The sequence below is a fragment of the Pseudomonas sp. S2_C03 genome (assembly GCF_054668405.1).
This window is the reverse complement of record NZ_CP162766.1, coordinates 466374-521843: the sequence shown is the minus strand read 5'-3', so window position 1 is coordinate 521843 and position 55470 is coordinate 466374. Positions and strand designations below refer to the sequence as shown.

Below are 55470 nucleotides of genomic sequence, written 5' to 3'. Positions count from 1 at the left end.
AGCGCCGGGTCGCGTCCACCTGAAACAGAATGGCCACGTCCAGCTGGCGGGCAGCCAGTTGTGTGGCCAGGTGCCCGGAAAGCATTTCCACCAGGTGCAGTTGAATGTCCGGGTAACGCTCGCGCATGGCCTTGATCAAGGGCAGCGCCAGCACGGTGGCCGTCGTCGGCGGCAACCCGACGCTGACGTAACCGCTCATGCGTCCGCGCTGGGCGGCTTGCATCGCGTACCCCGCCTGGCGGAGGGTCAGTTGGGCGTGGTGCAGGAACGCGATGCCGGCGTTCGTCGGCGTCACCCCGACACTGCTGCGGATCAAAAGGCGCGTGTTGAGTTCGCTTTCCAGCTTGCCGATCTGTTGGCTCAGCGCCGACACGCCGACGTCCAGCTCGAGTGCAGCGCGCCCCAGGCTTTTGAGTTCAACGATCTTTACGAAATAACGCAGCTGTCGCAGTTCCAAGGCTCACCTTCCGTCGAGAGAATCATCCCGGACGCGTATGGCTGCCCGGGAGCTGCGGCCATGGTCTCAAATCTTGAACTGCCCGAGCAGACTTTCCAGGCGGCTGCCAATTGTGTGCAGTTCGTGGGTGGTTTTGACGCCGCCCTGCGTCTGCTCGGCGACCCGTTCGATCGTGTGCGCCATGCCGTGCACACTGCGGTTGATCTCTTCCGCCACGGCGGTCTGTTCCTCGGCGGCACTGGCGATGTGGGCGTTCATGGCGTTGATGGTCGCGATGAGCTCAACCGCATTGTCGAGGGATTGGCCTGCCTCCCCCGCCTGATGACTGGCGCTCATCCCGGCTTCGCTGGAGTGGTTCATGGCATTGACCACGCTGGCGGTCGCCCGATTGAGGCGCTCGATCATGGCCTGGATTTCCTGGGTGCTGAGCTGGGTGCGGCTGGCCAGGGCACGGACCTCGTCGGCGACCACCGCAAACCCACGGCCGGCATCGCCGGCACGCGCCGCTTCGATGGCCGCGTTGAGCGCCAGCAGGTTGGTCTGCTCGGCAATCGAGCGGATCACGTCGAGCACCGAGACGATGCTTGCCACATCGCTGCGCAAACCTTCCAGCGACGTGCCACCGTCGGATAACTCCACGGTCAGTGCTTGCAGGCGAGCGATGCTGGCATTGACCACGTGCCGGGCGCTCTGCGCCTGTTGGTCGGTGTCGGCGGCGGCCGTGGAAGCGCTTTGAGCGCTGGAGGCCACTTCCTGCGCCGCCGACGACATCTGGTTGATGGCGGCGGCGACCTGGTCGGTTTCCTGGCGTTGCTGCTCCATGGCCTGATCGATGAGTTTGCTTTGTTGGGCGACATGTCCGACGGCGTTGCTCAGTTCCCCCGACATCGCGACGATCTGGCTGACCAGCCCATGAATCTTCTCGACGAAGGCGTTGAACGATCCGGCCAATTGCCCGAACTCATCGGTACCGGTGGCCGGCAGACGCCGGGTCAAGTCGCCCTCGCCGGCGGCGATTTCATCCAGGTGGCTGCGGATCAATGTCAAAGGACGCAGGCTGGTGTTGATCAGCCAGACCGCGAGGGCGCCAAACGCGGCGAGCAGCAACAGCGCAGTGACGGCGACGCCGATCAGCAGGCTTTGCACCCGCGACTGGATGTCCTCACGCACGCGGGCCACCTGGCCGTCGATGTTGTCCAGGTTGATGGCCGTGACCACGATCAGGTCCCAGTTGGGCAAGTAAAAGCTGTAGGCGAGCTTGGGCACCACGGTATCGGTGTTGACCAGCGCACCGGAATAATTGACGTAGTGGGTCTGGTTTTTGGCCGCGGCCACCATTTCGCGGTTCAGGTAAACGCCGTTCTTGTCCTTGCGATCACTCATGTTGGTGCCCACGCCTTCGCTGCTGTCGCCGCGAAAGAGGCGCACCACCTGGCTGTCGTAGCCGATGAAGTACCCTTCGTCACCGTACTTGATGCGCGACAGCCGGGCGATGGCCTGCGCCCTGCCCGCCAGGTCGCCGGACTCGGCGCGATCATAAAGGTCGGCCACGGCCGTACGGGCGATACTGGCGTAATCCTTGAGACGATCGCGGCTCTCTTGCAGCAGGCGCTCGCGGGTGTTGGTGATGTCCTGCTCGGCGCTTGCCAACAGGTTCGCTCGTACGGTCAGACCCGCCACACTGGCAAACAGCAGCACGGGCAACAGGGTCAACCACAGTATTTTATTTTTGAAAGACAACGCTCAACTCCTTGCTCCTCAGGCATGCCAAGGGCAGCGGCGTGCGGGGCACGCCGCTGCGATGGACCTACCAGAGTGCGATGTCGTAGGTGAAGTAAATCCGGTTACTGTCTCGTCCGCGCGAGAAGTCGGAGCGGTAAACGTAGTTGCGCAGCCTCACGCCCAGGCCCTTGAAGGTGCCTTGCTGCACCACGTAGGCGATTTCGGCGTCGCGCTCCCACTCTTTGACGGTGGTGTTGGACTTGCCGTCGTTGCCACTCAGGTAGCGCGTCGAAAACGTCAGGCCAGGCACGCCCAGGGTGGCGAAGTTGTAGCCATAACTGAGCATCCAGGTCTTCTCGTCTTCCTCGATGAACTTGCCGATGCCGACGTTGCTGAACGAGTAGACGGTGGCGCCGCTGATGTAAGGCAAGCCCGCATCACCGCTGAGCGCCTGGTAGCCGCCACCGAAGGTGTGCCCGGAAATGGCGTACGACAGTTGCCCGCTCCACATGGAGTTGTCGATTTTGCCGGCATAGGCCGAGCCGGTGTCGACGCTGTTGAAGTAACGCAGGTCGCTGGTCAGCACGCCGCTGCCCAGGGGCAGATCGTGCTGAATACCTGCGAAGTTCTGCCGGTAGAAGTTCTCCAGCTCACCGTAGAAGTAACTCAGCCGGATGTTTTTCCCCAGCTTGTAGTCGGCACCGGCGTAATTGAAGTCACCGGATTTGTCGCCGCTGTAACCATCCGGAACTATCGGCATGCTGTCGGTGGAGTCACGCAGCTTGAAGCGATCCAGGTGACCGCCCGTGAGGGTCAGGTTGTCGATGTCGGTGCTGGTGACCTGGGTGCCCTGGTAGGTTTGCGGCAACAGGCGCGCATCGTTGTAAATCAGCACGGGGGTCTTGGGCAGCAAGGTGCCGTATTTGACCGTGGTGTTGGCCAGTCGAGCCTTGGCGGTCATGCCCAGGCTGGCGAACTCATCGGCCGCGCGCCCGTCGTCATGCACGGGCATCAGGCCAGTGCCGCTGCGCCCACGACCGGAGTCGAGCTTGAAGCCGACCAGGCCCAGGGCATCCACCCCAAACCCCAGGGTCCCGGCGGTGAAACCCGATTGGTAATCCAGCAAAAAGCCCTGTGCCCACTCGGTCCGCTCGCTTTTGGCAGTGCGGGCCGCCCGGGCGCTCATGCCATGTTCATCCCGGAAGTTTTCATTGAAGTACACGTTGCGCAATTGCAACTTGAGCTTGCTGTCGTCAATGAAACCTTCGGCGTTGGCATTGGCCAACGGCAGCATTGCCAGTAGTGGAAGAACAGCCCCGCGAGTCAATGAAGTGCGCATGTTTCGTTTCTCTTTGTTGTTATTCAGGGTGCAAGTGAGCGCACGCCCCCCATCACCAGGGGCGTCAGCAATGATCAAACAGTGTGTGGGTGAATCAGGAGAACAGGCTGATGGCCCCGGTCAGCAGGGCCAGCGCCGTGATGACCAGTGAGGTCAGCACGGCCCATTTGACGGTGGCTTTCTGGAAGTCGCCGATGTCGCGATCGACCATGCCCACCAGCAGCAACGTCGACGCCACGAGCGGGCTCATCAGGTGCACGGGCTGGCCGAGAATCGAGGCGCGGGCGATTTCCACCGGGTCGATGCCATAGGCAGCGGCGGCGTTTGCCAGAATCGGCACAACCCCGAAGTAGTAGGCGTCGTTGGACAGCACGAAGGTCAGCGGCATGCTGGTGATGGCCACCACCAATGGGAACAGGTGTCCCCAGGACGGCGGGATCCAGTCAACCAGGGTTTGCGCCAGGGAATCGACCATCTTGGTGCCCGAGAAGATCCCGGCAAAGATGCCGGCGGCAAACACCAGCAGCACCACGGTCATGGCGTTGCCGGAGTGCGCCAGGATGCGCTCTTTCTGAATGTCCAGTTGCGGGTAGTTGATCATCAGCGCCAGCACGAAACCGATCAGGAACAGAATCGCCGAGTGCATGATGCCCATCACCAGCGCCACCATGACCGCGCACACCAGCAGCAGGTTGACGTAGGCCAGCTTCGGTCGTTTGTGCGGCGTGTCCTCAAGGATGGCCTTGATGTAGCAGTCCCCACCGCCGCTCTGCAGCTGGATATTGCCGATGCGCTTACGCTCGCGACGGCCCAGCAGGAACGCGGTGAACACTACCCAGGCTGCGCCACCGATCATGGTGGGCAGCAACGGCACGAAGTACTCGCCGGCATCCAGCCCCAGCGCGGCGATTGCCCGAGTGGCCGGCCCGCCCCACGGGGTCATGCCGCTCATGATGCTCAAGGACAACATGGCAATGGTGGCCAGGATCATCGGGTTCATGCCGATACGCTTGTACAACGGCAGCATGGCCGCGCACGTGATCATGTACGTGGTGGTGCCGTCGCCGTCCAGTGCCACAACCAGCGACAACAGGGCGGTGCCCACGGCGATTTTCATCGGGTCGCCGTTGACGCGCTTGAGGATCTTGCGAATCAGCGGGTCGAACAGCCCGGCGTCGATCATCAGGCCAAAAAACAGGATCGCAAACAGCAGCAGCGCGGCCGACGGAGCCACCATTTTCAAGCCGTCGAGCATCATCTTGCCGGTGGTGCCACCAAACCCGCCGATCACTGCGAAGACGATGGGCACCACCGTCAGCGCGACAATCGGCGACAAGCGTTTAGTCATAATCAGGAAGGTGAAGACCACCACCATGGCCAAACCAAGGAAAGCGAGCATAGTCAGATCTCTTGTTCTTATGATGAGCGTGGCCGACGCGCAGGCGCACGGCCCCTATGCGGCCGGGCGATCCGATCAACGGTGCCCGGCGCAGGTGAATGCAAAGGTTCTTTATGGGTGTTGCAGGATGCCTTGCGCGGTTAGCTGTGTGACGTGACCTTGGCGTTGTCCCAGGTAACGTCCGCAGCCGGCGCCACCACAGGCGGCGGATTGCCGTCCAGGGTGCGCATCAGCGTCTGGCGTTCGCAGGCGTTTTCCGAGATCGAGATCACCACAGTGGCGACGGCGTTACTGGCAAGGCTGGTCAGTGCGCGGGCTTCGGACATGAAGCGATCGATGCCGATCAACAACGCCAGGCCAGCCAGGGGAATGTCGTGGATGACCGTCAGGGTGGATGCCAACGCGACGAAACCGGAACCGGTGACACCGGCGGCGCCCTTGGAGGACAGCAGCATGATCGCCAGCATGGTCACGGTTTGCGTCAGGGTCAGTTCGATGTTGCAGGCTTGGGCGATGAACACCGCCGCCAGCGACAGGTAGATCGCCGTGCCATCGAGGTTGAACGAGTAACCCGTTGGCAGGACCAGGCCGACCACGCCTTTTTTGCAGCCCAGGGCTTCGAGTTTTTCCAGCATGCGCGGCATGACCGGTTCAGTCGACGAGGTGCCCAGCACCACCAGGAATTCTTCCCGGAAGTAGCGCAACAGCTTCCACAGGCTGAAGCCGTTGGCCCGGCAAATGCTGCCCAGCACCACGATGACGAAAAACGCGCAGGCGATGTACAAGGTCATGATCAGCTTGGCCAGCGAGCCCAGCGAGGTGATCCCGTATTGGCCCACAGTGAACGCCAGTGCGCCAAATGCACCCACCGGGGCGAATCGCATCAGGTAGGAGAAGATCTTGAACACCATGTGCGAAGCGGACTCCAGCACATTGAGCACCGGCTTGCCACGCTCGCCGATCGCCGAAAGGGCAAAACCGCTGAGCACGGCAATGAACAGCACGGGCAGCACTTCACCCTTGTTGAAGGCGCCAATGAAGGTGTCCGGGATGATGTGCATGAAAAACTCCACCACGCCCAGCTTCGCCGCCGAATCGGTGTACTGCGACAGGCCCTTGGTGCTCAACTGAGTCGGGTCGATGTTCATGCCCACGCCGGGCTTGAACAGATACACCGACACCAGGCCGATGATCAGGCTGATTACGGTCAGGCCCAGGAACAGCAACATGGTCTTGCTCAGCAGTCGGCCGAGCGAGCGCTTGTCGCTCATGCCGGCGATGCCGGTGACGATGGTGCAGAACACTACGGGGGCGATCATCATCTTGATCAACTTGATGAACGCGTCGCCCAGCGGTTTGAGGGCGACCGCCTGCTGCGACCAGAAATGGCCAACGAGCACGCCCAGGATGACAGCGCAGAGAATCTGGAAATACAGCGACTTTACAACTTTCATGGCATCACCCATTTTTTAGAATTGTGCTGATGCGGAAACGGCGATAACTAGGAGGACATCATCCGGCGAGTCGTTGAGAAGCCGTCGCGTAAACGAAACCTGAGAACAACCGGCGCGCCGTGCGTACGACCGAGGCGCGGATGGTCTCACCTTTATCACCGGTGTAGGACAATACGACATCTATCCCACCACTTGGGTGCTCGATACGCACTTGCCTCAAGCGCGGTTCACTCACCCCGCCGAGCAGTTGCGCAACCACACTGCCCGGTGACACGCACGCGGTCGCCAGGCCGATAGAGCCGGTGATCGCCAGGGCGCGGTGACAGTTGTGGGGCATGAAATAACGGACCTGAACGGTGCCACCGGCCTTGGCAGGGGAAACCAGCACCGGCTTGGGAATGACTTTGTCGCTGACGTCACCCAGGCCCATGGCCAGGCCGGCCTGCAGGCGCAGGGTTTCCAGGCGCTGCAGGAACGGCTTGTCGGCGTCGAGTTCCGCAGGGCTTTCGTCACCGCGCTTACCCAACTGGCCAGCTTCGATGATCATCATCGGCATGGCCATGTCGATGCACGTCATCGGCACACCGTCGATCACGTCCTGGGTGTTGCCGGTGGGGAACAGTTTGCCGGTCTTGCTGCCCGCCGCATCGAGAAAGGTCAGTTGAACCGGCGCCGCCGTACCCGGTACACCGTCGATGGCGGTGTCGCCTTCATAGCTGACGTTGCCACCTGGGGTCTGCACCTCGGAGTTCACGAAGGTGCCGGTGTTGAGGTTGCGAATGCGCACCAGCGTCTGGGCCTTGGACGCCTTGACCAGACCCTGCTCGATAGCAAAGGGGCCCACGGCGCACAGCATGTTGCCGCAGTTGGGTGCTGTGTCGACCCGGCGCTGGGCAACCATCACCTGCACGAACAGGTAGTCGACGTCGGCATCAGGGTGCAGCGATGGGCTGACGATCGCCACCTTGCTGGTTTGCGGACTACCGCCGCCGATGCCGTCGATTTCCAGTTCGTGACCGGAACCCATCAGGTTGAGCAGCAACTCGTCGCGTTCGGGAATCGAAACAGGCAAATCCCACGCAAGAAATACGGGCCCCTTGGAGGTACCGCCACGCATAAGCACACAAGGAATTCGTTGCATGAAATCAGACTCTTGTTAATCAATAGGGGCAATTGATGCTCTGTGAACAAGAGTGACAGGAGCTCAGAAATGATTCCAATGCAAAGATTTGCGTTATTATTCCACTTAGCGAATCAATCAAACCGATGCCCGTCAGACCTCGGCCACTCGGAAACAGGGGCTTAAACCATGGATTATGAGCTGAACGACATTCGATCGTTCGTGAAAATCGCCGAACTTGGAAGCTTTCACGAAGCGGCCGAGGCACTGCACTTGTCCCAGCCGGCCATGAGCCGACGCATGAAGAAGCTCGAGGACGGCCTGGGCATTGCGCTGCTCGATCGCACCACGCGCAAGGTCAGCCTGACGAGCGTGGGTCGTGATTTTCTGCCCAAGGCACGTCGCCTGCTGGACGATTTCGACGACTCAATACTCAATATCCGCGAATTGGCAGAGCGCCAGGTCGGCCGCGTGACCCTGGCGTGCATCCCCACGGCAGCCTTCTACTTTTTGCCCTCGGTGATTCGCCTGTACAACGAGCGGTACCCGAAAATCCGTATCCGACTGCTAGACCTCAGTGCCAATGAAGGGCTGGAGGCGGTCCTGCGGGGCGAGGCGGATTTCGGCATCAACATGATGAGCGGGCAGCACCCGGACATCGAGTTCGTGCCACTGGTGAACGAACCGTTTGTGCTGGCGTGTCGCCGCGACCACGAACTGGCCGGGCGCAGCTCCGTCAGTTGGTCGGAATTGAGCGACTACCGCCTGATCGGCGTCGGCCGCCTCAGCGGCAACCGCATGCTGCTCGACCACGCGTTGTCCGGCCTGAGCTGGCGGCCGCAATGGTTTTACGAGGTGCAGCACCTTTCCACTTCGTTGGGCCTGGTCGAAGCCGGGCTCGGGGTGTCGGCCATGCCAAGCCTGGCGATGCCTGCAGTGGATCACCCGACGTTGGTAAGCGTGCCACTGGTGGACCCGGTGATAAACCGGTCCCTGGGGCTGGTTTACCGACGCGGCGCGTCGCTCTCCCCTGCGGCCGAAAAATTCGTATCGATACTTCTGGAACAGTGGGAGCGCTAAACTCGCCGCGAACGCCCCTCAAGGACCTGCGCCCGTCATGAAATTCGATCTCGCCTATTGCCTGAGCCTTGACGACAAGTTGTCGATCTATGACGTGCGCGATCTCAATTTCGACGAGACGGTGGCGTTCGATTCTGCGAAGGAAGATTTCCAGTGCCCCAACGACGCCTGTCGTTTGGCGTTCGATGCGTCGAATGTGTTGACCACGTTCAATGCCAGGAATGTGAACTACGTGCGCACCCCGCACTTCAAGAACACGCCGAGCACGCGGCATGTGGCGGATTGTCCTTATGTGAGCCTCAAGGCGTCAGCCGGTGTTGATGGTGCACAAATGGATGACGGGCCGGAGGAGCATTTTCCGTCAGAGTTGTTGCTGACCCGGCGTCAGTATGTGCGTAAACCCTCGAGCGCGGACGCTTCAGCGGTCGACGGTCAAGTGGCGCCAGGGGCCGCGTCTTCAGCGCCCGGTGCAGGGCAGTCCAGCCGCGAGACTGCGCCAGACAAGACCCATGTCTTTGCCCATCCGGTGGAGTGTTTTGTTTCCAATTTCCCCGACAAGGACCTGCTCAAGCGCATGCCGTTGAAGGTGGGCGAGCACACGGCGCCTTACGCTTCGTTCTTCAAGAAGGTCGAGTACCTGACGGACAACAAGGGGCTCATTTATTGGGGGCGGATCAAGGAGATCAAGGATTACACCCAGAGCTTTCGCATCGATTTCGAGCAGAAGGTGTGGTTCAAGCAGGCGGATGAGGCGAAGAAAAAGCCGTATTCGGTGAACGTTTACCTGAGCAAGAAACTGATCGAGAACTACCGCAAGCGCAAGGCGTTCCTAGAGGAGATCAAGCATGCAGTCGACAGTAAGGCCGAGTTGTATTGCTTCTTTTATGGCGTGACGCCGGAGTTGAAGCAGGTGCCGAGCAAGAAGAATCCCGAGCAGACGTTCGGGGTGTTCAGCGCGAATATCGAGAACCTGGATCACTTCATTATTCGGGAGGCGCCGGGGTTGGGTGGCTAGCGTGCAGGGGGGCACCATCCGTCAGGTCGACCATAGCGAAATCGCAGTATTCAAAAAATCAATTTGCTCCAGACTCAAAACAACTGTACAAAAACACAGTACATTTTGAGTCAGCACTTTCGAGCCCGGAGCACACCATGGCCTCTTATGCGATGAAAATCACCCTGGAACGTATCGCCCTCTTCCAATTCACCCCCGCCCATTGCGCGCAGGCCCGGGCGATGTTGGGGTGGAGTGTGGAGCAATTGTCGCGGGAGGCCGGGGTTGCGGCCGACGAGATCGAGCGTTTCGAGGCCCGGCGTGAGGTGGCGGATGCGGATCGGTTGGCGTTGGCTTATCGGTTTGAGTCGGAGGGGCTGATGTTCTTTCCGGGGTTTGCGCCGGGGCGTGGGATGGGGCGTAAAGGTGTCGGCGTGGAATCGCAAGATCGGGCGGATTTTGTGATGGCTGAGTGAGCCGAATCATTGATTGACGATTATTCCTAAATAGGTATATTCCCATGAGTACAAGGAAGTCACTCTGGTGGATTTGTAGCAGCAAAAAAGATCTGAAACAGATGCCCGCCGACGTACAAGACGTTTTTGGTTACGCACTTGATATGGCGCAAAACGGTATGAAACACCCAGACGCGAAGCCCTTGAAAGGGTTCGGGAATGGAGGTGTGCTTGAAGTGGTCGAGGACTTCGATACGAACACTTACCGAGCCGTTTACACCGCCCGTTTTGGCAATGCCATTTATGTTTTGCACTGCTTCCAGAAAAAGTCGACTTCGGGTATCAGAACCGCGCAATGCGACATCGATCTGATCAAGAAGAGACTTCTAGCAGCGCAGGGTCACGCGAAAGGATCAGGTCATGATTGAAATAGAACAAAGCAGCGGGAACGTCTACGAGGACCTCTCGACACCCAACGCCAGTGAAATGCGCGTCAAATCCCTATTGGCGGCAAAAATTGGCGAGATCATCAAGGCACGGCATTTAACTCAGGTTCAAGCTTCCGAGATCCTCGGCCTGTCCCAACCCAAGCTCTCTGAAATGCTGCGCGGCAAGTTCCGCGGGATCAGTGAAGCCAAGATGATGGAGTGTCTTTCCCTGCTTGGGCGTGACATTCAGATCGTGGTCAAGTCGGCGCCTCGTTCCAGGAAAGAGGGGTTGATTGAGGTGGTGTTCAGTTGAGGATCCTGTAGGAGCGAGCATGCTCCTACAGGGTCAGGGGTCAGGGGTCAGGGTTTGAACGCTGGGACCTGGCGGGCGTTGGAGACTTGTTCGTAGCCGTACGCCAAGGCAATCAGTTCAGCATCGCTCCAGCGTGGGCCGAAGAAGAAGACCGAGGTCGGGAGGCCGTCTTCGTCGATGCCGGAGGGCACCATGACGCCGGGATAGCCGGCCAACGGGGCGACGTTCATGGCGGGTGAGCCGACGTCCGAGACCATGGCATCGAGCTTATGGGTCATCAACAGCAGGTCGATGGCCGCTGCATTTTGACTTTGAATCTTGCGCCAGAGGTGGTTGTAGGTTTGCTCGTCGAACACCACGTCGTTGGCTGCGATCAGTGTGTCCTGGCTGAGGGCTTGCGGGCTTGCGGCGTTGAACAGGACGAGGTCTTGCAAGGTTTTGGCCGGGATACCGGACCGTGTGGCCAGATAGCGCGGCAGTTCACGCTTGATGCCCATGTGGAAGGCGTCGTCGACCCGCTCTGATAATGGATCACGCAGGTCGACAGGAATCAACGTCGCCCCCGCTGCCTGCATGAGTTCAAGGGCCTGGGAAAACTGCGGGTCTATCAGCAGCGGCAAACCGCTCTGGTCAAATTTGGCGGGGTAGCCGATGCGCTTGCCCACCAGGGTATTGGGGCGCAATAGCGCGGTGTAGTCGACGGTATCCTGGCCGTGAGGCTTTTGCACCGGGTCGGCTGGGTCGCTGCCGCGCATGGCGTTCATGAGCTGGGCAGCCTCGCGCACCGTGCGGGCCATCGGGCCAGGCGTGTCAAGTTTGTGTGTGACGGGGATGAGGCCGCTGCGGCTGAGCAGGCCCACGGTCGGCTTGATGCCGACCACGCCATTCAACGACGCCGGGCAGACGATTGAGCCGGCGGTTTCGGTGCCGACGGCCAGCGGGGCGAAGCCGGCGGCGGTGGCCGCTGCGGAGCCGGAACTTGAGCCGCACACGTCACCGCTTAACACATGAGGATTTTTGGTTTGGCCACCCCGGCTACTCCAGCCAACAGGTAAGGTCGGATCGCGGAAAGCCGCCCATTCACTGAGGTTGGTTTTGCCGATAATGACAGCGCCTGCCTCCCTGAGACGCTGCACGATGTAGGCATCCTTTGGAGCCGGTTTGCCCACCATGGCCGGTGAGCCCGCGCTGGTCTGCATCTGATCGGAGGTGTCGATGTTGTCCTTGAGCAATACGGGGATGCCATGCAACGGTCCCCGAACGTAGCCCCACTGACGCTCCCGATCCAGGGCATAGGCGATGTCCAGTGCATCGGGGTTGAGTTCGATGATGGAATTGATCTTCGGGCCCTGTTCATCCAGCGCATAAATTCTTTGTTGCAGATGCATCACGAGCGCTGCGGCGGTCGTTTCCTTGCGTTCCATGCGCCGAGAAAGTTCATCGACACTGAGAAACTCCAACCTCGATTCGGATGTCGGTGCCTGGGCGTTGGCGGAGCTGGCGAGCGAAAGCAGAATGATCCTGACCAGCCACTTCAGGCGGCTGTTTAACGTAACGTCCATGAAAAAAAGATCCTTAGTAATGACGGTTAATGAGAGGGAAAGCCCACTCCATTTCCAGCCTACCGAGGCCCCCGGAAATGTCCGTCATCACTTGTCGCCAGATCTCGTATGAAACTTCGCGTCTGTCAGTAGCCCAATTAGCCAATGCTTTGCTGATACACCTGCTGCTCCACCTCGTACCACCAGGCACTGCCCCGCTGCGGATGCATGACGTTGAACGCCTGGCCCATCTGCGGCGTGGTGATAGAGACATTGCGGTCCCAGGCCAGGGCCAGGATGCGGTCGAACGGTTCGTACCAGGCGTGCATCGCCAAATCGAAGGTGCCGTTGTGAATCGGCAGCAGCCAGCGGCCCTTAAGGTCGATGTGTGCTTGCAGGGTCTGCTCAGGTTGCATGTGCACGTGCGGCCACTCGACGTTATAGGCGCCGGTTTCCATCAGCGTCAGATCAAACGGGCCGTACTGCTGGCCGATGCGTTTGAAGCCGTCAAAGTAGCCACTGTCGCCGCTGAAGAAAATGCGCGTGTCGCCATCGATGATCACCCACGACGCCCACAGCGTGCTGTTGCCGTCGAACAGGCCACGGCCGGAAAAGTGTTGCGACGGCGTGGCGGCGAATCGGATGCCAGCCACCTCAGTGCTTTGCCACCAATCCAGTTGGCGCACTTTGCTGGCCTCGATTCCCCACTTGATCAGCGTATCGCCGACGCCCAGGGGCGTGAGGAAGTAGTTGGTCTTGTCCGCCAGATCCAGCACGGCCTGATAATCGAGGTGGTCGTAGTGGTCGTGGGACAGGATCACCGCCTCAATCGGTGGCAACTCTGCCAGGCTGATCGGTGGCTGGTGAAAACGCTTGGGACCGGCCCATTGCACAGGAGAGGCGCGCTCGGCGAACACCGGATCGGTGATCCAGAATTTGTCCTGCAGTTTCAGCAGGACTGTGGAATGGCCCAGGCGATAGACACTATGGTTGGGCGCGGCGATCAGCGCGTCATGGGTCAGGCGTTGCACCGGCACCGCAGCGGTTGGCTTGGTGTCGCGCGGTTTGTGAAAAATCATGTTCCACAGGATGCGCAGCATTTTGCGCAGCCCTTCGCGTTTGACCGGCGCATGGTTGCGAAACAGCCCATCGGTCTGACGGGAAGCCTCGGGTTCATTAGCGGTTGTGGCATTGGCCATGACGGATGACTCCAGGATGCCGCGCCGCTGGCGGCGTCTGCGATGAACGATAAATGGCCAAGGCACGCAAGCATCAGCCGGACACTTTATTTTTACTGGACAGGATTAACGAAACATTACACTGCACAGTGTAGTTTCTAGGTTGCATCAATTATCTTCACAAGTAAACTACCCAGTGTAATTACTAAATTTTCTACCGAAGCCCTTTATGACAGCTCCACAGCGCATCACCGACCGAAAACGCGAAGCGATCATCCAGGCCGCGATTGCCGAATTCCGTGACAACGGTTTCGACATCACCAGCATGGACAAGATCGCCGCCACCGCAGGCGTCTCAGAAGCGCACGGTGTACAACCACTTCCCCAGCAAGGAAGCGTTGTTCGCCGAAATCCTTAATCAGTTGTGGGCACGGGTGACGGCTGAACAGGAAGCGGTTTACCGCCCCGAACTGCCTTTGCGTGAGCAGATGCGACGGATGCTCATGGCGAAGTTGCAGATGCTGGGCGATGACAACTTCCTCGACCTTGCGCGGGTGGCCATCGCGGCGACGATTCATTCTCCGGAGCGCGCTCAGGACATGGTCGCCAGAATGGGCGAGCGCGAAGAAGGCCTCACCGTATGGATTCGTGCGGCGCAGGCTGATGGGCGCTTGAAACCGGTGCCGCCGGAGTTCGCTGCGCAACAGGTGCAGGGCCTGCTCAAGTCCTTTGCCTTCTGGCCGCAGATTTCCATGGGTCAGCCAGGTCTTTCGCCCGAGATGCAGAGCACTGTGGTGGAATCGGCGCTGGACATGTTCCTGGCGTGTTATCAGTGTTGAACCCCAGTTGATTGTCACACGCAAGTTTGCCTTGTTGGGGTATGAGTTCGGCCTTTAGATGGGTGGTTTTTTTTAGGCCTCATCGCGGGCAAGCCCGCTCCCACATAGGTACTACGTCGCACACAAGTCTGATGTGGGAGCGGGCTTGCCCGCGATGAGGCCCGCCCACACAGCGCAAATTCTCAGCCCTGCACCAAACTGCGAACCGCCGTAATCTGCGGCACTTCCCTCCGATTCATGTACACCCGCAACGGCTCGGTGATGTTGATACGGTCATCGATGTGCTGGTCCAGCAGCAACTGGATCAGGTCGCGCTTGAGGGTCATGGCGTTTTCCGGCCCCGCAGCCCAGACGAATTCGCTGGCCGGGATGATGCCGTCATCCGCAACGTCCATGCCGAAGGAGTCTTCGCTGAAGCGCACGATGTATTGGCCGGTCTTGCGGTTGAGACCGACGAAGCCCTTGAGTTGGTCGGCGGCCTGGCAGATGAGCTGGGAAGTGATGCGCATATAAACCTCACAAAAGATCGATGGTTTACACGCCTGGCAAGATGGAGGGCGCTCCCTCTGCCGGGGAGACTGCCGTGGCCAAGATTACTGCAAAGCACCGCAAAGATGCGCTGGAAAATTGTTTTTTAAACACGTTTTTGTCGGTCTCGCGATAGCGCGAGTGGCGCTCAGTTGTTAAAAGAGACCTCTTTAAAAACCTCTGCGAAAGGATCTCGACCATGCCTGCAACGTTTACCAAGAGTGCCCTGCTGCTGAGCCTGATGCTCGGTTTCACTCAGTCCCAGGCTGCGAGCGGCCCGGCCCCCGCGACACTGGCCGCCAATTCGGGCATCCCGCACCCGGCGGTGATCGCTCACCGTGGCGCCTCGTACGACGCGCCGGAATCTACCGCTGCCGCCTACAAAGCCGCCCGCGACCTGGGTGCCGATTATCTGGAGATGGACCTGCAACGCAGCAAGGACGGCGTACTGTTCGCCCTTCACGACAACAACCTGCAACGTACCACCGACGTTGCCACTAAATTCCCCGACCGCAAGGACAGCCCCGCCAACGCCTTCACCATGGCAGAGCTGAAAACACTGGACGCCGGCAGTTGGTTCAACGCGGCTTACCCGGATCGCGCGCGCCCTTCCTTTGCGGGTCTGAAAATCCTCACCCTCGATGAAATCATCGACATCGCCCAGGCAAACCCGCTGCACAAGCCTGGCCTGTACATCGAGACCAAGGAGCCCAAGCAGTTTCCCGGCATCGAACGTGACCTCAAGGAAAAACTCCAGGATCGCGGCTGGTTGATTCCGGCCGGGTCCAACGGCAAGCGCAAGGAATTGGCCGTCGGCCAGGGCAAGGGTCGGGTGGTGTTGCAGACGTTCGAGAAGAGCAGCCTCGAACTGCTGGAAAAGGAGATGCCGCAGGTGCCGAAAATCCTGTTGCTGTGGGTGGGTGAAGGCAATATCGAACCTCAGTCCAAGGTGACGTTCGCTGAGTCGGGCGACAAGGATCACGCCGCCTACTACGCCAAGCAGCAACCCAGGAGCAAAGCCGAGTTCCAGCAATGGATCGACTACGCCAAGGCCCAGGGCGCCATCGGCACCGGCCCATCGGCGGCGCTGACCCACGGCGGTGATCAGAGTTATGCCGACCTGGTGAAACCATGGATGAACCAGTACACCCACGATCAGGGTTTGCTGGTGCACGTGTACACCGTGGATGACGCGGTGGATTTCCAGAAGGTGATGAACGCGGGTGTCGATGGCATCTTCACCAACCGGGCGAGCGAGTTGTTGAAGTTCTACAAACGCCCTGCAGCGGCAAGTGTCGGGCAGGTGTTGACGAACAACGGCTACTGATCAGGGGTACGCAAAACCTGTAGGAGCGAGCATGCTCGCGATGGTAGATCAGACACTGCGGGCAATCAGACAGCCCGCGTCATCGTTGACGTCCATCGCGAGCATGCTCGCTCCTACAGAGGTCAGCAGAAAGGGAATTTTAAGGGTGGATTAAGTTACCAAGGTTAATCTGAACTCACTTAAACATCACACAAGGAATGCCCCTTATGAAAACCCTGACTGCCCTGTTCACCGCTGCCACCCTGTCCCTCACTGCCGGTTTTGCCATGGCTGACGTGCGAGTCGACGAGATCCCGCAACTGGTCAAGGAAGGCAAGATCAAGCCGCTGGAGGAACTTAACCAGATCGTCCTGAAACTGCACCCGGGTGCCACCATCACCGACACCGAGTTGGACAACCACTTCAACGGCTTCGAATACGAAGTCGAGTTGCGCAAGGCCAATGGCGAGGAGTGGGACGTGGACCTGGACGCAGCCACTGGCAAGGTCCTGAAAAACAAGCGGGATAATTGATTCCTGCTCTCACCACTCCAACGTCTCCACTGTAGGAGCGAGCTTGCTCGCGATAGCGATCTGACAGGCCCCTTGATAGTGGCTGACATTCCGCCATCGCGAGCAAGCTCGCGCTTACAAATCCACCATCCGGTCAGGCGCTCAAGCGCGCCGTCACATCATTGAGCTGCCCCGACAACCCGTGCAGGTTGTGGCTGGCGGCCTCGGTGCGTTGCACGTTGTCCAGGTTGGTGCTGGCAATGCTGGTGATTTCGGTGAGGTTGCGCGAGATGTCTTCGGCCACCGAAGTCTGCTCTTCAGCGGCGGTGGCGATCTGACGGTTCATGTCGCGGATAGCTTCGACCGCATGGGTGATGCGTTCGAGCATGGCCCCAGCTTCGGTCACTTGCTGCACGCTTTCTTCGCTGCGCGATTGACCGCTTTCAATGGCGTGTGCCGCATCAACCGCGCCGGTCTGCACGGTTTCGATAATCTGATTGATCTCGATGATCGAGGCCGCCGTCCGTTGCGCGAGGCTGCGCACTTCATCGGCCACCACGGCAAAACCACGCCCGGCTTCACCGGCGCGGGCGGCTTCGATGGCGGCGTTGAGCGCCAGCAGGTTCGTCTGCTCGGCGATGCCGCGAATCACTTCCAGGACCTTGCCAATGCGACCGCTGTCCGTTTCCAACTGGCGGATGACTGTCGCCGTGTTGGCGATTTCACCACGCATGCGGGTGATGGTGTGGATGGTGCCCTGCATGACTTTTTCGCCCTGCTGCGCGGACTGGTCGGCATCGTCGGCAGCACGCGCGGCATCGGCGGCATGGCGCGCGACTTCCTGGGCGGTGGCCGACATCTCGTTCATGGCCGTCGCCACCTGGTCGGTGCGGCTGAACTGCTCGTTGGTCCCGCTGGCCATAAGCCCGGCAATTGATTTCAACTCGCCGCTGGCGCTGTCCAGATCCCGGGTGCTGACCTGCAAACGGCTGAAGGTGTCAGCGAGGAAATCGCGCAGGGTATTGGCCGCCGTGGCCAGTTTACCCAGCTCATCCTGGCGACTGCTGTTCACCCGATCGGCGAACTTGCCCTGACTCAGTTGCGCCACGTACTCGATCAGTTTCTGGATCGGCGCCACCAGATTGCGGTTGACCAGCCACAGGCTCAACAGGCCGATCAAAAGCCCCGACACCAGCATCACAATGATACCCAGCAACACAGTGCGATTGGCGCTGGCGCTGATCAGCACCGACTGCTCATTACCCAGTTTGCGCAACTCACCCACCAGCTCGCTCATCTGTTCGCTGGCAGCCCGGTCCACCCCCTTGACCGCCGCGTCACCCGCCGCAGGATCGCCACCCGAAGCGACGTACGCATCACGACCCTTCTGATACGCAGCGCCAAGCAAACGGTGCTCGTCACGCAGGCGCTCAATGCGGGTTTTCAGTGACGACTCGATGCCCTTCTGCCCAGCCAGTTCGCCGAGGATGCCTTGCACGTCACGCTGACGGTCTTCGAATTGTTTCCAGTACTTGTCCAGGTCCGCCGGTTGCTTACCGCGCAGCAGTACGTTTTTCCATTCCTGGACCTGGATCTTGAATTGCAGGTTGGCCTCATCGATCAACTGCGAGGTGTGCAGCGGGCCTTCGATCAGGTTTGCGTAGCTCTGCACGCCATTGGACAGGAAGTGAAAGCACGCCAGCGCGATCAACAACATCGCCAACAGGCTGCCACTCAGCAGGGCGAGAATTTGCGCTCTCAAGGACTTTTGCACAGACATCGGAAGATCTCATGACAGGAATTCGGCACGTGCCAGAGGACACGTGAAAGGGGTGCGGACATCCTGTCTGCGACAGTTGCCACACGCCAAAGGCGCGCAACTTAACCCATGCGTAATCGGCGCACTAGAGCGGTTCTTGATGAAAACCCGACCATCGGTAGAGCAATCGTTTGCGACCTCCGACTGTCACAAAAACGTCATCTTGGCTTGCGATGATTCGGCTCAAGTGAACCTGTGAAACCCGCGACAGGCGCCCTCCTCGCAGCGAGCCTTCATGAACCACAGCATCGACCAAAGTCATCGCGACCCGGACCTGTTCGGTCTGCTTTATGGTTTCAGTTTTCGTCCCGGCGAACGTGGTCGTGAGATCGATTCGGCGATGGCGTTGCAACGCCTGCAACAGGCCGAGGACAGCGAGGAATTTCTCTGGCTGCACCTCAACCTCGCCCATGCGGCGTGCGAGCGATGGATGAAAAATCATCTGGAATTGCCCGACGAATTTTTCGAAGCCTTGCATGAAGGTTCACGCTCGACGCGCATCGAACATGTCGACTCGGCGCTGCTGGCGGTGGTCAACGACGTGGTGTTCAACCTCAGCAGCATGGTCTCTTCCGACGTGTCCACGCTGTGGGTGTGCGTGCGCAGCCGCCTGATCATCAGTGCGCGCCTGCAACCGTTGCATTCGGTGGACAAGCTGCGCTCTTCGGTGAAGGCCGGCGAGCGCTTTCGCTCGCCGCTGGAGTTGCTGGTGCACCTGTTGCGCGACCAGGGCGAAGTGCTGACCCAGATCGTGCGCAAGACCAGCCAGAGTGTCGATCAGATCGAAGATGAGTTGCTGTCTTCGCGCCTGTCGACCAATCGCGCGGAACTGGGCACCAATCGCCGCGTGCTGGTGCGCCTGCAACGGCTGCTGGCCCTGGAGCCGGGCTCGTTGCTGCGCCTGCTCAACCGCCCACCGCCCTGGCTGCAGAAGGAAGACGTGAAGGAGTTGCGCAAATCCACCGAGGAGTTTGCGCTGATCATCAACGACCTCACGGCGCTCGGCGAGCGGATCAAGCTGTTGCAGGAAGAGATCGCCGCCAACCTCAATGAACAGAGCAACCGCACGCTCTTCACCCTGACCGTGGTGACAGTGCTGGCCCTGCCGATCAACATCATCGCCGGTTTCTTCGGCATGAACGTGGGCGGCGTGCCGCTGGCCGGTGACCCGGAGGGGTTCTGGATCCTGGTGGCGCTGGTGGTGACGTTTACCGTGATTGCCGGGCGCTGGGCGTTTCGCAAGCGCCAGGATTATTGAGCCCTCAAATCGACTTCAACAGGGTCCCCTGTGGGAAGGTCAGGCACCCACAGGGTTTGGCGTCGATCACAAACCTCAACGACACCCGATAACCTGTGGGAGCGGGCTTGCCCGCGATGAGGGTCGCCAGCCCACCTCACTCCAACCCCTTGATCCGCGCCTCGATAAACCGCCGCTCCGGCGCCTGCCGGGTCAACGCCAGCGCCCGCTCATACGCCGCTCGCGCATCCGTAACCCTGCCCAACTGCCTACAGAACTCCGCGCGCGCCGAATGCGCCAAGTGGTAGTCCTGCAAATCGCCCCGGGCCAGGATCGCCTCGATCAAGGTCAGGCCTGCCAACGGACCATCGCGCTTGGAAATTGCCACCGCGCGATTCAGTTCGATCACCGGCGAAGGCCCCCCCGCCAGCAGCACGTCATACAGACCGACGATCTGCGCCCAGTCGGTCTGCGCGGCGGTGCTCGCCTCAGCGTGCACCGCCGAAATGGCCGCTTGCAGGCAATACGGCCCAAAACCATCCAGCCCCAGCGCCCGCTCAATCAACGCACAGCCCTCGGCGATCATCGTCGCGTCCCAGAGCGAACGGTCCTGCTCATCCAGCAGGATCAGTTCCCCACTGGACGATGTTCGCGCCTTGCGCCGTGACTCATGCAACAACATCAGCGCCACCAGGCCCAGCACCTCAGGCTCGGGCAACAACTCCATCAACAGGCGCCCGAGGCGGATCGCCTCGCGCGTCAGCTCTTCCCGGGTCAATTCGGCGCCCATGGACGCCGAGTACCCTTCGTTGAACACCAGGTAAATCACCCGCAGCACGCTGTCCAGTCGCTCGGGCAATTCAGCCAGGGTCGGCACTTGGTAGGGTATCTTCGCGTCACGGATTTTCGCCTTGGCGCGCACGATGCGCTGGGCGATGGTGGCCGGCGCACAGAGAAACGCCCGGGCGATTTCCTCGGTGGTCAGGTCGCAGACTTCACGCAAGGTCAGCGGCACCTGGGCGTCCGCCGCCAGGGCCGGGTGGCAGCAGGTGAAGATCAGGCGCAGGCGATCGTCTTCCACATCGTCGTCACTCCAGTCGCTGTGTTCCAACGCCTCGGCCTGTGCGATCAGCAACGGCCGGGACGCAGCAAACCGTGCACGCCGACGCAGCACATCGATCGCCTTGAAGCGCCCGGTGGACACCAGCCAGGTGCGCGGATTGTCCGGCACGCCGTCGCGCTGCCAGCGTTCGACCGCAACGAAAAACGCCTCGTGCAGCGCCTCTTCCGCCAGATCGAAGTCCCCGAGCAAACGAATCAGGGTCGCCAGGATGCGCCGCGAGTCCTGGCGGTAAACCTGTTCGACCCGTGCCTGGACTGACACCCCGCTCATCGGTCCCGCATGCCTTAGCGCTCCAGGTTCAATTGACGAACGGGCCGCACCTCGACGCAACCCACCCTGGCCGCCGGAATGTGCCCAGCGACCTGCAGGGCCTCATTGAGGTCCTTGGCATCGATCAAATAGAAACCGGCCAACTGCTCCTTGGTTTCGGCGAACGGGCCGTCGGTGATCGACATTTTGCCGTTGCGCATGCGCACGGTGGTGGCGGTCTGCACCGACTCCAGCGCTTCGGCCGCGAGCATCCGGCCGCTGCCCTGGATCGATTCGGCGTAGGCCATGCACTCCTCGTCCCTGGGGCTCTCAGGCAGTGAATGCAATTGCTTTTCGTTGCTGTAGACCAGGCATAGATACTTCATGGGGCTCTCCACATCGGACCGTCAGGGCTTCAAGTCGAACAGCGCCGTGCCGCTCTGCATGTCGAACGGCGCCGACCAGTGTTCGTGGACAATGCGCCACTGCCCGCCCTCACGCCGGTAACAAGCAGTGACACGCATCCAGCAAGCCTGGGTTTCACCCTGTTCGTTGGTGCCACCGCAATGGGCCAGCCAATGGGCGAACGCAATGTGCTCGTCGGCGACGACGTTCATGTGGTCGAAGTCGAAGGTGTGCGGGCCCTGGCACATTTCCATGCATTCGAGCCAATGCGCGCGGTAGGCGGCCTTACCGCGAAATTGCAGGGCTTTTACGGCATCGAACGAGACGATCTCGTCGGCATACAGGGCCATGATTTTATCGACATCCTTGGCCATCACGGCCTGACGATAGGTGTCGATCAACTTCTCGATTTCGTGGGTAGCGCTCATGGTGATTCTCCGTAGCTATTGTTGTGAAGACACCTCTAGTCGTCTGGCGATCCTGCAATTCGACAGTAGAAATAAAAGTAATCCAAATCTGCGGAGCCGTTAGAATTCGAGCCTCATTCATGTAGGAAAATGGACAATCCCATGTCAGCGAGACTTGTGCCGTACGACAGCCTGAACGCGCAACAGCGCCAGCAAGTGGAGGCCATAGAAGTGCATCGGGAGCAGATCAAGTTCTCGGGCGACATTCATGGTGCCTTGCACGCCCTGCTGTCCAAACCCGGCCCAGGGGTGAGGGGCTTCGCCCTGCTGGCCGAGGACGTTCCCGTCGCCTTCCTGCTGCTCAAGCGTCCACCTGCCCTCCCCGTGTGGGCCAATGAACACAGCGCCACGTTGCATGCGCTGCAAGTCGACCAGCGCCACCAAGGCAAAGGCTACGGCAAGGCGTGCCTGCTGGCGCTCCCTGCGGTGGCGCGCGAGGCCTGGCCGGAGATCAAGGGGTTGGAGTTGTCGGTGGATGCGGATAATGCGTCGGCAATCGGGCTGTACGCCAAGTACGGTTTTGTCGACAGCGGCGAGGCCTACAAGGGGCGGATCGGGTATGAACGGCGAATGGGGATGAGTTTCTAACCCCCCCGCATGCCGTCTGTAGGAGCGAATTTATTCGCGATGGTCGTCAAGGATGACGCTGACTGTCTGAACGCCGCGGTGACTGGGCCACCATCGCGAGCATGCTCGCTCCTACAGTAGAGGGGATGGAATCAAAGGCTCAGCACCATCTCATGCCACGCCATCCCGCCATGGTCCGATGCCGACGGTTTGATGTAGGCAAAGCCGAAGCCGGCATACAGCGGGATATGCCGCTCCTTGCACATCAGGTGAAGGGTCGCCTTGCCCATGCCGCGCATGCGCTCGATGAACTCGCCCATCAAGCGTTTCGCCAGGCCCTGGCCCTGAAAGCCGGGGTGAACCACCACCGACATGATCACCACGTTGGGGCCGGCCGGGTCGTGGCCGATCAACTCCTTGAACGCTTCGTCGGACATTTGCACGTCGAATGCCGCACCGGAATTGATGAAGCCGGCGACCACGCCGTCCACTTCGGCGACGATGAAACCTTCCGGCCAGGTGGCGATGCGGGTGGCGATTTTCTCGCGGGTCGCGGCTTCGTCCCCCTCATAGGCCACGGTCTCGATGGCGAAACAGCGGTCCAGGTCGGCGGGCGTGACGTTGCGGATAACGGTGTTCATGGCAGCTCGAATTTGGCGGTGAGAAAACCCGGAATGATAAATCAGCCACCCGGCGACATCGAGAGACGAAACAGCGAACCCGTCTCTCGCGGCCTGGCTACGCCTTTATCGGCAGCCAGATTTCTACGGTCCCGGTATTGAGCTGCGGATTGAAGTCGGCGCTGTAGTGTTCAAATTCCGGCCCTCCGCTGTGCTGGTAGCCGGATTGCGGGAACCAGGTGCCGTGGATGTACTGGAAGAGTTGTGGCATCTGGCTCAACGGCCCCTTGTGCTCGAACACCGCGTATTGCTGCGGCGGGATTTCCACCCAGCGGTAGGTGTCCGGCAAGTCGTCAAGCTTGCTGATCTGTACGCCTGCCAGGTAATCGAAACCGCCCTGGCCATCGAAATTGAAACCGACGCCGTAAGTCTCGCCGCCCGTCTGCCCCGGAACATTACCGCAGTGGGGAGCGAATTTTTCCCAGAGGGCGGGAATGTCTTTTACCGTCTGCTGGGTAAACCGGCCGGCAAGTCCCGCGATCAATCGGAAGTGGCCGTGTTCGATACGTGGCTCATCCATGGCGCGACTCCTGACGCAAATAAGTGGGTTCGGCTGGGAGTATAGAGGCCAAACCCGATTCGCCAAATTACAGGGTGTGCAACGGCTGCGCGGCACCCGCGCCGACGAACTCGTTGTAGCCCGATAGAATCACATACACTGCGAAATAGCAGAAGATCGCCGCCGATGCCAGATAGGAGTAACGCAGCAGCTTATCCCCCAGCAACTTGCCGCCATGGCTCGCCGCAAAGCACAGGCCTGCCGACCACAGCAGCCCGGCGCAGAGGAAACCGCCCAGGAACAGCGCCGAGCTGACCGGCCCACCGCCGCCCGAACGGGCGATCAGGGTGCCGCCAACCGCTGCAAACCAGAGGATGGCGCTGGGTGACGACATGGCCAGGAAAATCCCGCGAAAGAACTCCTTGCGGTGGGAGTTGTGGCCGACCTCGGCCGTCTCGGCCAGCAGCGCCTCGTGATGAATCGCCGAGTAGATCATCTTCGCCGCAAAATAGATCAACAGTGCCGAGCCGCCGATCCACAGCACCCAGCGCACGGTTTCGTATTGCAGCAGCACGGTCATGCCGGCCAGTGCCAGCACCGCGTAGATCAGGTCACCGACGCAGGTGCCCAGACCCAGGGCAAAGCCTTGAAAATAGCCACGCTGCATGGCCAGGGTGATCATGGCGATGTTCGCCACGCCAATGTCCAGGCACAGGGAAAGGCTCAGCAAAAACCCACTGCTAAATTCCATCAACCGATTTCCTTCGGGAAAAATTGTTCACATCCGGGCTGGACAGTCTGTCACAGCTGCCCTTACATTGCGCCCCAGGTCACCGCAGTGACCAGCGTCGCTCGGACGGTTCCGGGCGCTTACGTTATCGAGGCAACAATGGCCGAACAAGGTTCGCCGCGCCGCTTTGCGCGCATAGATCGACTCCCCCCTTACGTTTTCAACATCACCGCCGAGCTGAAGATGGCCGCCCGTCGTCGTGGCGAAGACATCATCGACTTGAGCATGGGTAACCCCGACGGCGCGACCCCGCCGCACATCGTCGAAAAACTCGTCACCGTCGCCCAGCGTGAGGACACCCACGGTTACTCGACGTCCAAGGGTATTCCGCGCCTGCGCCGGGCGATTTCCAACTGGTACAAGGAACGCTACGAGGTCGAGATCGACCCCGAGAGCGAGGCCATTGTCACCATCGGCTCCAAGGAAGGCCTGGCGCACCTGATGCTGGCGACCCTGGATCAGGGCGACACGGTGCTGGTGCCCAACCCGAGCTACCCGATTCACATCTACGGTGCGGTGATTGCCGGTGCCCAGGTGCGTTCGGTGCCGCTGGTGCCGGGTGTGGACTTCTTCGCCGAGCTGGAGCGGGCCATTCGCGGTTCGATCCCCAAACCAAAGATGATGATTCTCGGCTTTCCCTCCAACCCCACCGCCCAGTGCGTGGAACTGGACTTCTTCGAGCGCGTGATCGCCCTGGCCAAGCAGTACGACGTACTGGTGGTACACGACCTGGCTTACGCCGACATCGTCTACGACGGCTGGAAGGCCCCGTCGATCATGCAGGTGCCGGGCGCCAAGGACATCGCGGTAGAGTTCTTCACCCTGTCCAAGAGCTACAACATGGCAGGCTGGCGCATCGGCTTCATGGTCGGCAACCCGGAATTGGTCAACGCCCTCGCCCGTATCAAGAGCTACCACGACTACGGCACCTTCACCCCGCTGCAAGTGGCGGCCATTGCCGCGCTGGAAGGCGACCAACAATGTGTGCGCGACATCGCCGAGCAATATCGGCAGCGACGCAACGTCCTGGTCAAAGGCCTTCATGAGCTGGGCTGGATGGTCGAAAACCCGAAAGCCTCGATGTACGTCTGGGCCAAGATTCCCCAGGGGTATGCCCATCTGGGCTCGCTGGAGTTCGCCAAGAAACTGCTGGCCGAGGCCAAGGTCTGCGTCTCGCCGGGCGTGGGTTTCGGTGAATATGGCGACGATCACGTGCGGTTCGCCTTGATCGAAAACCAGGACCGGATTCGCCAGGCTGTGCGGGGGATTCGCGGGATGTTTCGGGCGGATGGCTTAGCCAAAAACACATAACCCTGTGGGAGCGGGCTTGCCCGCGATAGCGGTCTACCTGTGAAGCCTTCGGTGACTGACACACTGCTATCGCGGGCAAGCCCGCTCCCACAGAGAATCTCCACAAAAGGTCCACGTTCTGACAGTCAATCACCCACAAAAAAACCGCATCACTGCGGTTTTTTTGTGCCTGCCATTTGCTCTTAAACGAACAACGACAACAACAGGATAAAGCCCAGGCCCACCACCGACAGGATGGTTTCCATCGCGGTCCAGGTCTTGAAGGTTTCGGCCACGGTCATGTTGAAGTACTGCTTGACCAGCCAGAAACCGGCGTCGTTCACGTGGGACAGAATCAACGAACCGGCACCGGTGGCCAGCACCAGCAGCTCGCGGTTCACGCCTGGGATCATGCCGACCACTGGCACCACGATACCCGCGCCGGTGATGGTCGCCACGGTGGCCGAGCCGGTCGCGATGCGGATCACCGCTGCTACCAGCCATGCCAGCAGGATCGGCGAGATCTGAGCCGCCACCGCCATGTGGCCGATCACGTCGCCCACGCCGCTGGTCACCAGCATCTGCTTGAAGCCACCACCGGCACCGATGATCAGGATGATCGCGGCGGTCGGCGCCAGGCTCGCGTCCAGCCACTTGAGCATTTGCTGCGAGCCGATGCCCTGCTTGTAGCCAAAGGTGTACAGCGACAGCAGCAACGCCAGCAACAGGGCCGAGATCGGGTGACCGATCAGGTCCATGAAGGTGCGGAAGAAGTTGCCGTCTGGCAGCACCACGTCGGCAAAGGTCTTGAGCAACATCAGGAACACCGGCGAGAGCACGGTGACCAGAGTGATGCCGAAACTCGGCAGGTCGGTGGAGTCCCTTTCACGGGCCAGTTGGTCCACCAGCTCCTGGTTCGGATGACCAGGAATGTGCTTGGCAATGAAAGTACCGAAGATCGGACCGGCAATGATGGCGGTCGGCAAGGCGACGATCAGGCCGTACAGAATGGTCTTGCCGATGTCGGCGCCGAATACGCCGATGGCCAGCAGCGGGCCCGGGTGCGGCGGCACCAGGCCGTGCACCGCAGACAGACCCGCCAGCAGCGGGATACCAATCTTGATGATCGACACGCCTGTGCGGCGGGCCACGATGAACACCAGCGGGATCAGCAGCACGAAGCCGATTTCGAAGAACAGCGGGATGCCCACCAGGAACGCCGCGAACATCATCGCCCACTGCACCTTGTCCTTGCCAAAGGCACGGATCAACGTCTGGGCGATCTGATCCGCGCCGCCCGATTCGGCCATCATTTTTCCGAGCATGGTACCCAGCGCGAGAATGATGCCGACGAAACCGAGCACCCCGCCGAAGCCGTCCTGGAACGCCTTGATGATGGTGCCGATCGGCATGCCGGAGGTCAGCCCGAGGAAAGCGGCGGCGATGATCAGGGCAATGAAAGGGTGGAACTTGAACTTGGTGATCAGAACGATAAGCCCGATCACCGTGACCACTGCATCGAGCAGCAGGAACGTCTCGTGGGACATGCCAAACATTAGGGGTGTCTCCTGGTTGTTGTTGTTATTAAAGCGGGTTATTCGAGTGCCATAAGGACAGCGCTATCTTCTGAAGCAAAATCATCCGGCGCGTTTCAGGCCATGCTCCAGCCACCAGACATGCGCCTGTTTCGCCAGTTGCTCGACGCTGTAGTTGGACGCATCGAGCGCCAGGGTCAGGGGCTCGCCCACCGGGGACTCGAGGGTGGCGAACTGGCTGTCGATCAGGGTCGAAGGCATGAAGTGACCCGGGCGGTGGGACACGCGGTCGGCAGCCACTTCAGGCGTCAGTTCGAGGAACACGAAGCCCAGGCCCGGCAAGGCGCTGCGCAGGCGTTCACGATAGACATGCTTGAGCGCCGAACAGGTCAGCACCGGACGCTGGCCCGTGGCATCGACCCGACGCAGTTCTTCACACAGGGTGTCGAGCCAACCGGCACGGTCATCGTCGTTCAGGGGGATGCCCGCGCTCATTTTTTCGATATTGGCGGCAGGGTGAAAGGTATCGCCTTCAATGGCAGTGGCGCCGCTGAGCTCGCAGAGAGCTTCGCTGACGCAGGTCTTGCCGCAACCGGCGACGCCCATGATGACCAGGGCGGTGATGGGATGAGTCATGTAACACCTCAGCGCGCAGACAGCGCTACCTTTGCCAGTTATGACACTAGACCAAAAGCAGAAGTTGCCGACGCCTTCTTGTCATTTTTGTGGTTTGCAGCCAATTGAGTCCCAACGCCAAAAAGCGAGCTTCAGGTCAAACTCGCTTACGCATTTGCAGCTGCTACGGGACAGCGCTACCTTAGTGCCTTGAATTTTGTTTGGCAAGCCGCCCGATGACCTCCCCTAAAAACGATAAAAATACGCGAACCACTGGCCGTCCGACCCTTAATGAAGTGGCAAGACTGGCCGGCGTCAGCCCGATCACCGCGTCCCGCGCGTTACGTGGCGTCAGCACGGTAGCCACCGAGCTTGTGGAAAAAGTGCAGAAAGCCGCGCAGGAACTCAGCTACGTGGTCAACCCCGCCGCCCGCGCGCTGGCCTCGGCCCAGAGCCATTCGGTGGTGGTGCTGGTGCCTTCTTTGTCCAACCTGCTGTTTATCGACACCCTGGAAGCCATTCATCAGGTTTTGCGACCCAAGGGTTTCGAAGTGCTGATCGGCAACTTTCATTATTCACGCGATGAAGAGGAAAACCTGCTGCGCAACTACATGGCCTACCAGCCACGCGGCCTGTTGCTGACCGGGTTCGATCGCACCGAAAGCTCCCGACGGATGATCGAAGCGAGCAACATTCCCTGCGTCTACATGATGGAGCTCGACAGCGCCGCCGGACTCAATTGCGTCGGCTTCTCGCAACTGGCGGCCGGCGAAACGGCCGCGCAGCACTTGCTGTCCCGTGGACGCAAGCGACTGGCCTACATCGGCGCGCAACTGGATCAACGCACCCTGCTGCGCGGCGAAGGGTTTCGCAAGGCGTTGCAGAAAGCCGGTCGCTACGACCCGGATCTGGAAGTACTCACCCCACGCGCTTCCTCCGTTGGCCTGGGCGGCGAATTGTTCCTGCAACTGATTGCCAGCCATCCGGATGTCGATGCGATCTTCTTCGGTAACGACGACCTGGCCCAGGGCGCGCTGCTGGAGGCGATGCGCAGCGGCATCAGGATCCCCGAACAGGTGGCGATCCTGGGCTTCAACGACCTGCCCATGTCCGCGCACATGGTCCCGCGCCTGAGCAGCATCAACACCCCTCGCGAGGCCATCGGCCGGCGTGCTGCGGAACAGATGCTGACCCTGATGGCTGGCAACACCGTGGCCCGGCCCGTGCAGGACATGGGTTTTGAATTGATGGTGCGGGAAAGCACCTGACCGGCTCACCGGGGCTTTTCAACTAACCTTGAAGGTAAGCCCCACCGTTCTGTCGAAGGAGTGGCTTTATGGAACATGCACTGAAAATTCTTGGCAAAGCTTCGTCCATCAACGTCAGGAAAGTCCTGTGGACCTGCGACGAGCTGGGCATCAGCTATGAGCGCGAGGACTGGGGCAGCGGGTTCGCCTCCACCCACAGCCCGGAATTCGTACGCCTGAACCCCAACGCACAAGTACCGGTGATTGTCGATGAAGCCGGCGTCTTGTGGGAGTCCAACACCATCTGCCGCTACCTGGCGGGCAAGCACCACAACACCGGGTTGCTGCCCCATGAGCCGGCGGCGCGGGCGCGGGTCGAGCAGTGGATGGATTGGCAGGCCACCGAGCTCAACCGTTCCTGGAGCTACGCCTTTACTGCACTGGTGCGCAAAGATCCGGAATTTCAGGACCCGCAGCGTATTGCCCATGGCGTGCGTGACTGGAACCAAAAGATGGCGATTCTCGAACATCAGTTGGCGACCACCAAAGCCTATGTGGCCGGCGCCCACTTCACGCTGGCCGATATCGTGATCGGGCTGTCGATCAACCGCTGGTTGATGACGCCCATGGAGCGGCCGGATTATCCGGCGACGGAAGCGTATTTCCAGAAGCTGGCGCAACGCCCCGGCTTTCTCAAACACGTGTGCAATGGCCTGCCCTGAGCGGTCGGCCTCTGCCGCCCGACGGCAAAGGCTGACCGCTCAGGGCTGAATGTCAGGTCGACGTTACATGCCAAGCCCTTGTAAACAATGGCCTTTACGTCTTGGGCACACTATTTGCTCTCGGTGCTGTACCGCAACCACCTACAAGGTCTACTCATCATGTTGGTCAGTGCACAACAGAACCTGGTTACACCGCTGTTTCTCAAAAAGCCCGGCGAAGATCCGACGACCGATGCCGCGGCCGGTCTGCAGGGCGGCCTGCAAGGCTTGCTGATGCAGAACGTGCAAAACAACATCCAGTTGCAGAACAAGGAAACAGGCAGCGTCCAGGCTGCGGTTTCCAAGCTGAGCACCGAGCAGGTCAACGCCGCCGCGAAAATCAGCGACAACGTTGATGAAGCATTCGCCAAGACCCGTGTTGAGCTGCAGGCGACCTATGCACCATTGCCGGAAGGCGCCAAAGACCGCATCGGCAACGGTGGCGGGGCCACTCAGGACTTCAAGGACTGGATGGCCAAAACCCCAGAGCAACGCATCCATGATGCGATCCTGGAAGAAATGGGCCTGACTGAAGAAGACATCGCGCAAATGCCGCCGGAAAAGCAAAAGGCAATCGGTGAGGAAATCGCACAGCGCATGCAGGAAAAAGCCGCCATCGCCCAGACCGAGAAGGCGCAGCAAACCGGTGATCCAAGCAAGGCCCCGGTGGTCGAGAAGTTCCTGGCGTCGTTGTAATCAGTCCGGGCACAACACCGCCCCTGTAGGAGCGAGCTTGCTCGCGATGCGGCGTATCAGTCATATCAGTATTGGCTGACACACCGCCATCGCGAGCAAGCTCGCTCCTACAGGGATCAATTCAACTGCAACGTCGAATTGAACTGGCTGATCGCATCCACCACGTGCCGTGACCCCTGCTGAATTTCCAGGATCACCTCCCCCGCCTCGTTGGCCAGCTCGACCCCAAGCCCGGTGCGACTCAAGCTCGATTGCATGCTCGACACCGCACTCACTGACAGGTCGTGGTTCCTGCGCACCACGTCGACAATCTCCAGCGTCGCCTGGCTGGTGCGAGCCGCCAGGCTGCGCACTTCATCGGCCACTACCGCAAACCCTCGCCCATGCTCCCCGGCCCTTGCCGCTTCGATGGCCGCATTGAGCGCCAACAGGTTGGTCTGATCGGCGATGCCGCGAATGGTCTGGACGATGGTGCCGATGATGTCGGACTGCTTGCTGACCGCATCGATGCTCAACGCCGCTTCGTTCAAGTCCCTGGAAATGTCCTGGATGATCTGCACCGTCTGCTGCACCACTTCGGAACCTTTACGTGCGCACACATCGTTTTGCACCGAGGTGCTGTGGGCTGATTCGGCAGCCGTTTGCAGGGTGGTCATCTGGTGGGTGATGTCACTTGCAAACTTCACCACTTTGTACAGCCGTCCCTTGGTGTCGAACAGCGGGTTGTAGGATGCTTCGAGGAAAATCGTGCGGCCGTGTTTGTCCTTGCGCTCGAAGCGGTGCGAGTGATATTCGCCGCGATTGAGCGAGGCCCAGAATGCCTTGTAGCCAGAGGATTCAGCCTCGGCGCGATGACAAAACAGGCTGTGATGCTGGCCGACGATCTCGCCCCGCGAGTAATGCGTGGCGTTGAGGAAATTATCATTGGCCGTGATCACACGGCCCTCGGGCGTGAACTCGATCACCGCCATGGAGCGGCCAATAGCCGCGAGCATGCTTTTGTTTTCGTGTTCCTCATGCACTCGTGCAGAGATGTCGGAGGCCACCTTGATCACACTTTTTACCTGGCGATCAGCACCGAACACAGGCATGTAACTGGCTTCGAGCCAAACCTCCTGGCCACGCTTGTCCAGTCTTGGGAACGTGCCGCTGACCGCTTCGCCACGGGCCAGGTCACGCCACAACTTCGCGTAGTCCTCGCTTCGGTAAAACGCTTCTTCGCAGAAGATCCGGTGGTGTTTGCCACGCACTTCATCAGTGCTGTAACCCATGACCGCACAAAAATTCTCATTGGCGTCGATGACGAAGCCGTCGGGGGTGAATTCGATCATCGCCATCGAGCGGCAGATGGCGGCCAGTTTGGCGTTGGCTTCGCCCAGCGCACAGCTGAAGCGTTCGATTTCCAGCAAGTCAGCCTTGTGATGCAAATTGAACATGGTCGTATCACCCTAAGCGCGGTCTTATGACTGTTGAAAGTTCTTCGGTTTTTTCAACGTATCCACCACAACGTTCCCAGGAACAGGTACACGCACCCCTCCACGGGAGAGGCAGGTCAGGTGATCACTGATGTTGAATCGGAGAGTCCATATGGCAACGCTCTTATCAAGACATCCGTCTCTTGATAGCCCGGGATCGGGCCAACCCTGATGCTGTCGTAAAAAAATCCATTTAACGCAAGACTCCTTTCGCTCGTTATTGGTGCTTTTTCTCGCGAGCACTCTCGAGCTTTCCAACCTGTCCGTTCGACATGGTTAGTTACAAAGCAGCATAGCGAGGGTCCTCAACGGCGCAAGGCCACTAGTCGGCCAGTATCAAGGACAAAATCGATTCAGCAGGATTCGACTCAGCGTTCACCCAGCAGGGCCAACAGCGCCTGCACCGCCGCTGACGGTGGCTTGCCCGGCGCAGCCACCAGTGCGAACTCTCGATCGATACGCGGTTTAAGCGGCATCACCCTCAGCCCCTGAAGCTGACTGGGCAAGGTCATCTCTGGCACCAGGGTCACGCCGATGTTTTCCCGCACGAGGGTAAAAGCGCTGTTCCATTCCCGGACTTCAACGCGCACGTCTTCAAGCTGCAATCCGATGTCGCGGGCAAGGCTGCCGGCGTTGGTAGAGCAGCCGCCTGTGGCCAATACAAAGGGTTGCTGCGCCAACTCAGCGAGCGTAACGCCCTCCTCCACCGAACGACGCGCCAGACTATGGCCTGTCGACACCACCGCCACCCAGGCATCACAGCCGAGGCGGCAGGCCTTGCGCTCGGACGTCGGGTTCAATATCACGCCGACATCCACCAGGCCGGCGGTCAGCAGGCTCTCCACTTCGTCGTCGCTGACCTCCAGCGCCACCACCTCGATACCCGGATACAGCCTACGGAACTGACGCAGCAAGGGCGGCAGGAACGTCGCCAACACCATGGGGAAACTGGCCAGGCGGATGGTGCCACGCTGTACGCCCTTGGCGGCATCGACGGTGCTGCGGATGGTTTCGAGGGCACCGACCATGCTGCGTGCGTGCTCTATCACCGACAGGCCAATGGCGGTGGGCAGGGTCTGGCGGTTTTCCCGACTGAACAACTGCACACCCAGGGTTTGCTCGATCAGCGCCAGTGCCTGGCTGGCCGCCGACTGGGTCATGCCGACGCGCTCGGCGGCGCGGGTGATGTTGCCGGTGTCAGCCACGGCCACGACCATGCGCCAATGCATCAGGTTCATCATGACAGTAGCTCTCCTTATGGCAGCGCCGTGAAAGATTAATTTTACCCAGGGTCGCGCGCACTATGACACTGGCGCAAATCCCTCACCAGAGACGCACCGATGAAGTTGTATTACGCCCCGCAAGCCTGCTCGCTGGCACCTCATATTGTGTTGCGCGAACTCGACCTGCCCTTCGAACTGATCCGCGTCGACAACCGCAGCAAAACGACCGCCCACGGCGCCGACTTCCTCGTCATCAACCCAAAGGGTTACGTGGCGGCGTTGCAACTGGATAACGCGCAAGTGCTGACCGAAGGCCCCGCTATCCTGCAATACCTCGCCGACCTGCGGCCGGACGCGAACCTGGCGCCGGCGCTCGGTACGTTCGAGCGGGTGCGTTTGCAGGAGTGGTTGAATTTTGTGTCGACGGAGATCCATGGCGGGTTGGGCTGGCTGTTCAACGAGCAATTCGCCCAAGAGGTGAAAGCGCAGATCCAGGAGAAACTGTTCAAGCGTTTTGCCGTGTTGTGCCAGACGCTGGAGCGTCAGGATTTTCTGCTGGCGAGCGGGTTCAGTGTCGCCGATGCGTATCTGTTTGCGGTGCTGCGCTGGGCGCCTGGGTTTGCAATCAATCTGGATCGCTGGCCGGCGTTGGCGAGGTTTCAGGCGCGGATTAGCCAGCGCCCGTCGGTCAGCGCAGCGTTGGCCGTGGAGTTGGCTTGAACCTATAGGAGCGAGCTCGCGATGTTCGTGAGAACGCAAGGTTGAGCAGATTATTTGTGCAGCCCTTTACGGCCCGTGTTCTCTATAATCGCCCGCCTTGCCCAGCGACAGACCCAGGCCATGCCCGACACCCGATACACCCAGCTTTGCGAACCGTCATGGCCCTTGATGAACAAGTTTTATCGCGCGAATCAGTCGTCGATGAAGGCCGTGCGCGATGCACGCCTGTGGGTCGCCCGGCGCGAGGAGATCGTCGGCGCGCTGTGCTTGCGGCCGGTGGCGGGTGGGCATTGGTTGACCGGGCTGTTCGTCGATCCGGCGTGCCGTGGGCAAGGCGTCGCGGCGAGATTAATCAGCGCAGCGGTCGAAGGTCTCGAGCAACCGGTGTGGCTGTTCTGTCACCCGGATTTGCGAGGTTTCTACGAGCGGCGAGGGTTTACCTTCGATCCGCAGATGCCCTACGCCATGGCTGAACGTCTGAGCCGGTATGCGCGCAGCAAGCCGATGATTGCGATGGGGTTGGAGCCTGCTGATCATTAAATCCTGATGGGAACTCTGTGGGAGCGGGCTTGCCCGCGATGGCGTCAGTTCAGTCAACATTGATGTTGAGTTTACCGACGCGATCGCGGGCAAGCCCGCTCCCACAGGGACGTGCATTGAATTGGCAAATGCAGTCAATCATCCGCATTCGGATCAAGGTCCGGAAACATCACCTCGGTGAAGCCGAACTTGCTGAAGTCAGTGATTCGCGACGGGTAAAGCCGGCCGATCAAGTGATCGCATTCGTGCTGCACCACCCGCGCATGGAAGCCTTCGGCGGTGCGCACAATCGGTTGGCCCTTGGGGTCGAAGCCTTCGTAGCGAATGTGCTGATAACGGTCCACCGCGCCGCGCAGGCCGGGCACTGACAGGCAGCCTTCAAAGCCCTCTTCCATCAGTGGGCTCAGCGGCGTGATCAGCGGGTTGATCAGGATGGTTTGCGGCACGGCCTGGGCATCCGGGTAGCGCTCGCTGTGCTCGAAACCGAAGATCACCAATTGCAGGTCGACGCCGATTTGCGGCGCGGCCAGGCCAACTCCGCCAACGCTTTCCATGGTCTGGAACATGTCGTCGATCAGTTGCCACAGTTCCGGGCTGTCGAACATCTCGACCGGGACCGGCGGGGCGATGCGCAGCAGGCGCTCGTCACCCATTTTCAGAATTTCACGAATCATCACATCGCTTCGTCAGTGTTTGGTTTGATTGAGTGATCCCGACCCAGCCCGGAAACATGTTGTTTGGGAATCTCGTCGGCCTCGCCTGGAACCTTCTCGCCCTTTTCCTTGCCTTCGGCCGACATGTGCTCAATCACTGCATTCATCTCCGCACCGAGCAACAGCACCGCCGAGGAAATGTAGAAATACAGCAGCAGCACGATGATCGCACCGATACTGCCGTACATGGCGTTGTAGTTGGCAAAGGTCTTGACGTAAAAAGCGAACCCCAGGGACGCGATGATCCAAACCATCACCGCCAGCACCGAACCGGGCGTAATGAAGCGGAACTCCTGGCGCACATCCGGCATGACGTAATAGGTCAGTGCGACGGCGATCATCATCAGGATCACAATCACTGGCCAGCGCGCGATGGTCCAGACGGTGACGATGAAGTCTTCCAGGCCGACCTGCGAGGCGATCCACCCCATCACCTGCGGCCCGAGCACCATCAGCGCGGCGGCTACCAGCAACATGCCGGCAATCCCGACGGTGTAGATAATGGACAAGGGAAAGCGCTTCCACAGTGGCCGCCCTTCCACCACATCATAAGCCGCGTTCATTGCGCTCATCATCAGGCGCACGCCGGCTGAAGCGGTGTACAACGCGATGACGATACCGATCGACAGCAGACCACCCTTGGACTGCTGCAACTGGTCGATCACGGGGTTGACCTGTTCCAGGGCTTGAGGCGGCAACACCAACTCCGATTGCAGGCGCAGCCAGGAGAAGAAATCCGGCAGGTGCAGAAAACCGATCAGGGCAATCAGGAACAGGATGAACGGGAACAGCGAAAACAACATTTGATAGGCCAATGCCGAGGCATAGGTCGACATTTCGTCGTCGACGAATTCCTTGATCGTGCGCACCATTACCCGGTGCAGAGGCAAGCCTTTCATGTCGGGGAAAATCATCTGCGTCTCCTTTCGCCGCAAATCGCTTGAAGTGGTGGCGACTCAGGGGCCGTTTCTACATCAAATTAGCCTACTTGGCGATTTTGATCCTGCGCAAAATAAAAGCTGACACAAAAACGGCCATCCGCAGATAGCCGTTTGGTTTTCATCAAAAGGGGATTCACGCCTTGTCGACGCCCTTCTTCACTGCATCCTTGGCTTTACCGACCGCTTGCTGCGCTTCGCCTTTCTTCTCCTGCACCACGCCTTCGGCGCGCATTTTGTCGTTGCCGGTGGCCTTGCCGACGCCTTGCTTGATGTTGCCGGCTGCTTCGTTGGCCATGCCTTTTACTTTATCGCCAGTGCTGCCCATGGTGTGTCTCCTGTCAACCTGTGAACGAGAAAAGGGGTTACACAGGGATTGACCCAAGGTATTTGGGGGGAGTTTCATTTTTTTTACCGGGCGACATTTCATCGCCGGTCGCAGGTTGGGCTTTATGTTTGCCGGCCTACCCCTGAGAATGCGACATGTATTGGCCATGGCGCTGATGATCCAACCCGTAGGAACGTTATGAAACTCGATAAAAAGCAGGCCATTGCCCGCAGAAACCAGGAACTTGGTGGTGCCGTACTGGGCGTCAATAACTGCCACTTCACCGAACTGAACCGCAATCGCAATATCTGGTGGTTCGATATTCCGGTGTCGCGCCTGGCCATTGGTCAGTACGAATGGGTTCACCTGCTGATGCATACCCCGGCCACCGATGAGCTGCTGCACCTGAAAGTGCCGACCGTATTCCTGCGCGAGAAGCTCGAAGGGCTGGTGGTGCGCAACGAAGGCAAGCGCAAGGCGGCGCTGAGCCTGGAGCTGAGTGCGGACAAGGATTCGTACCTGCAGGACATGCGCCCGAACGGCACCAACGTCAACTTCGCAACATTCCGCCAGTAACCCAAATATTGTAGGAGCGAGCTTGCTCGCGATAGCGGTGGAACAGTCATATTGATGGTGACTGACATACCGCTATCGCGAGCAAGCTCGCTCCTACACAGGACTACGCGGTAGCTTTCTTCGCGTTGATCTTTTTCAGCTCTTCATCGCGCAGTTCGCGGCGCAGGATCTTGCCGACGTTGGTGGTCGGCAGCGCATCGCGGAACTCTACGGAGCGCGGGACCTTGTAGCCGGTGACATTCGCACGCATGTGCTCCATCACTTGCTCCTTGGTCAGGGTCACGCCCGGTTTGACGACGATGAAAATCTTGATCGCCTCGCCCGATTTCTCATCCGGCACACCGATGGCCGCGCATTGCAGCACGCCCGGCAGGGTCGCAAGCACGTCTTCCAATTCATTGGGGTAAACGTTGAAACCGGACACCAGAATCATGTCTTTCTTGCGATCGACGATACGCATGTAGCCATCGGGCTGGATCACCGCGATGTCGCCGGTTTTCAGCCAGCCTTCGCTGTCGAGCATTTCATCGGTGGCTTCCTGGCGTTGCCAGTAGCCTTTCATCACCTGCGGGCCTTTCACACACAGCTCGCCGATTTCGCCCAACGGTCGTTCCACGCCGGCATCGTCGATGACTTTGCACAGGGTCGAAGGCACCGGAATGCCGATGGTGCCGATCTGGATGTTCTGGATCGGGTTCACGGTGGCCACCGGGCTGGTTTCGGTCATGCCATAACCTTCGCAGATGGCGCAGCCAGTGACCGCTTTCCAGCGTTCGGCCGCTGCCAGTTGCAGGGCCATGCCGCCGGACAGGGTGACTTTAAGTGCGGAGAAATCCAGCTTGCGGAAGCTTTCGTTGTTGCACAGAGCCACGAACAGCGTGTTCAAACCAACGAAGCCGCTGAATTTCCAGTTGGACAGTTCCTTGACCATCGCGGAGAGGTCGCGCGGATTGCTGATCAGGACGTTGTGGTTGCCGATCAGCATCATCGCCATGCAATGAAAGGTGAAGGCATAGATGTGGTACAGCGGCAGCGGCGTGATCAGGATCTCGCAACCTTCGTTGAGGTTGGAGCCCATCAGCGCCTTGCATTGCAGCATATTCGCCACGAGGTTGCGGTGCGTCAGCATCGCGCCCTTGGCCACACCCGTGGTGCCGCCGGTGTATTGCAGCACCGCCACGTCGCCGCTGTCCGGGCTGGCTTCAGCCACTGGCTGGCCGTGGCCCTTGCTCAGCACGTCATTGAACTTGATGGCCTTGGGCAAGTGATACGCCGGTACCATCTTCTTCACGTACTTGATGACGCTGTTGATCAGCAGGCGCTTGAGCGGTGGCAACAGGTCGGCCACTTCGGTAACGATAACGTGCTTCACACCGGTCTTGGGCACGACGGCTTCGGCCAGGTGCGCCATGTTGGCCAGGCAGACCAGGGCCTTGGCGCCGGAATCATTGAATTGGTGTTCCATTTCCCGCGCGGTGTACAGCGGATTGGTGTTGACCACGATCAGCCCGGCACGGATGGCACCGAACACCGCGACCGGGTATTGCAGGACGTTGGGCAATTGCACGGCGATTCGATCGCCGGGCTGCAAATCGGTATGCTGTTGCAGGTAAGCGGCAAAGGCACCGGACAGCTCGTACAGTTCACCGTACGTGATTGTCTTGCCCAGGTTGCTGAAAGCCGGTTTGTCGGCGAAGCGTTGGCAGGACTGCTTCAACACTGCCTGAATATTCGGGTACTCGTCCGGATTGATGTCGGCAGCAATCCCGGCAGGGTACTTATCCTTCCAGAAGTCTTCGATCATGGAAGCCCACTCCTCAGCAACGCGAATTCAAATACCGCATTTTGATGCGATTATTATTGGTGTATGGGTGAGCCAGGGCTTTTCTTGAAGGCCGAGAGGTCACAAAGCGGGCCGAGATTATCAGCTTTGCCGAGGGCCGACTAGGGCCAAACGTAGCCCCTATAGTCACTTTTGTGACTCAAGAATAACAAGCGGTCATTTTAGAGCAAAAATTCTATATAGAGATGAAAGCCCCGGAATTCGGGGCTTTGTCCTACAAGAATTTCTGTGTTGGCAGTTTTTCGTTCTGCGGTGTGGCTGAAAATGCATCGCGAGCAAGCTCGCTCCTACAGGGATCACACCCGACCTGTAGGAGCGAGTTTACTCGCGATGGACGTTAACGATGACGCGGGCTGTCTGATGCCCGCGGTGCCAGGGCCACCATCGCGACGATTCGGGCCAAGCGCGGCCATTCATCTGTTAAGCAATATCCCGCAACTCTCGGCGCAGAATCTTGCCTACCGGCGTCATTGGCAGCGAGTCACGCAACACAATGTGCTTGGGCACTTTGTAGGCGGTGAAGTTTTCCTTGCAGTAGGATTTCAGCTCTTCAAGGCTGACCCCGGACTCACGCGCCACCACGAACAGCTTCACCGCCTCTCCGGAGCGCTCGTCCGGCACACCGATGACCGCGCAGTTGGCGACTTTCGGATGGGCCATTACCACGTCTTCAATTTCGTTGGGGTACACGTTGAAGCCCGAAACGATGATCATGTCTTTCTTGCGATCGACGATGCGCACGAAGCCGTCGGGATCGATCACCCCGATGTCGCCGGACTTGAACCAGCCCTCGGCATCCAGTACTTCGGCGGTGGCCTCGGGTTTCTGCCAGTAGCCCTTCATGATCTGCGGGCCCTTGATGCACAGTTCACCGCGCTCGCCCAAAGGTTGCTCGACACCCTCATCGTCGATGATTTTCAGCGTGGTACCCGGCACCGGCAGGCCAACGGTACCGATGCGCGATTTGTCGCCGTAGGGGTTTGTGCACGCCACTGGCGAGGTTTCGGTCAGGCCATAGCCTTCGGTGATGCGGCAACCGGTCAACTGCTCCCAACGTTCGGCGGTGGCCTTGACCAGCGCGGTGCCGCCAGAGTTGGTCAGCTTGAGGCTGGAGAAATCCAGGGTCTTGAAATCCGGATGATCCATCAGCGCGACAAACAGGGTGTTGAGCCCCAACAGGCACGAGAACCGCCAGTTTTTCAGCTCCTTGATGAAGCCGCCGATGTCCCGTGGATTGGTGATCAACACGTTGTGGTTGCCCGTCACCATCATGCACATGCAGTTCGCCGTGAAGGCATAGATATGATAGAGCGGCAGCGGCGCGATCATGATCTCCTGCCCTTCGCGCAACAACGGCTGGCCATCGTCGCCATACTGCCCCAGGCAGCCGCGCGCCTGCTGCATGTTCGCCACCAGGTTGCCGTGGGTGAGCATTGCGCCCTTGGCCAGGCCGGTGGTTCCCCCGGTGTATTGCAGCACGGCGATGTCGTCGAGCCGGGCATTCAGCGGCTTGATAGCCTGGCCGCGCCCCATGCGCAGCGCACTTTTGAAGGCGATGGCCTGGGGCAAGTCGTAGTCGGGGACCATTTTCTTGACCTTGCTCACCAGGGTGTTGACCAGCCAACCCTTGGCGGCGGGCATCATGTCGCCCATCTTCGCCTCGATCAGGTACTGCAGGTCCGTGTCGGGCAGCACTTCCTGGACCTTCTGCCCGAACATGTTCAGGTACACCAGCGCCCGGGCACCGGAATCCTTGAACTGGTGGCGCATTTCCCGCGCGGTGTACAGCGGGTTGGTGTTGACCACAATCAACCCGGCACGCAGGGCACCGAACACGGCAATCGGGTATTGCAGGACGTTGGGCATTTGCACCGCAATACGATCACCCGGTTCCAGGTCGGTATGGGCTTGCAGGTAACCGGCGAACGCTGCGCTCTGGCGTTCGAGTTCAGCGTAGGTCAGGGTCACGCCCATGTTGCTGAAGGCTGGGCGGTCCGCAAATTTCTTGCACGAACGCTCGAACACTTCGATCACCGACTTGTAGGCGCCTTGATCAATATCCAGGGGCACGCCGGCCGGGCGTTTGTCATTCCAGAAATCAGGTTGCATTGTTCTTGTCCTCTTTACCTGAACTTATCCGGGGCCGCTTTTGAGTCCTTGCTTTCCTTTCCCTCAAAACAGAAAGCAAAAAGCGGGGCTTCACGGACACTAGCAGTTATGGTCAATCAGGCAAATATGGCAACAACCGACATTGATCGTATGAATCTTGGTGCAGTGGTGTGGGCTGATCGGACGAAGAGCGAAGGATGCGCTATACAATGCAACCAGTGCCCTACACGCTCATGCAAAAGGAATCGCCATGGTCCACGACACCTTCTGGCTGCCCGCGAGTGACCGCAGCCGCCTGTTCGTCAATCAATGGCTGCCGGCCGCGCCGTTAAAAGCAGTGATTCTGCTGGCCCACGGCATGGCCGAGCACAGCGACCGCTATGCCCGCCTGGCACAGGCCTGCTGCGAACAGGGCTATGGCGTCTATGCGCTGGATCAACGCGGGCACGGCAAAACATCGGAAAACGGCACACTCGGTCACTTTGCGGACGACGATGGCTGGTGCAAGGTCGTGGGCGATCTGGCCAGCCTCAACCAACACATCGGCCAACAGCATCCCGGCGTGCCGATCGTGTTGCTCGGCCACAGCATGGGCAGCTACATCGCTCAGGCTTATCTGCTGCATCACAGCGCCAGCCTGCACGGCGCGGTGCTCAGTGGTTCGAATTTCCAACCGGTCGCGCTCTATCGCGCCGCGCGCCAGATCGCTCGCCTGGAGCGACTGCGCCAGGGCCCCAAGGGCCGCAGCGCCATGATCGAATGGCTGTCGTTTGGCTCGTTCAACAAAAAATTCAAACCGGTGCGCACGCCGTTCGACTGGCTCAGTCGCGACCCGGCCGAAGTCGACAAGTACGCCAACGACCCGCTGTGCGGGTTTCGCTGCACCAATCAATTGTGGATCGATTTGCTCGGCGGCTTGCAGCAGATCAGCAAAGCGTCCAATCTCGCCCAGATCGATCCGGGCCTGCCGTTGCTGGTGATTGGCGGCGAATGTGATCCGGTGAGTGAAGGCAAGCGTCTGAAAGATCTGGCCGATGCGTTGCGCGCCGCCGGCTGCCAGAACCTGCAATTGACGATTTACCCGCAGGCCCGGCACGAACTGTTCAACGAGACCAACCGTGATGAAGTGACGGCCGACGTGCTGGACTGGATCGCTCAGGTCCTGAGCCATCGCCGACCACCCAGATCCGAATAGTTTTTCGTGTTCTTTATATTTGCTACAGGAATTCAAACCGATGACCCAGGTGACCAACACTCCTTACGAAGCCCTTGAAGTCGGGCAGACCGCCAGCTACAGCAAGACGGTCGAAGAGCGTGACATTCAATTGTTCGCCGCGATGAGCGGTGACCACAACCCGGTGCACCTGGACGCCGAGTTCGCCGCCGCCACCATGTTCAAGGAGCGCATTGCCCACGGCATGTTCAGCGGCGCGCTGATCAGCGCGGCTGTGGCCTGCGAACTGCCTGGGCCGGGCACCATCTACATTGGCCAGCAGATGAGCTTTCAAAAGCCAGTGAAGATTGGCGATACGCTGACCGTGCGCCTGGAAATCCTGGAAAAGCTGCCCAAGTTTCGTGTGCGCATTGCCACCCGCGTGTTTAATCAGCGCGATGAGCTGGTGGTGGATGGGGAGGCAGAAATCCTGGCGCCGCGCAAACAACAGACCGTGACCCTGCCGACGTTGCCGGCGATCAGTATCGGCTGAGGCTGTGAGCAAAACTGAAATGGAATGCCCCTGAATGTGGGAGCGGGCTTGCCCGCGAAAGGGTCGTGTCAGACATCGATGATGTGACTGACATACCGCCTTCGCGGGCAAGCCCGCTCCCACAGGGGACTCCCACAGTGGGGATATAAAGCTACCGCTTACGAACGCGCGCGAGCCTGGTTACGCAGGGCTTTTACCTGATCGTGATTGCGTTGCACGCCATGGTATTGACGTTCAACCAAGTCACGAATACCCACCAGGTTGTGCTTGTTGATCTTCTCGATCGCTTCGCGGTAAGCCTTAAGCGCGTGGTCTTCGCCGCGCTCGGCTTCGTTCAGCACAGCTTCTTCGTCCTTGCCAGTGAACATCGCTTTCACGTCGACCCAACGACGGTGAAGGTCGCCGCTGACGCTGGTCGAAGTTTCCGGATCGCCACCCATCGAACGCACGGCAGCCTGCAATTCCGCAGCAGCTGTTGCGCAGTCGACGGAGCGCTGGGTGAACAGCGATTTGAGTTCCGGATGCTTGATGTCTTCAGCGCAGGTCTTGAACCCTTCCTGACCATCCTTGCTGGTTTCGATCAGGTCATTGAGTACAGAGATGGCTTCTTTATTCATGTCGGTCATTTTTCAATTCCTCACGGGTTGATGAAAGATGCAATAGACATTGCAGCGGGCATGCCAGCTTTGGATATTGAATTTATTACTTATATTTCAATGACTTACAATTTACCTAAAAATCTGTATCCGTTTTTTTTGCATGATCTGTCATTTGGCCTGCATGCAGAATGCCTGTATTTTCAAGTGGCCCAATCTTGACGACTGACCGATGAACCCTGAAAAGCTCGAACTGTTGATCACCCGCCAAATGCCCTTCGGAAAATACAAGGGCCGCATCATTGCCGACCTGCCCGGTCCTTACCTCAACTGGTTCGCTCGCGAAGGGTTTCCCCATGGCGAATTGGGCGGCTTGCTGGCACTGATGCAGGAAATCGATCACAACGGTTTGTCGGATCTGCTGGAACCGTTGCGCGCCAAACATGGCAAATCCGCCCCTCGCTACTGAGTCGTCCCCATGCCCGATAACACCCGCCGTGCCCGTGATGAATTGTTCTGGCAGACCTTCGCCGATCGCTACGCCGTTGAACCTGGCCCGATCAATCTGGAAAACGGTTACTTCGGACGCCTGTCGCGGACGGTGGTCGAGGAATATCAGCGCAACATCGAACTGATCAACCGCAGCAATTCGATCTATGTGCGCCAGCGTTTCGAAAAGACCGACGGCGCGCGCATTCGTGGCAAGCTCGCCGAACTGATCGACGTACCCGCGCAAAGCGTGGCGTTCACCCGCAACGCTTCGGACGCCCTGCAATCGCTGATTCGCAACTACAACCGCCTGCAACCGGGCGACCAGGTGCTGATCTGTGATCTGGAGTACGACACGGTAAAAGGTGCGATGCGCTGGTTGGCCCGTCATCGCGGCGTCGAAGTGATCGAAATCGAACACGCCCACCCCGCCAGTTTCGACAGCCTGTTGGCGACCTATCGCGATACTTTCGCCCGATATCCCAGGCTCAAATTGATGGCCCTGACCCACGTTACCCATCGCACCGGCCTGGTGATGCCAGTGCAGGCCATTGCCGCTGCTGCCAGGGAGCATGGTATCGACGTGATCCTCGACGGCGCTCATGCGCTGGGGCAGATGGAATTCAACCTGTCGGCGCTGGGCATTGAGTTCGCCGGCTTCAACCTGCACAAGTGGATCGGTGCACCGCTGACCCTGGGGTTCATCTACATCGCGCCACAACGCCTGGCAGACATCGACCCGGACATGGGCGAGATGCATTTCCCTGTCACCGACATACTGAGCCGCACCCCCTACAGCACGCCCAACATTCCCGCGCTGCTGACCTTGCCGCTGGTGTTCGAAGAACACCAGGCCATGGGTGGCGCCGCCGCGAAGGGACCTCGCCTCAATTACCTGCGCGATCTGTGGGTGCGTGAGGTGCGCGAGGTACCGGGCATTGAAGTGCTGACGCCGGATGATCCGCGCTTGTATTGCGCAATCACGGCGATGCGCTTCACCGCGCAGGCGGATCAGCAGGTGATGGCCGAAAGGCTGCTCAACGAATACAACCTGTTTACCGTGGTGCGCACTGGGGCGGCGTGCGGGCCGTGCATTCGGATCACGCCGGGGTTCACCACGACGGGGGAGCACATGAAGCGGTTGGTGGGGGCGTTGAAAGAACTGGCGGGATGACGCCTATCTTGTAGGAGCGAGCATGCTCGCGATGGTCGTCAACGATGACGATGGGCACCTGACGCCCCGCGGCGCTTGCGGTTTTTTTCGCGAGCATGCTCGCTCCTACAGGAGAGCAGTGCTGGTTTTTCTCAAGGCAAAAAAAAGTGCGCCGACCAAGCGCACCGAAAAGCCGTAGAACACACAACGAGGTGTTGGGGTGAATCAGTCCAGCAGCGCCAAGGCCTCGGCGGTGCATTCCTGAATGCGGGCCCAGTCGCCGTTCTTGATCCACTCCGGATCAAGCATCCAGCTACCGCCCACGCACATGACGTTTTTCAACGCCATGTAGCTCTTGATGTTGGCCGGACCCACGCCACCGGTCGGGCAGAATTTCACTTCGCCGAACGGGCCGCCCAATGCCTTGATGGCGGCCACGCCGCCACTGACTTCTGCCGGGAACAGCTTGAAGCGCCGATAACCCAGGCCATAACCTTCCATGATGCCCGAGGCATTGCTGATGCCTGGCAACAGCGGAATGTCGCTGGCCACGCTGGCTTCCAGCAGGTCACGAGTAATCCCCGGGGTCACGATGAATTGCGAACCGGCCGCTTCGGCGGCAGCCAGCATCTGCCGGTCGAGCACGGTGCCGGCACCGGTGATCAGTTCCGGGCGCTGCTCGCGCAGGATCTGGATCGCCTTGAGGCCGAACTGCGAGCGCAGGGTCACTTCCAGGGCAGTCAGGCCACCGGCGGCCAGGGCATCGGCCAGCGGCAGGACATCCTGCTCGCGGGCAATCGTGATCACCGGCAGGATCCGCGCCTTGGCGGCGAGGCTGTCGATCAGGGCAACTTTATCCGCCATGGAAACGGTCGGGGATGGGTTTGTCATAGCGGCTGTTCCTTGGCTCATGGGCACCAGTAAATCTCTAACGTAGGTTGCAGAAACGCGCGAATCGGCAATGCGGCGACATCGTCACCGGCCAGTGCGGTATTCAGGGTGGTCAGCTTGGACTGGCCGGAAATCGACAAAATCTTGTGCCTGGCCGAGGCCAGCAGCGCCCGACTCATGGTCAGGCGTTGATGCGGCACGGTCGGCGCCAGCATCGGATAGCAGCGGCGCGTGCCATCAGCTGCCAGGGCCTCGGCCAGATTCGGGCTGCCCGGAAACAACGACGCGGTATGGCCGTCGTCGCCCATGCCCAGCACCAACACGTCGATCACTGGCAACTCCGACAGCAGGCGATCAGCTTGCTCCGCTGCCTGCTCCAGGTTGGCACTGGCGCTGTACAGGCTGAGGAACTGCGCCTTGGCCGCCGGGCCCTGCAACAAATACTTCTTGAGCAACCCGGCGTTGCTGTCGGCGTGTTCCACCGGGACCCAGCGCTCGTCGGCCAGGCTGACGACCACGTTGGACCAGTCCAGCGGCTGCTTGGCCAAGTGTTGGAAAAACGCCACCGGGCTGCGGCCGCCGGAGACCACCAGCGTTGCAGTGCCCTTGGCCTCGATCGCGTCGCTCAGTTGCTTGACCACATTCAGCGCCAGGCCTTCGGCCAGCAGCACCGGGCTTTTGAACGCATGGGCGCTGACGCCCTGCGGCAATTTCAAATCAGATATCGCCATACCACGACCTCCCGTCCCGCGTGATCAGTGCAATGGAGCTCATCGGCCCCCATGACCCGGCCGCGTACGGCTTGGGCGCATCGCCGGATTTTTTCCAACCGGCGATCAACTGGTCACACCAGATCCACGCAGCTTCGATTTCATCTTTACGGACAAACAGGTTCTGATTGCCGCGCATCACTTCCAGCAACAACCGTTCGTAGGCATCGGGAATCCGAGCGCTGCGCCAGGTGTCGGAAAAATTCAATTGCAGCGGGCCGCTGCGCAGTTGCATGCCCTTGTCCAGACCTTGGTCCTTGGTCATCACCCGCAGCGAAATACCCTCGTCCGGTTGCAGGCGAATGATCAGCTTGTTGCTGATTTGCAGGCGCTGCTCCGGGGCGAAGATGTAGTGCGACGGTTCCTTGAAGTGGATGACGATCTGCGACAACTTCTGCGGCATGCGCTTGCCGGTACGCAGGTAGAACGGCACGCCCGCCCAGCGCCAGTTGCGGATATCAGCACGCAGGGCGACGAACGTTTCAGTGTCGCTCTGGGTATTGGAATTAGGCTCTTCGAGGTAGCCCGGCACCGGTTTGCCTTCGCTGTAGCCGGCGATGTACTGGCCACGTACCACTTGGGTGGTCAGGCCTTCCGGGCTGATCGGTGCCAGGGCCTTGAGCACCTTGACCTTCTCGTCGCGGATGCTGTCGGCAGACAGGTCCGCCGGCGGGTCCATGGCGATCAGGCAGAGGAGTTGCAACAGGTGATTCTGGATCATGTCCCGCAGCTGGCCAGCCTTATCGAAGTAACCCCAGCGCCCTTCAATACCAACCTTCTCGGCCACGGTGATTTCCACGTGGGAGATGTAATTCTGGTTCCACTGGGTTTCGAACAGGCTGTTGGCGAAACGCAGGGCGATCAGGTTCTGGACGGTTTCTTTACCCAGGTAGTGGTCAATGCGGTAGGTGCGGTTCTCCGGGAAGAACTGGGCCACGGCGTCGTTGACCTTGCGCGAGGACTCGAGGTCGGAGCCGATGGGCTTTTCCAGCACCACACGGGTGTTTTCCGCCAGGCCAACTTTCGCCAGGTTCTCGCAGATCGCGCCATACACGGCGGCAGGAGTGGCGAAGTAGGCAATCAGTCGCTGGGTGCTGCCGGCCAACTCGGCCAGGGCCACGTAGTCTTCGGACTTGAGGAAGTCGACGTGCAGGTAACTCAGGCGTGCGAGGAAACGTTCGACCACCGCTTCATCGAGCTCCTTGGCACCGACATAGCGGCGCAGTTCGGAAGCAATGAACGCCAGATGCTCTTGCTCACTGCCGGCCTCACGGGCCAGTGCAATGATGCGCGAATCTTCATGCAGCAGGCCGGCGCCGTCGAGCTGATACAGGGCAGGAAACAGCTTGCGCAGGGCCAGGTCGCCCAGGGCGCCGAACAAGGCGAAGGTGCACGGTTCAACCGTAATCGAAGGCATGATGTTTGTTCTTTTATCAAGTTAAGCTACAAATACCTTTTTTCAAGGCATCACTCAAGGGAAAATGTAGTAATAATCATAACATTTTCGCAAAATACAGATTCCGAGTGGTGGTCGATCGGAGCCATCAGTAGGATAGGCCACCGTGACGGGCCTCATCAAAGGCCCATTTTGCATAGCCACGCGCCCATTCGGCGCGGGCGTTAAGGATACTTATATGGACCGCGTGCGAAATTTACTGGAGCAGATCCAGAATCGCCTTGAAGAGCTGAACAAGGCCGAGCGCAAAGTCGCCGAGGTGATCCTGCAGAACCCACAGCAGGCCACCCGGTTCAGCATCGCCGCCCTCGCCCAGGCCGCGTCGGTCAGCGAGCCGACGGTCAATCGTTTCTGCCGCTCGTTCGGTGTCAGCGGCTACCCGGAGCTCAAGCTGCAACTGGCCCAGAGCCTGGCCAGCGGCGCCGCGTATGTCAGCCGCGCCGTGGAAGCCGACGACAATCCGGAAGCCTATACCAAGAAGATTTTCGGCAGCGCCATCGCCTCCCTCGACAGCGCCCTGCAAGCCCTCGACCCGAGCCTGATCAGCCGCGCCGTCGACCTGTTGATCCAGGCCCGGCAGATCCACTTCTTCGGCCTTGGTGCCTCGGCCCCGGTGGCGCTGGATGCACAGCACAAGTTTTTCCGCTTCAACCTGGCTGTCACTGCCCATGCCGACGTGCTCATGCAGCGCATGATTGCTTCGGTGGCGCATACGGGCGAGTTGTTCGTGATCATCTCCTACACTGGCCGCACCCGCGAGTTGGTGGAAGTGGCACGTATCGCCCGGGAAAACGGCGCATCGGTACTGGGGCTGACCGCAGAAAACTCACCGCTGGCCAAGGCCAGTACCTTGAGCCTGAACATTCCGCTGCCGGAAGACACCGACATCTACATGCCGATGACTTCGCGGATCATTCAACTGACCGTGCTGGATGTGCTGGCGACAGGAATGACCTTGCGTCGGGGCGTGGATTTCCAGCCGCATTTGCGCAAGATCAAGGAAAGCCTGAATGCAAGCCGGTATCCGGTGGGGGATGAGTTCAACTGAGGCCTGGTTTTTCGTTGCCTGATCTGGCCTCATCGCGACGGTGCGACGATTCGACAAGCCCGCTCCCACAGTGATTGCGTCGTGCACAAAACCTGTGGGAGCGGGCTTGCCCGCGATGAGGCCATAAGCAACACCGCACAACCTGAGCTAAGCCCCCACCCGCGCCTGCAAACTCAAATGCGCCCTCTCCCCCGGCTTCAGGCACAGGCTGTCCGTGCCACCACTGGCCGCTTCCACGCAAACGAATTCAGAGACCTCATCCCAACTCACGCCAAGCAACGGTCGCGAGCCCGGGTGCCAGACCACCGTGTCAGCCGTTTCGCCGGTATCGATGCACAACTCGCGCTGCCAGGCGTGGTCCTTGAGCTGTAATTCACCGTCGTGCTGGAACACCCGCTGACAGCCACCGTCGACCCGTAATTCGCCTTCCTGCTGACAAACCTGACGGTTGAGCTGGTCGTAGCCCTGCGCTCCGTCAAGCCCAGACAGCGCTACCTCGCCGACGTCACCAATACGCCAATAGGCGTGCAACGCCTGGCTCAACTGGCACGGCAGGCTGTCCTGATGCTCGGTGCTCAGGCGCAAATCCATGCGATCGCCCAGGTGGGCATGCAGGTCCGCTTGCCAGTCGCACAATTGCAGGCGCCAGTGCAGACGTACGCCGTCTTCGTCGTCGCTGCTGTCGAGCAGTTTCCAGTCGAGCAGCCGGGCCCAGCCATGAGATGGCCAGGCGTTTTCGCTCGGATGCCGGCCATACCATGGCCAACATACCGGCACGCCCCCGCGAATGGCGCCCACGTGCGGCCACCGCGCCGCGCACCACAGCCACGGCTTTTGTCCTCGAGGCTGAAAATGCAGCAATTGCGCGCCTTGCCGGCTGAACACCGCCTGACACAGCGGGTGATCGATCACCAGTACATCGCGCTTCTGATAGCGCTCCCACGCAAACACGGGACGCGCGCGCATGGATTTGAAGAAGCGTTGTAGCGGATGCTCATGCATGGTGTGCCACGGTCCTGAAATTCATCTGTTGTGCGCCACCCTCCAAAAAAAAGCGGACAGCCAAGGCTGTCCGCAAAAATGCGCACATAGAGAGGAGCTTATCGCAACCGCGTTAGAACACCGACTGAATTTTCAGACCAGCGACCAGCGCGTTATCCACTTCATCCACACCGCCCGGGTGAGTGATGTATTGCAGGTTGGGGCGTACGGTCAGCCAGTTGGTCACGTGGAAGCCGTAGTTGATCTCGTAGTTGTATTCGGTGTCGCGCAGCGGCGAGAACAGCGGGTCCTGGTAGTCGGCGACACCATTGGCGGCGTTGGTCAGTTCGGCATTTTTCTTCACGTCATCGTTGACATGAATACGGGCGAAGCCAATACCGACGTCATCCTTGGGACGTGCATCGAACGGCCCCTTGTACACGAACATCAGCGACTGATAGTTGTCGACGACGTTGGTGTCCTTGTCGTGGAAAGTCGCGTTGGCAGCGATATTCAAACCACGAGAAGCGTCACCGTTGTGGCTGGTGAGTTGCTGTTGCGCCACGAACCAGTAGCCGGATTTGCTGCTATGGCTGCGGTAGGCATTGCCGCTGGTGGCCGCATCGGCACCGTTCTCGTCTTCACGAACATCATCGGCTTTGGCCGTGCTTTTGTAGTAGCCCACGCGGTATTCGCCCGGCAGGTTGCCGGGGTTAGGCAACCAGACCAGTTCGACCGGCAGCACGGTCCCCTTGGTACCGCTGCCACTGAGCTTGAAGCCGTTGCCGTGCTCCAGCTGCGACGGGTTCTGGTTGTACGCACCGATCTGTGCATACCACTCCGGCGAGAAGTTGTATTTCACACGAATCGCCGCCTGGCTTACCGGCCAGTTGTACCAGATGTTGGTCGCCCAGTTACCCACCTGGGAGCCGCAGAACGCCAGGTTCTGGAATTCGCACGGGAAGGTGTTGAAGTCTTCGCCTTCACCGAAATAACCGGCCTTGACGTCCAGTTTGCCGTCGAAGAACTGGTGCTTGATCCACAACTGGGTAAGACGAACCATGTGGCCACGACCGTAGACTTCCTGTGAGGAACTCAAGGTGCCGGCACGCGGGTCGCCGACACGGTCGTTGGAGATGTTCTGGCCATTACGGTTGGTCAGTTGAATCTTGGCCTGGGTGTTATCCCAGCCCAGCAGTTTTTGCAGGTCCAATGCCGCGCCCAAACCGAACTGATCGGAATAACGCGCGGTCTTGTCGTTGTTGTAGCCGCCGTGCAGGTTGCCACCCACCTCGCCGACGTAGTCCATTTTGATGTCGATACCCTGCTCGATCAGTCGGGTTCGCTCACCACCCCAGTCACCGGTCATCCATTCAGAATCAGCGGCGAATGCATCGGCCGCCTGAACACTGCCGGCCAGCATCATTGCCGCAACCGCCGATAACTGGCAGATCAGCTGGGCGTTTTTGTTCTTCTTCATCCCTACATTCCTCGTTTTATTGTTATTAACTTTGTTTAACGCGGTTACAACGGTTGCTCCCTGTAGGAGCGAGCATGTCGAATCGTCGAACCGTCGCGATGGTCGTCAACGATGACGCTGGCAGCCTGGTACCCCGCGGAGCCATGACCTCCATCGCGACGGTTCGACATGCTCGCTCCTACAGATCTGTCATTCAGCGGCCCTTGAATTGCGCAACGTTTGGAGCGTGACTCTCGGCCTTAGGCACCCCCGCCACCCCCAATCGCTCGCCGCTCTTGGCATCGAACAGCAGCACTTTCGACGGATCGAATTGCAGGGTCAGGGTCTCACCCACCTGCGGCGCCACGTCCGGCGCCAACCGGCAGCAGACCTTGGTGTCATTGAGATTGACGAACACCAAGGTGTCCGGGCCGGTGGGTTCGGTGACCTGCACTTCGGTGCGAATGGTCGGCAAACCATTGCTGTCGCCGGCGGCCAGGACGATCTGCTCAGGACGGATGCCGAGGATCACTTCGCGATCTTCGAGGCCGGCGTCCTGCATGCCCAACGGCAACTCGCATCGCGCCTGACCGCTGTCGAGCAGCGCCAGCAGGCGACCGTCCTTGCGCTGCAAGCGCAGGGGAATGAAGTTCATCGGCGGTGAACCGATGAAGCTCGCCACGAACAGGTTGGCCGGGTTGTTGTAGATGTCCTTCGGCGTACCGAACTGCTGGATGATGCCGTCCTTCATCACCGCCACTTTGTCGCCCAGGGTCATCGCTTCGATCTGGTCGTGGGTCACGTAGACGGTGGTGGTCTTCAGGCGCTGGTGCATCAATTTCATTTCGGTGCGCATCTCGACCCGCAGCTTGGCGTCGAGGTTGGACAGCGGCTCGTCGAACAGGTAGATCTTCGGCCGCCGCGCCAATGCGCGGCCCATGGCCACGCGCTGTTGCTGGCCACCGGAGAGCTGGCCGGGCTTGCGGCTGAGCAGGTGTTCGATCTGCAACAGCTTGGCGACGCGGGCGACTTCTTCGTCGATCTCGGCGGTCGGCATTTTGCGAATCTTCAAGCCGAACGCGATGTTGTCGCGCACGCTCATGGTCGGGTACAGCGCGTAGGACTGGAACACCATGGCGATGTCACGATCCTTTGGGCTCATGCCGCTGATGTCGGCATCGTCCACCAGAATGGCGCCGCCGCTGATGGTTTCCAGGCCGGCGATGCAGTTCATCAGCGTGGATTTGCCGCAACCCGACGGGCCGACCAGAATCAGGAATTCCCCGTCATTGATCTTCAATTCAATGTTTTTCAGGGTGTCCGGCAAACCGGCGCCGTAGGTCTTGTTGACGTTGCGTAATTCGAGAGTTGCCATGTTTCTACCCCTTGACCGCGCCGGACGTCAGCCCACGCAGGAAATACTTGCCAGCGAATATGTAGACCAGCAGTGTCGGCAGCCCGGCGATCATCGCGGCCGCCATATCAACGTTGTATTCCTTGGCCCCGGTGCTGGTGTTGACCAGGTTGTTGAGGGCCACGGTGATTGGCTGGGCATCGCCACTGGCGAACACCACGCCGAACAGGAAGTCGTTCCAGATCTGGGTGAACTGCCAGATCAGGCAGACCATCACGATCGGGATCGACATCGGCAGCAGGATCTTCCAGAAGATGGTGAAAAAGCCTGCGCCATCCAGGCGCGCCGCCTTGACCAGCGCATCCGGGACACTCACGTAGTAGTTGCGGAAGAACAACGTAGTGAACGCCAGGCCGTAGACCACGTGCACCAGCACCAGGCCGGTGGTTGTGTTGGCCAGGCCGAACTTGCCGAGGGTGAACGAGGCCGGCAGCAGCACAGTCTGGAACGGCAGGAAGCAGCCGAACAGCAGCAGGCCGAAGAACAATTGCGAGCCACGAAATCGCCACATCGACAGCACATAGCCGTTCATGGCGCCAATGAACGTGGAGATCAGCACTGCCGGCACGGTGATCTTCACCGAGTTCCAGAAGTAACCGCCCACCACGTCCCAGGCCTTGATCCAGCCGATGCCGTCGATCACCGCCGGCCAACTGAGCAGGTTGCCGGTGCGGATGTCTTCCGGGGTTTTGAAGCTGGTCAGCAGCATTACCACCAGCGGTACCAGGTACACCGCTGCGGCCAGCAACAAGGTCGCGTAAATGGCGATCCGGCTGAAGCCCAGCTTCGGTTTTCCGAGTTGATCAGTCATGGCGTTTGCCTCGTAGCTCGGAATACAGGTACGGCACGAGGATGGTCAGCACGGCACCGAGCATGAGCATGGCGCTGGCAGAACCGATGCCCATCTGGCCACGGCTGAAGGTGAAGGAATACATGAACATCGCCGGCAGGTCGGACGAGTAGCCCGGGCCGCCTGCGGTCATCGCCGCCACCAGGTCGAAGCTCTTGATCGCAATGTGGGCGAGAATCATGAAGGCACTGAAGAACACTGGGCGCAGGCTCGGCAGGACGATCTTGAGATAGATGGTCGGCAGGCTCGCCCCATCGACTTGCGCGGCACGGATGATCGATTGATCGACACCGCGCAGACCGGCGAGGAACATCGCCATGACAAACCCGGAGGCCTGCCACACGGCGGCAATCACCAGGCAATAGACCACGCGATCCTGATCCACCAGCCAGTCCAGGCGAAAGCCTTCCCAGCCCCAGTCACGCAGCATCTTGTCCAGGCCAAGCCCCGGGTTGAGCAGCCATTTCCAGGCCGTGCCGGTGACGATCATCGACAGCGCCATCGGATACAGATAGATGGTGCGGATGAAGCCTTCCTTGCGAATACGCTGATCCAGCAGCACGGCGAGGAACACGCCAAGGATCAGGCTGATGCCGATGAACATGCCACCGAAGACAGCGAGGTTCTTGCTCGCGACCCACCAGCGGTCGTTGTCCATCAGGCGCATGTATTGCTGCAGGCCGACCCACTTGTAGCTCGGCATGAAGCTGGAATTGGTAAAGGACAGAATGAACGTCCAGATGATGTAACCGTAGAAACCAACCAACACGATGAGCATGCTCGGCGCCAGTACCAACTTGGGTAACCAGCGTTGCAGCGCATCGAACGGTGAGGCTTTGCTGAAAACCGCCACAGAGCTCATCGGGATAATCCAGGTGAAAAGAAAAGATACCGGCACGACTCCTGTAGGAGCTGGCTTGCCAGCGATGGCATCAACCGGGTCTATCAACAGACCGAGTCGCCTGCATCGCGGGCAAGCCCGCTCCTACACACGAGCCCCTCCCGTCAGGAAAGGGGTGTGTCGGGAATTACTGCGCCGCTTTGACCGCCGACGCCAATTGCGCGCTGGCCTTGGCCGGGTCGGCGTCCTTGTCGTTCATGAAGTTCGTGACCACGTCGAAGATCGCGCCTTGCACGGCCAGGGAGGTGGCCATGTTGTGCGCCATGCTCGGCTGCAGGCCGCCGGTCTTGTCATCCGCCAGGAAGTCCTTGGCAGCGGTTTGTGCGCAGGAGTCGAAGCCCAGTTTGTCCATGTCATTGAGCATGTCGGTACGAACCGGGATCGAGCCTTTGTTGATGCTGAAGACTTTCTGGAAGTCAGTACCCAGCGCAACCTTCGCCAGGTCCTGCTGCGCGGCAATGTCACCCTTGCGGTCAGCCTTGAGCTTGAACACGGCCAGCGAGTCGATGTTGTAGGTGAAGGATTTATCGGTGCCCGGGAACGCTACGCACTGGTAGTCCTTGCCGGCGACTTTCTTGGCGGCAGTCCACTCGCTCTTGGCCCAGTCACCCATCATCTGCATGCCGGCCTTGCCATTGATGACGTC

At 59.8% G+C, this 55470-nt stretch carries 55 protein-coding genes and 4 pseudogenes (2 of these 59 running past the window's edge); 22 read left to right on the top strand and 37 right to left on the bottom strand.

Translation table 11 applies throughout. The features are described from left to right. The 7 genes and pseudogenes from AB4N64_RS02435 to AB4N64_RS02405 form a co-directional block, all read right to left on the bottom strand. Positions 1-457, bottom strand: partial view of a LysR family transcriptional regulator gene (locus AB4N64_RS02435; RefSeq protein WP_460121684.1) — the 5' portion only. The gene continues 485 nt to the left of window position 1, outside the view; only the first 457 of its 942 coding nucleotides appear in the window; its start codon is at positions 455-457; the stop codon falls past the left edge of the window. Positions 458-523: 66 nt separating this feature from the next. Beyond that, positions 524-1279, bottom strand: a complete 756-nt coding sequence (locus tag AB4N64_RS02430) for a methyl-accepting chemotaxis protein (RefSeq protein ID WP_460126570.1) — start codon at positions 1277-1279, stop codon at positions 524-526. A gap of 102 nt (positions 1280-1381) precedes the next feature. Beyond that, positions 1382-2137 (bottom strand): annotated as a pseudogene (locus tag AB4N64_RS02425) (cache domain-containing protein); the annotation flags it as partial. A 127-nt stretch (positions 2138-2264) separates the two neighbouring features. After that, positions 2265-3518, bottom strand: coding sequence for an OprD family porin (locus tag AB4N64_RS02420; protein ID WP_460121682.1), 1254 nt, complete (start codon positions 3516-3518; stop codon positions 2265-2267). A gap of 94 nt (positions 3519-3612) precedes the next feature. Continuing rightward, on the bottom strand, positions 3613-4938 hold the full coding sequence (locus AB4N64_RS02415; RefSeq protein ID WP_460126569.1) for a CitMHS family transporter: 1326 nt from the start codon (positions 4936-4938) through the stop codon (positions 3613-3615). Positions 4939-5057: 119 nt separating this feature from the next. Then, a complete protein-coding gene (locus AB4N64_RS02410) occupies positions 5058-6383 on the bottom strand; it encodes a dicarboxylate/amino acid:cation symporter (protein WP_460121680.1) in 1326 nt (441 codons plus the stop codon). 46 nt (positions 6384-6429) lie between these two features. Then, positions 6430-7512, bottom strand: coding sequence for a 4-oxalomesaconate tautomerase (locus AB4N64_RS02405; protein ID WP_460121678.1), 1083 nt, complete (start codon positions 7510-7512; stop codon positions 6430-6432). 168 nt (positions 7513-7680) lie between these two features. Between AB4N64_RS02405 and AB4N64_RS02400 the strand changes: the two genes are divergently transcribed. The 5 genes from AB4N64_RS02400 (at position 7681) to AB4N64_RS02380 (ending at position 10761) form a co-directional block, all read left to right on the top strand. Continuing rightward, positions 7681-8571 carry a LysR family transcriptional regulator gene (locus AB4N64_RS02400; protein WP_460121676.1) on the top strand — a complete coding sequence of 297 codons (891 nt, stop codon included), beginning with the start codon at positions 7681-7683 and terminating at the stop codon, positions 8569-8571. A gap of 37 nt (positions 8572-8608) precedes the next feature. After that, positions 8609-9586, top strand: a complete 978-nt coding sequence (locus AB4N64_RS02395) for a hypothetical protein (protein WP_460121675.1) — start codon at positions 8609-8611, stop codon at positions 9584-9586. 137 nt (positions 9587-9723) lie between these two features. Continuing rightward, the gene (locus tag AB4N64_RS02390; protein ID WP_460121673.1) at positions 9724-10041 is read left to right on the top strand and encodes an XRE family transcriptional regulator; all 318 of its coding nucleotides are present in this window, start codon (positions 9724-9726) and stop codon (positions 10039-10041) included. Positions 10042-10085: 44 nt separating this feature from the next. Continuing rightward, positions 10086-10448 (top strand): type II toxin-antitoxin system RelE/ParE family toxin, encoded by a 363-nt coding sequence (locus AB4N64_RS02385; protein ID WP_460121671.1) that lies wholly within the window; start codon positions 10086-10088, stop codon positions 10446-10448. Then, positions 10441-10761: a helix-turn-helix domain-containing protein gene (locus AB4N64_RS02380; RefSeq protein WP_460121669.1), complete on the top strand. Its 321-nt coding sequence runs from the start codon at positions 10441-10443 to the stop codon at positions 10759-10761. Before AB4N64_RS02385 ends, AB4N64_RS02380 begins: the two co-directional genes overlap by 8 nt. Positions 10762-10808: 47 nt before the next feature. On the opposite strand, the gene AB4N64_RS02375 is transcribed toward AB4N64_RS02380, so the two are convergent. Further along, a complete protein-coding gene (locus AB4N64_RS02375) occupies positions 10809-12323 on the bottom strand; it encodes an amidase family protein (RefSeq protein ID WP_460121667.1) in 1515 nt (504 codons plus the stop codon). 137 nt (positions 12324-12460) lie between these two features. After that, entirely contained in the window at positions 12461-13501 is a 1041-nt protein-coding gene (locus tag AB4N64_RS02370; protein ID WP_460121666.1) for an MBL fold metallo-hydrolase, read from the bottom strand. Between the two features lie 208 nt (positions 13502-13709). Here AB4N64_RS02370 and AB4N64_RS02365 point away from each other — a divergent pair. After that, positions 13710-14319, top strand: a pseudogene (locus AB4N64_RS02365) (TetR/AcrR family transcriptional regulator). Positions 14320-14501: 182 nt separating this feature from the next. On the opposite strand, the gene AB4N64_RS02360 reads toward AB4N64_RS02365, so the two are convergent. Continuing rightward, complete coding sequence (locus AB4N64_RS02360) at positions 14502-14828, bottom strand: DUF2025 family protein (RefSeq protein WP_460121664.1); 327 nt, start codon at positions 14826-14828, stop codon at positions 14502-14504. 218 nt (positions 14829-15046) lie between these two features. On the opposite strand from AB4N64_RS02360, the gene AB4N64_RS02355 reads away from it, so the two are divergent. After that, positions 15047-16174: a glycerophosphodiester phosphodiesterase gene (locus tag AB4N64_RS02355; protein ID WP_460121662.1), complete on the top strand. Its 1128-nt coding sequence runs from the start codon at positions 15047-15049 to the stop codon at positions 16172-16174. Between the two features lie 206 nt (positions 16175-16380). After that, on the top strand, positions 16381-16686 hold the full coding sequence (locus AB4N64_RS02350; protein WP_460121660.1) for a PepSY domain-containing protein: 306 nt from the start codon (positions 16381-16383) through the stop codon (positions 16684-16686). A 133-nt stretch (positions 16687-16819) separates the two neighbouring features. Here the strand turns inward: AB4N64_RS02350 and AB4N64_RS02345 are convergent, their stop codons facing one another. Further along, entirely contained in the window at positions 16820-18445 is a 1626-nt protein-coding gene (locus AB4N64_RS02345; RefSeq protein WP_460121658.1) for a methyl-accepting chemotaxis protein, read from the bottom strand. A 274-nt stretch (positions 18446-18719) separates the two neighbouring features. On the opposite strand from AB4N64_RS02345, the gene AB4N64_RS02340 reads away from it, so the two are divergent. Beyond that, positions 18720-19742, top strand: coding sequence for a transporter (locus AB4N64_RS02340; protein WP_460121656.1), 1023 nt, complete (start codon positions 18720-18722; stop codon positions 19740-19742). Between the two features lie 136 nt (positions 19743-19878). On the opposite strand, the gene AB4N64_RS02335 is transcribed toward AB4N64_RS02340, so the two are convergent. From AB4N64_RS02335 to AB4N64_RS02325, 3 genes are read right to left on the bottom strand one after another with little or no spacing between them, the layout of a single operon-like run. Continuing rightward, on the bottom strand, positions 19879-21114 hold the full coding sequence (locus AB4N64_RS02335) for an RNA polymerase sigma factor (RefSeq protein ID WP_460121654.1): 1236 nt from the start codon (positions 21112-21114) through the stop codon (positions 19879-19881). A 14-nt stretch (positions 21115-21128) separates the two neighbouring features. Continuing rightward, positions 21129-21479, bottom strand: a complete 351-nt coding sequence (locus AB4N64_RS02330; RefSeq protein WP_460121652.1) for a YciI family protein — start codon at positions 21477-21479, stop codon at positions 21129-21131. A gap of 21 nt (positions 21480-21500) precedes the next feature. Further along, positions 21501-21926 (bottom strand): YybH family protein, encoded by a 426-nt coding sequence (locus AB4N64_RS02325; RefSeq protein ID WP_460121650.1) that lies wholly within the window; start codon positions 21924-21926, stop codon positions 21501-21503. 141 nt (positions 21927-22067) lie between these two features. On the opposite strand from AB4N64_RS02325, the gene AB4N64_RS02320 reads away from it, so the two are divergent. After that, complete coding sequence (locus AB4N64_RS02320; protein ID WP_460121649.1) at positions 22068-22553, top strand: GNAT family N-acetyltransferase; 486 nt, start codon at positions 22068-22070, stop codon at positions 22551-22553. A gap of 131 nt (positions 22554-22684) precedes the next feature. Here AB4N64_RS02320 and AB4N64_RS02315 read toward each other — a convergent pair whose 3' ends face one another. From AB4N64_RS02315 to AB4N64_RS02305, 3 genes are all read right to left on the bottom strand, one after another. Beyond that, the gene (locus AB4N64_RS02315) at positions 22685-23173 is read right to left on the bottom strand and encodes a GNAT family N-acetyltransferase (protein WP_460121647.1); all 489 of its coding nucleotides are present in this window, start codon (positions 23171-23173) and stop codon (positions 22685-22687) included. 97 nt (positions 23174-23270) lie between these two features. After that, the gene (locus tag AB4N64_RS02310) at positions 23271-23732 is read right to left on the bottom strand and encodes a GyrI-like domain-containing protein (protein ID WP_460121645.1); all 462 of its coding nucleotides are present in this window, start codon (positions 23730-23732) and stop codon (positions 23271-23273) included. Positions 23733-23799: 67 nt separating this feature from the next. Beyond that, the gene (locus tag AB4N64_RS02305) at positions 23800-24462 is read right to left on the bottom strand and encodes a LysE family translocator (protein WP_460121643.1); all 663 of its coding nucleotides are present in this window, start codon (positions 24460-24462) and stop codon (positions 23800-23802) included. A gap of 138 nt (positions 24463-24600) precedes the next feature. Between AB4N64_RS02305 and alaC the strand changes: the two genes are divergently transcribed. Further along, positions 24601-25812, top strand: a complete 1212-nt coding sequence (alaC, locus tag AB4N64_RS02300; protein ID WP_460121641.1) for an alanine transaminase — start codon at positions 24601-24603, stop codon at positions 25810-25812. Positions 25813-25994: 182 nt separating this feature from the next. Here the strand turns inward: alaC and AB4N64_RS02295 are convergent, their stop codons facing one another. Together AB4N64_RS02295 and AB4N64_RS02290 are read right to left on the bottom strand one after the other, a co-directional pair. Beyond that, on the bottom strand, positions 25995-27347 hold the full coding sequence (locus AB4N64_RS02295; protein WP_460121639.1) for a GntP family permease: 1353 nt from the start codon (positions 27345-27347) through the stop codon (positions 25995-25997). 81 nt (positions 27348-27428) lie between these two features. Next, positions 27429-27962 (bottom strand): gluconokinase, encoded by a 534-nt coding sequence (locus AB4N64_RS02290; RefSeq protein WP_460121638.1) that lies wholly within the window; start codon positions 27960-27962, stop codon positions 27429-27431. Between the two features lie 215 nt (positions 27963-28177). On the opposite strand from AB4N64_RS02290, the gene gntR reads away from it, so the two are divergent. The 3 genes from gntR to AB4N64_RS02275 all read left to right on the top strand — a co-directional run bounded on the left by gntR (position 28178) and on the right by AB4N64_RS02275 (position 30645). Beyond that, positions 28178-29209, top strand: coding sequence for an HTH-type transcriptional regulator GntR (gene gntR / locus AB4N64_RS02285; RefSeq protein ID WP_460121636.1), 1032 nt, complete (start codon positions 28178-28180; stop codon positions 29207-29209). Positions 29210-29277: 68 nt separating this feature from the next. Further along, the gene (locus tag AB4N64_RS02280) at positions 29278-29910 is read left to right on the top strand and encodes a glutathione S-transferase family protein (RefSeq protein ID WP_460121634.1); all 633 of its coding nucleotides are present in this window, start codon (positions 29278-29280) and stop codon (positions 29908-29910) included. Between the two features lie 159 nt (positions 29911-30069). After that, positions 30070-30645 carry a hypothetical protein gene (locus tag AB4N64_RS02275; RefSeq protein WP_460121632.1) on the top strand — a complete coding sequence of 192 codons (576 nt, stop codon included), beginning with the start codon at positions 30070-30072 and terminating at the stop codon, positions 30643-30645. Between the two features lie 116 nt (positions 30646-30761). On the opposite strand, the pseudogene AB4N64_RS02270 reads toward AB4N64_RS02275, so the two are convergent. The 3 genes and pseudogenes from AB4N64_RS02270 to AB4N64_RS02260 form a co-directional block, all read right to left on the bottom strand. Beyond that, positions 30762-31178: pseudogene (locus AB4N64_RS02270) on the bottom strand (methyl-accepting chemotaxis protein); the annotation flags it as partial. Positions 31179-31307: 129 nt separating this feature from the next. Next, positions 31308-32081, bottom strand: a pseudogene (locus AB4N64_RS02265) (PAS domain-containing protein); the annotation flags it as partial. A 407-nt stretch (positions 32082-32488) separates the two neighbouring features. Continuing rightward, a complete protein-coding gene (locus AB4N64_RS02260) occupies positions 32489-33361 on the bottom strand; it encodes a LysR family transcriptional regulator (protein WP_460121630.1) in 873 nt (290 codons plus the stop codon). Between the two features lie 99 nt (positions 33362-33460). On the opposite strand from AB4N64_RS02260, the gene gstA reads away from it, so the two are divergent. Both gstA and AB4N64_RS02250 read left to right on the top strand, forming a co-directional pair. Continuing rightward, complete coding sequence (gene gstA / locus AB4N64_RS02255; RefSeq protein ID WP_460121628.1) at positions 33461-34063, top strand: glutathione transferase GstA; 603 nt, start codon at positions 33461-33463, stop codon at positions 34061-34063. Between the two features lie 120 nt (positions 34064-34183). After that, positions 34184-34603, top strand: a complete 420-nt coding sequence (locus AB4N64_RS02250) for a GNAT family N-acetyltransferase (RefSeq protein WP_460121626.1) — start codon at positions 34184-34186, stop codon at positions 34601-34603. 134 nt (positions 34604-34737) lie between these two features. Here AB4N64_RS02250 and def read toward each other — a convergent pair whose 3' ends face one another. The 3 genes from def to AB4N64_RS02235 all read right to left on the bottom strand — a co-directional run bounded on the left by def (position 34738) and on the right by AB4N64_RS02235 (position 36582). Then, the gene (gene def, locus AB4N64_RS02245) at positions 34738-35277 is read right to left on the bottom strand and encodes a peptide deformylase (RefSeq protein WP_460121624.1); all 540 of its coding nucleotides are present in this window, start codon (positions 35275-35277) and stop codon (positions 34738-34740) included. Beyond that, the gene (locus AB4N64_RS02240) at positions 35277-36230 is read right to left on the bottom strand and encodes a YihY/virulence factor BrkB family protein (protein ID WP_460121622.1); all 954 of its coding nucleotides are present in this window, start codon (positions 36228-36230) and stop codon (positions 35277-35279) included. Before AB4N64_RS02240 ends, def begins: the two co-directional genes overlap by 1 nt. A gap of 160 nt (positions 36231-36390) precedes the next feature. After that, entirely contained in the window at positions 36391-36582 is a 192-nt protein-coding gene (locus AB4N64_RS02235) for a CsbD family protein (RefSeq protein ID WP_460121621.1), read from the bottom strand. A gap of 198 nt (positions 36583-36780) precedes the next feature. On the opposite strand from AB4N64_RS02235, the gene AB4N64_RS02230 reads away from it, so the two are divergent. Then, on the top strand, positions 36781-37158 hold the full coding sequence (locus AB4N64_RS02230; protein ID WP_460121619.1) for a hypothetical protein: 378 nt from the start codon (positions 36781-36783) through the stop codon (positions 37156-37158). Between the two features lie 103 nt (positions 37159-37261). On the opposite strand, the gene fadD1 is transcribed toward AB4N64_RS02230, so the two are convergent. Next, positions 37262-38962: a long-chain-fatty-acid--CoA ligase FadD1 gene (gene fadD1, locus AB4N64_RS02225; protein WP_460121618.1), complete on the bottom strand. Its 1701-nt coding sequence runs from the start codon at positions 38960-38962 to the stop codon at positions 37262-37264. A gap of 459 nt (positions 38963-39421) precedes the next feature. Next, positions 39422-41110, bottom strand: coding sequence for a long-chain-fatty-acid--CoA ligase FadD2 (gene fadD2 / locus AB4N64_RS02220; protein ID WP_460121616.1), 1689 nt, complete (start codon positions 41108-41110; stop codon positions 39422-39424). A 250-nt stretch (positions 41111-41360) separates the two neighbouring features. Between fadD2 and AB4N64_RS02215 the strand changes: the two genes are divergently transcribed. Together AB4N64_RS02215 and AB4N64_RS02210 are read left to right on the top strand one after the other, a co-directional pair. Then, on the top strand, positions 41361-42305 hold the full coding sequence (locus tag AB4N64_RS02215; protein ID WP_460121614.1) for an alpha/beta hydrolase: 945 nt from the start codon (positions 41361-41363) through the stop codon (positions 42303-42305). Positions 42306-42345: 40 nt separating this feature from the next. Next, the gene (locus AB4N64_RS02210; RefSeq protein WP_020295762.1) at positions 42346-42816 is read left to right on the top strand and encodes a MaoC family dehydratase; all 471 of its coding nucleotides are present in this window, start codon (positions 42346-42348) and stop codon (positions 42814-42816) included. A gap of 158 nt (positions 42817-42974) precedes the next feature. Here AB4N64_RS02210 and AB4N64_RS02205 read toward each other — a convergent pair whose 3' ends face one another. Beyond that, positions 42975-43442 carry a ferritin-like domain-containing protein gene (locus AB4N64_RS02205; RefSeq protein WP_460121612.1) on the bottom strand — a complete coding sequence of 156 codons (468 nt, stop codon included), beginning with the start codon at positions 43440-43442 and terminating at the stop codon, positions 42975-42977. Positions 43443-43644: 202 nt separating this feature from the next. Between AB4N64_RS02205 and AB4N64_RS02200 the strand changes: the two genes are divergently transcribed. Then, a complete protein-coding gene (locus AB4N64_RS02200) occupies positions 43645-43881 on the top strand; it encodes a DUF3820 family protein (protein ID WP_460121610.1) in 237 nt (78 codons plus the stop codon). A 9-nt stretch (positions 43882-43890) separates the two neighbouring features. After that, on the top strand, positions 43891-45075 hold the full coding sequence (locus tag AB4N64_RS02195) for an aminotransferase class V-fold PLP-dependent enzyme (protein ID WP_460121609.1): 1185 nt from the start codon (positions 43891-43893) through the stop codon (positions 45073-45075). Between the two features lie 204 nt (positions 45076-45279). Here AB4N64_RS02195 and AB4N64_RS02190 read toward each other — a convergent pair whose 3' ends face one another. The 3 genes from AB4N64_RS02190 to zwf are packed head-to-tail and all read right to left on the bottom strand — an operon-like array spanning position 45280 to position 48132. Next, positions 45280-45945, bottom strand: coding sequence for a bifunctional 4-hydroxy-2-oxoglutarate aldolase/2-dehydro-3-deoxy-phosphogluconate aldolase (locus tag AB4N64_RS02190; RefSeq protein ID WP_460121607.1), 666 nt, complete (start codon positions 45943-45945; stop codon positions 45280-45282). A gap of 17 nt (positions 45946-45962) precedes the next feature. Then, positions 45963-46676, bottom strand: coding sequence for a 6-phosphogluconolactonase (pgl, locus tag AB4N64_RS02185; protein WP_460121605.1), 714 nt, complete (start codon positions 46674-46676; stop codon positions 45963-45965). Then, entirely contained in the window at positions 46663-48132 is a 1470-nt protein-coding gene (zwf, locus tag AB4N64_RS02180; RefSeq protein ID WP_460121603.1) for a glucose-6-phosphate dehydrogenase, read from the bottom strand. Before zwf ends, pgl begins: the two co-directional genes overlap by 14 nt. Positions 48133-48358: 226 nt before the next feature. Between zwf and AB4N64_RS02175 the strand changes: the two genes are divergently transcribed. Further along, positions 48359-49219 carry a MurR/RpiR family transcriptional regulator gene (locus AB4N64_RS02175; protein WP_368557677.1) on the top strand — a complete coding sequence of 287 codons (861 nt, stop codon included), beginning with the start codon at positions 48359-48361 and terminating at the stop codon, positions 49217-49219. A gap of 147 nt (positions 49220-49366) precedes the next feature. Here the strand turns inward: AB4N64_RS02175 and AB4N64_RS02170 are convergent, their stop codons facing one another. The 6 genes from AB4N64_RS02170 to AB4N64_RS02145 form a co-directional block, all read right to left on the bottom strand. Beyond that, the gene (locus tag AB4N64_RS02170; protein WP_460121601.1) at positions 49367-50221 is read right to left on the bottom strand and encodes a D-hexose-6-phosphate mutarotase; all 855 of its coding nucleotides are present in this window, start codon (positions 50219-50221) and stop codon (positions 49367-49369) included. A 112-nt stretch (positions 50222-50333) separates the two neighbouring features. Continuing rightward, positions 50334-51680 (bottom strand): carbohydrate porin, encoded by a 1347-nt coding sequence (locus AB4N64_RS02165; protein WP_460121599.1) that lies wholly within the window; start codon positions 51678-51680, stop codon positions 50334-50336. Positions 51681-51873: 193 nt separating this feature from the next. Beyond that, positions 51874-53034, bottom strand: coding sequence for an ABC transporter ATP-binding protein (locus tag AB4N64_RS02160; protein WP_460121597.1), 1161 nt, complete (start codon positions 53032-53034; stop codon positions 51874-51876). 4 nt (positions 53035-53038) lie between these two features. Continuing rightward, positions 53039-53884, bottom strand: a complete 846-nt coding sequence (locus AB4N64_RS02155; protein WP_368554866.1) for a carbohydrate ABC transporter permease — start codon at positions 53882-53884, stop codon at positions 53039-53041. Beyond that, complete coding sequence (locus AB4N64_RS02150) at positions 53877-54785, bottom strand: carbohydrate ABC transporter permease (protein WP_460121595.1); 909 nt, start codon at positions 54783-54785, stop codon at positions 53877-53879. Before AB4N64_RS02150 ends, AB4N64_RS02155 begins: the two co-directional genes overlap by 8 nt. A 166-nt stretch (positions 54786-54951) precedes the next feature. Then, positions 54952-55470, bottom strand: partial view of an ABC transporter substrate-binding protein gene (locus AB4N64_RS02145; protein WP_460121593.1) — the 3' portion only. Its footprint extends 774 nt past the window's final position; 519 of the gene's 1293 nt are visible here — the last part of the coding sequence; its start codon lies beyond the right edge, outside the window; the stop codon is at positions 54952-54954.

Coding starts and splice junctions, on each gene's coding strand:
- AB4N64_RS02410 (WP_460121680.1), bottom strand. CDS start 6,383: ATGGGTGATGCCATGAAAGTTGTAAAGTCGCTGTATTTCCAGATTCTC.
- AB4N64_RS02230 (WP_460121619.1), top strand. CDS start 36,781: ATGAAACTCGATAAAAAGCAGGCCATTGCCCGCAGAAACCAGGAACTT.
- AB4N64_RS02250 (WP_460121626.1), top strand. CDS start 34,184: ATGCCCGACACCCGATACACCCAGCTTTGCGAACCGTCATGGCCCTTG.
- AB4N64_RS02385 (WP_460121671.1), top strand. CDS start 10,086: ATGAGTACAAGGAAGTCACTCTGGTGGATTTGTAGCAGCAAAAAAGAT.
- AB4N64_RS02260 (WP_460121630.1), bottom strand. CDS start 33,361: ATGATGAACCTGATGCATTGGCGCATGGTCGTGGCCGTGGCTGACACC.
- pgl (WP_460121605.1), bottom strand. CDS start 46,676: ATGGCGATATCTGATTTGAAATTGCCGCAGGGCGTCAGCGCCCATGCG.
- AB4N64_RS02215 (WP_460121614.1), top strand. CDS start 41,361: ATGGTCCACGACACCTTCTGGCTGCCCGCGAGTGACCGCAGCCGCCTG.
- AB4N64_RS02395 (WP_460121675.1), top strand. CDS start 8,609: ATGAAATTCGATCTCGCCTATTGCCTGAGCCTTGACGACAAGTTGTCG.
- fadD1 (WP_460121618.1), bottom strand. CDS start 38,962: ATGATCGAAGACTTCTGGAAGGATAAGTACCCTGCCGGGATTGCTGCC.
- AB4N64_RS02315 (WP_460121647.1), bottom strand. CDS start 23,173: ATGAACACCGTTATCCGCAACGTCACGCCCGCCGACCTGGACCGCTGT.
- AB4N64_RS02335 (WP_460121654.1), bottom strand. CDS start 21,114: ATGAGCGGGGTGTCAGTCCAGGCACGGGTCGAACAGGTTTACCGCCAG.
- AB4N64_RS02325 (WP_460121650.1), bottom strand. CDS start 21,926: ATGAGCGCTACCCACGAAATCGAGAAGTTGATCGACACCTATCGTCAG.
- AB4N64_RS02150 (WP_460121595.1), bottom strand. CDS start 54,785: ATGAGCTCTGTGGCGGTTTTCAGCAAAGCCTCACCGTTCGATGCGCTG.
- AB4N64_RS02170 (WP_460121601.1), bottom strand. CDS start 50,221: ATGCATGAGCATCCGCTACAACGCTTCTTCAAATCCATGCGCGCGCGT.
- AB4N64_RS02290 (WP_460121638.1), bottom strand. CDS start 27,962: ATGACTCATCCCATCACCGCCCTGGTCATCATGGGCGTCGCCGGTTGC.
- AB4N64_RS02420 (WP_460121682.1), bottom strand. CDS start 3,518: ATGCGCACTTCATTGACTCGCGGGGCTGTTCTTCCACTACTGGCAATG.
- AB4N64_RS02205 (WP_460121612.1), bottom strand. CDS start 43,442: ATGACCGACATGAATAAAGAAGCCATCTCTGTACTCAATGACCTGATC.
- AB4N64_RS02235 (WP_460121621.1), bottom strand. CDS start 36,582: ATGGGCAGCACTGGCGATAAAGTAAAAGGCATGGCCAACGAAGCAGCC.
- AB4N64_RS02210 (WP_020295762.1), top strand. CDS start 42,346: ATGACCCAGGTGACCAACACTCCTTACGAAGCCCTTGAAGTCGGGCAG.
- AB4N64_RS02345 (WP_460121658.1), bottom strand. CDS start 18,445: ATGTCTGTGCAAAAGTCCTTGAGAGCGCAAATTCTCGCCCTGCTGAGT.
- AB4N64_RS02195 (WP_460121609.1), top strand. CDS start 43,891: ATGCCCGATAACACCCGCCGTGCCCGTGATGAATTGTTCTGGCAGACC.
- AB4N64_RS02295 (WP_460121639.1), bottom strand. CDS start 27,347: ATGTTTGGCATGTCCCACGAGACGTTCCTGCTGCTCGATGCAGTGGTC.
- zwf (WP_460121603.1), bottom strand. CDS start 48,132: ATGCCTTCGATTACGGTTGAACCGTGCACCTTCGCCTTGTTCGGCGCC.
- AB4N64_RS02400 (WP_460121676.1), top strand. CDS start 7,681: ATGGATTATGAGCTGAACGACATTCGATCGTTCGTGAAAATCGCCGAA.
- AB4N64_RS02380 (WP_460121669.1), top strand. CDS start 10,441: ATGATTGAAATAGAACAAAGCAGCGGGAACGTCTACGAGGACCTCTCG.
- AB4N64_RS02430 (WP_460126570.1), bottom strand. CDS start 1,279: ATGGAGCAGCAACGCCAGGAAACCGACCAGGTCGCCGCCGCCATCAAC.
- fadD2 (WP_460121616.1), bottom strand. CDS start 41,110: ATGCAACCTGATTTCTGGAATGACAAACGCCCGGCCGGCGTGCCCCTG.
- AB4N64_RS02160 (WP_460121597.1), bottom strand. CDS start 53,034: ATGGCAACTCTCGAATTACGCAACGTCAACAAGACCTACGGCGCCGGT.
- AB4N64_RS02405 (WP_460121678.1), bottom strand. CDS start 7,512: ATGCAACGAATTCCTTGTGTGCTTATGCGTGGCGGTACCTCCAAGGGG.
- AB4N64_RS02330 (WP_460121652.1), bottom strand. CDS start 21,479: ATGAAGTATCTATGCCTGGTCTACAGCAACGAAAAGCAATTGCATTCA.
- AB4N64_RS02280 (WP_460121634.1), top strand. CDS start 29,278: ATGGAACATGCACTGAAAATTCTTGGCAAAGCTTCGTCCATCAACGTC.
- AB4N64_RS02355 (WP_460121662.1), top strand. CDS start 15,047: ATGCCTGCAACGTTTACCAAGAGTGCCCTGCTGCTGAGCCTGATGCTC.
- AB4N64_RS02305 (WP_460121643.1), bottom strand. CDS start 24,462: ATGGAATTTAGCAGTGGGTTTTTGCTGAGCCTTTCCCTGTGCCTGGAC.
- AB4N64_RS02320 (WP_460121649.1), top strand. CDS start 22,068: ATGTCAGCGAGACTTGTGCCGTACGACAGCCTGAACGCGCAACAGCGC.
- def (WP_460121624.1), bottom strand. CDS start 35,277: ATGATTCGTGAAATTCTGAAAATGGGTGACGAGCGCCTGCTGCGCATC.
- AB4N64_RS02240 (WP_460121622.1), bottom strand. CDS start 36,230: ATGATTTTCCCCGACATGAAAGGCTTGCCTCTGCACCGGGTAATGGTG.
- AB4N64_RS02350 (WP_460121660.1), top strand. CDS start 16,381: ATGAAAACCCTGACTGCCCTGTTCACCGCTGCCACCCTGTCCCTCACT.
- AB4N64_RS02190 (WP_460121607.1), bottom strand. CDS start 45,945: ATGACAAACCCATCCCCGACCGTTTCCATGGCGGATAAAGTTGCCCTG.
- AB4N64_RS02165 (WP_460121599.1), bottom strand. CDS start 51,680: ATGAAGAAGAACAAAAACGCCCAGCTGATCTGCCAGTTATCGGCGGTT.
- gstA (WP_460121628.1), top strand. CDS start 33,461: ATGAAGTTGTATTACGCCCCGCAAGCCTGCTCGCTGGCACCTCATATT.
- AB4N64_RS02370 (WP_460121666.1), bottom strand. CDS start 13,501: ATGGCCAATGCCACAACCGCTAATGAACCCGAGGCTTCCCGTCAGACC.
- AB4N64_RS02310 (WP_460121645.1), bottom strand. CDS start 23,732: ATGGATGAGCCACGTATCGAACACGGCCACTTCCGATTGATCGCGGGA.
- AB4N64_RS02390 (WP_460121673.1), top strand. CDS start 9,724: ATGGCCTCTTATGCGATGAAAATCACCCTGGAACGTATCGCCCTCTTC.
- AB4N64_RS02275 (WP_460121632.1), top strand. CDS start 30,070: ATGTTGGTCAGTGCACAACAGAACCTGGTTACACCGCTGTTTCTCAAA.
- AB4N64_RS02340 (WP_460121656.1), top strand. CDS start 18,720: ATGAACCACAGCATCGACCAAAGTCATCGCGACCCGGACCTGTTCGGT.
- alaC (WP_460121641.1), top strand. CDS start 24,601: ATGGCCGAACAAGGTTCGCCGCGCCGCTTTGCGCGCATAGATCGACTC.
- AB4N64_RS02360 (WP_460121664.1), bottom strand. CDS start 14,828: ATGCGCATCACTTCCCAGCTCATCTGCCAGGCCGCCGACCAACTCAAG.
- AB4N64_RS02375 (WP_460121667.1), bottom strand. CDS start 12,323: ATGGACGTTACGTTAAACAGCCGCCTGAAGTGGCTGGTCAGGATCATT.
- gntR (WP_460121636.1), top strand. CDS start 28,178: ATGACCTCCCCTAAAAACGATAAAAATACGCGAACCACTGGCCGTCCG.
- AB4N64_RS02200 (WP_460121610.1), top strand. CDS start 43,645: ATGAACCCTGAAAAGCTCGAACTGTTGATCACCCGCCAAATGCCCTTC.
- AB4N64_RS02155 (WP_368554866.1), bottom strand. CDS start 53,884: ATGACTGATCAACTCGGAAAACCGAAGCTGGGCTTCAGCCGGATCGCC.